Below are 57,671 nucleotides of genomic sequence, written 5' to 3'. Positions count from 1 at the left end.
AAAGCACCGGCAACAATGCGTGACCCCGCCGCCTATTCCGCCCACGAGCAATTGGTACGCGACGCCCGTGCCCGCCCCGAACTGTGGCGTCTTGTTGTTGGGCTAGTCATTATTCTCGCGTTGTACATTGCGCTGAATTCTGTGCTTTTTGCGGTGGTTGGTGGATTGGTCTCGCCGGAACAGGCCCAGGGCCTATTGCGGGGTACTTCGCCGTTTGCCACACTTGTTCTGCTGATCAGTTTCGGGTTTCTCACACTGGGTGTTGCCATCGCTGCCTGGCAGTTGCAGCGTCGGCAACTTGCTTCAATTCTGGGCCCGTACAGCCTGTGCCTGCGCCAGTTTTGGCAAGTGCTGCGCGCGCTGGTGATTCTGGCGCTGGTGATGACAGCCCTTCCACCATACGGCATGGGTGAGCCTCTGATCCAAAACCTTACTTTGTCCAAATGGCTGCTGTTGCTACCCCTGTCAGCAATTGCGGTACTGATTCAGACCAGCGCCGAAGAAGTTCTGTTTCGCGGCTATATACAACAATCACTGGCCGCCAGATTCCGATCTCCAATAATCTGGATGGGATTGCCTTCTGTTCTATTTGCGGCGGGTCATTACGCACCCGGAATCACAGGCGAAAACGCCCTTCTGGTTGCTGCGTGGTCATGTGTGTTTGGCCTTCTGGCTGCTGATCTGACAGCGCGATCGGGCACATTGGGGCCAGCTATCGCGCTGCATTTCCTAAACAATACCATCGCACTTCTGTTCATCTCGCTGCCTGAGACCCTAAGCGGCCTAGCCTTGTACCTGTTGCCTTACGACATGTCCGAGACAGGCCTGTTGCGGCAATGGCTGTTCGTGGATTTTGCTGTAATGATCGTCAGTTGGTTAACTGCGCGTCTCGCACTCAGGCGCTGATTGCATTTCCTTCCGTAGCGTCTTATTTGACGTCAAAGCCGCATAACAAGGTTCCGACATGAACTGGATCACAAACTACGTCCGCCCCCGGATCAATTCGATCTTCTCTCGCCGGGAAGTGCCTGAAAACCTATGGCACAAGTGCGACGAGTGCGGCACGATGCTGTTCCACCGCGAGCTGGCGGAGAACCAGAATGTTTGTACCCAGTGCGGACATCACATGGCGATCACCCCGCGTGAGCGGTTCAAGCACCTGTTCGACGGGGGTATTTTCACCGAAGTCGATGTCCCGGCACCAAAAGACGATCCGCTGCAATTCCGTGACCAAAAAAAATACCCTGACCGTATGAAGGCGGCGCAAAAGAAGACCGGCGAGAAAGAAGCGATGCTGGTCGCCACCGGCGAGATTGGACGCACTCCGATTGTGGCTGCAGCGCAGGACTTCTCGTTCATGGGCGGGTCGATGGGCATGTATGTCGGCAACGCCATCATCGCTGCCGCGCAAGAGGCGGTGAAGTTGAAGCGACCGCTGGTCCTTTTCTCCGCCGCAGGCGGCGCTCGGATGCAGGAAGGCATCCTCAGCCTGATGCAAATGCCGCGTACGACCGTGGCCGTCGAAATGCTGAAAGAGGCGAACCTGCCCTATATCGTCGTGCTGACTCACCCCACCACCGGTGGCGTGACCGCATCTTATGCGATGCTGGGCGACATCCATATCTCGGAACCCAATGCTCTGATCTGTTTTGCCGGTCCGCGCGTGATCGAACAGACCATTCGTGAAAAACTGCCCGAAGGGTTCCAGCGCGCCGAATATCTGCTGGATCACGGCATGCTTGACCGCGTCACAAAGCGGACTGAGATGCGGGACGAATTGATCACCATCACACGCATGCTGATGAACCAACCTCCTGCGGTCAAAGGTGATCTACCCGCGCCTGAACCCGAAGAGACCAAAGTCGAAGCAGAAACCGCAGCCGAGGACACAGGCGAGAAATGACCAGTCAGACATCTGACGTCATCCTGGACCGGATGATGGCGCTGCACCCCAAGATCATTGACCTGACCTTGGATCGCGTTTGGCGTTTGTTGGCAGCCTTGGACAACCCTCAGAACAAGTTGCCGCGCGTGATCCATATCGCCGGAACCAACGGCAAAGGCTCGACCCAGGCAATGATCCGCGCCGGGTTGGAAGGGGCAGGGCTGTCGGCTCATGCCTATACCTCGCCCCACCTTGCGCGGTTCCACGAACGTATTCGTCTGGCTGGAGAGCTGATTTCTGAGCCTGCACTGACGGACGTATTGGATGAATGCTACGCCGCTAATGATGGCGAGAACATTACCTATTTTGAGATCACCACCTGCGCAGCCTTACTGGCCTTTGCGCGGGAGCAAGCGGATTACACGCTGCTCGAGGTTGGATTGGGTGGCCGACTTGACGCCACAAACGTCATTCATGACCCCGCGGTGACGATAATCACGCCGGTCTCGATCGACCACGAACAGTTTTTGGGCAATTCGCTAGGCAAAATCGCCGCCGAAAAAGCGGGTATCATAAAACCCGGCGTGCCCTGCATTGTTGGCCCGCAACAGGACGAAGCACTGGAGGTCATCGAATACACTGCCGCGCGTCTTGGGGCTCCGCTATTGGTCCACGGTCAGCACTGGCATGTGCACGAGGAAAACGGGCGTCTGATCTACCAGGATGAAACGGGTCTGCGCGATCTGCCATTACCCAACCTTCTGGGCGCGCACCAACTCCAGAACGCTGGTGCCGCACTGGCCGTTCTGCGTCACCTGAATCTGGGCGATGACGCTTATGAGGCCGCGGTGACAAAGGCCGAATGGCCCGCACGAATGCAACGCCTGAAAACCGGACCTCTGGTAGAGGCTGCGCCACAGGCCGAACTGTGGCTGGATGGTGGCCACAACGCCGCCGCCGGCATCGCATTGGCAGAAGTTCTGGCGAAACTCCCGGAACGCCCAACCCACATGATCTGTGGAATGCTGAATACCAAGGACGTGACCGGTTATCTGGCCCCGCTGGCCAAACAGGCCCAAAGTTTGACGGCGGTTTCCATCCCCGGAGAAGCTGCCACGCTCAGCGCCGAGGACACAGCGGCCGCGGCTGCCAAAGTTGAGCTGCCCGCTTCGTCCGCGGAAAACGTCGCAGAGGCACTGAAAGCTATCGTGGCGAAAGACTCTAAGGCGCGCATTCTGATCTGCGGTTCGCTTTACCTTGCGGGCAACATCCTGCGCGAAAACGGCTAATCCTTCCGCAGGGCTCCACCGGACTAAAAACACTCCGGGGGGAAAAGCGCAAAACGCGGCAGGGGCAGAGCCCCCTATTGCCCCCAGTCCTGATCCTGCATTTCCCGCAGGCGTGAAGCGGTCCGCTCAAATTCGAACGTGCCTTCACCTTCGACATACAGCATCTCGGGTTCGGCCGCGGCGGAACAGATCAAACGTACCTTCGCTTCGTACAACGCGTCAATCAGCGTGACGAAACGTTTGGCTTCATTAAAATTATTGCGTGAAAGGCGCGGGATGTCTTCCAGCACCAAAACCTTTAGCTCTTCGGCAATCGCAAGATAATCCGCAGGCCCCAGCATCCGACCGCACAGATCATAGAACGAGGCCCGCGCGACACCATTCCGAAACGCAGGCAGTTCGACCGCACGGCCTTTGATCTGTAACACCAAAGGTTCAGCGTTGCCCCCTGAAAGATCATGCCAAACACTCCGAATGCTCTGACGCGCTTCGGGGCCGATCGGGGTGAAATAAACAGGCGCGCCTTCAAGGCGGTTCTGACGGTAATCGGTGGGTGAAACCAGTTCCCAGACTTGAAGCTGTTCCTTGATATGAGCGATGAACGGGAGGAAAAGTTGCCGGTTCAGTCCGTCTTTATACAAATCATCGGGATGCCTGTTGGATGTGGTGACAACCACCACTCCACCTTCGTGCAGAAGATCAAACAAGCGACCGACGATCATCGCATCGGTGATATCGGTGATCTGCATTTCGTCAAAGGCCAACAGCTTGACCGATTTCACAACGTCCTGCGCCACCGGGGCCAGGGCATCTTCGATCCCGTCCTGACGGGCCTTATGCATGCCCGCATGGATTTCCTGCATGAAGGCGTGAAAATGTACCCGTCGCGCTGGGATATCGGCCAATGAGTCGACGAACATATCCATCAACATAGATTTGCCGCGCCCCACGCCGCCCCACAAATACAACCCTTTGGGTGGAGGAGGAGCCTTACGGAAAAGCCCACGCTTCACCGGAGTTGCAAGGGCTTCGCGGATGCGCTCAAAATGAGGCAGAACAGCCTCTTGCGCGTCATCCCTGGTCAGGGTGCCATCGGCCACCCGCGTGTCGTAAAGCGAAATCAAACCCGTCATGATCCGAGGCATAACGTCCGGATTATCCGTTGAAAAGCAGCCTTTTTCCGCGACACATCAATTTTCCTTATCTATCACCGCAAAACTCCTGAATTGACCAACAGGCAAAACCGGATAACGTCCGGGTTCCCCATCCCTGAGGTTGCTATGCCCCAATCAGCCCGTCTTTTAAATCCGATCCTGATCGTTGGATGTGTCATCATCACGGTCAGCTTCGCCGTCCGCGCCTCGTTTGGGGTTTTCCAGATTCCTATTGCCAGTGAGTTCGGCTGGCTGCGCACTGATTTTTCGCTGGCAATTGCAATCCAGAACCTGGCTTGGGGGATTGGGCAACCTATCTTTGCCGCGATTGCCGAAAAGATAGGTGACCGCAAAGCGATCATTCTGGGCGCGCTGACCTACGCGGCTGGCATGGTGTTGTCGGCATGGTCTGTCACACCGTTCGGGCACCAGATGTATGCGTGGCTGGTTGGGTTCGGTATTGCCGGCACTGGCTTCGGCGTTGTGTTGGCTGTGGTTGGGCGTGCCTCATCCGACAAGAACAGGTCGATGTCTCTTGCCATTGTCACGGCAGCGGGCAGTTTCGGTCAGGTGATTGGCGCTCCGACTGCCGAATGGTTGCTGACTTTCCTGCCATGGCAGCAGGTCTTCATCGTGTTCGCCGTCGCAATCCTCGCCCTTGTTCTGACGCTGCCGTTCATGCGCGCACCTCAACAGGTCAGCAAGGCCGAGTTGGAAGAGAGTATGAGCCAGATCATTGGCCGTGCATTCCGCGACCCCTCCTATGCAATGGTCTTTCTGGGTTTTTTCAGCTGTGGCTATCAGTTGGCCTTCATCACTGCCCATTTCCCCGCCTTTGTGACCGAGATGTGTGGCCCAATTCAGCCCGGCGGTGTCCTGCATTCACTGGGTATCACCACTACATCGGCTTTAGGCGCAATAGCGATTTCACTGGTCGGTTTGGCGAATATCGGCGGCACGTTGTTGGCTGGTTGGGCGGGCAATCACTTCCCCAAAAAGTACCTTCTTGCTGCTATCTATACAGGTCGAACGCTCGCAGCAGCGATTTTTATCATCATGCCGATCACCCCCATGTCAGTCATCGTGTTCTCGATCGTCATGGGGTCGCTCTGGCTTGCCACGGTGCCGTTGACCTCGGGCCTTGTCGCGCATCTCTACGGGCTGCGCTACATGGGCACGCTCTACGGCTTCATCTTCCTTAGCCACCAGATCGGAGGCTTCCTTGGTGTGTGGCTGGGGGGGCGGATGTATGACGTCTATGGCGACTACACAATGGTCTGGTGGATCGGTGTGGCCGTCGGTGCGTTCAGCGCCATTGTCCACCTGCCCATTCGGGAAAACCGACCCATCGCAGTTGCGGCATGAGCTAGGCTGCCTCGTCTGGGGTCAGCAATCCTTCGGCCACCAGACGGTCTGCCCAGCCTTGCGGTCCGGTGAAGTGATGCGTTTGCCACCCTCGAGCGCGCGCCGTTTCGATATTGTCGAAGCGGTCATCTGCGAACAGCAAACTGCCAGGAGGCAGACCACAATCGGACTCAACCATCTCGTAGATCGGCGCATGCGGTTTCACAGTCTTCATCCGACCCGAGACGTAGTGCCGGTCGAACTCGTTCAGGAACGGATAGACTGTCGTGGCATAGTCAAAATTCTGCACCCCGAAATTGGTCAGAGCAAAGACCGGTACGCCTTTGGCTCTTAAAGCTCGTTGCAGACGCACGGAATGAGGAATTTCCGGTGCGGCCAGTTCGATCCAGTTGTCGTGCCACATCCGGATCTCGTCGCGCCACTTGGGGTGTTTTTCCGCCCAGTTGTAGATGGTGTCAGTAAAGTGATGCCCCTGATCCACCAGATCGTTCATGCCGTGCAAATCGACCTCGGCGAACATGGCGCGACGGCGATCTTCCCCGATGACCTTGTCGTAGTAGCGCTCTGGCTGCCATTCGATCAGAACATTTCCAATATCGAAAATCACGGCTTCAATCGGCATAAGGAATCCCTGTGAAATCAATTTTGGTTGCGCCCGACTGAACCAATCCCGGCTCAGATTTACAAGGCAGAACCGCAGCGCAAAGCGCTGCCGGGCCCAACGGGAGAAAGCGCATCTTTGATGCGTCTCAGACCGGCGGGAGTGTTACCCGCGCAAGGCGGCGCGCAATTCGCGTTCCAGCGCATCCAGAAATCGGGACCGGTCCGCCTTTCCAAATGGCTTGCCACCGCCGCCAGCGCCAAGAGGGTTGGCCGCGCGCAAGTCGGCCATCAGATCGCGCATCGCCAGTTGCTGGCCGATGTTGGCGACTGTGAACGCTTCACCATTGGGGCGCAAAACCCGCGCCCCAGCCTCAACACATTTCGCTGCCAGTGGAATATCCGAAGTCACGACGACATCCCCAGACCCACAACGCTCGGCGATCCACTTGTCCGCCTCATCCGCGCCTTCCGCCACGATGACGACCTGCACCAGGGGGTTTGCCGAAGGCCGCAACCCTCCATTTGACACCAGCGCCATAGGCACCTTGTGCCGTGTGGCCACTCGTTCGGCTTCGGCTTTCACCGGGCAAGCATCACCATCGACATAGAGCGTGGTCACGCTTTCTTAGCCTCTTTCTTCGCAGGTTCCGCGGGCTTCTTACGCACCTTGAACTCCTCGGGGATCGGCATGCGGTTGAAAGCATCCAGACCCGCGATCTTGTAGGCCTCGGCCAGTGTAGGGTAGTTGAAGGTGTTCTGCACGAAGTAATCCACAGTACCTTTAAGGTTCAAAACCGCCTGAGCGATGTGGATCAGTTCTGTCGCGCCTTCACCGACGATCTGTACGCCCAGCACCCGGCGGGTTTTCAGCGAGAACAGCATTTTCAGCATGCCATGCTCCAACCCCATGATGTGCCCGCGTGAGGTTTCGCGGAACCGCGCCACTCCGACCTCATAGGGGATGCCGCGTTCCTGCAATTCTTCCTCGGACATGCCGCATGTGGAAATCTCGGGCACCGAGTAGATGCCATAGGGGTACCATGGGCTTTCCGGCAGGGTCGGTGTTTCCAAAGCATGGCAGGCTGCCACGCGGCCCTGCTGCAGTGACGTTGAAGCCAGTGAAGGATGCCCAATCACATCGCCCGTTGCATAGATATGCGGCACCGAGGTTTGATAGGTCTTGCGATCTACCTTGATACGATTGCGATGATCCGTTTCCAGTCCGACCGCGTCCAGGTTCAGCGCCGAGGTAGCGCCCATACGTCCGGCCGCGAATAGCAGCATCTCGGCGCGGACATGGCGACCATTGTCGAGCGTAACCTCAACATGTTCGCCTGCGTCCTCGATCTTCTCGACCGCAGACCCGAGCCGCAGGTCGACGCCATTTTCACGGATTTGATGTGTGAAATCGTGGATCAACCGTTTGTCGATGAAGTCGAGGAAGGTTTCGCGAGGTTCGATCAGCGTCACCCGCACATCAAGGGCCGAGAACATAGTGGCATATTCAACGCCGATCACGCCGGCACCGATCACAACCAGAGAGCGCGGGATTTCTGCCATCTCCAGAAAGTCATCACCATCGACCACTGTCTTGCCGTTGAAGGGCACATAATCAGGGCGATAGGTTTTGGTTCCAGTGGCAATCAGGAACTTGGCCGCCGTCAGGCGCGTGGTTTCTCCGGCATCGGTGGCGACCTCTACCTCATGCGGGCCGACAAATTTCGCCAGACCGTTGAGCGTTTCCACGTGGTTGCGGTTGAACTGATGTTCCAGAACGTCGACCTCGTGATCGAGCGTCATGTGCAGGCGCGCCTTGAGGTCTTCGGCTCGGATCTGGTCTTTGACCCGGTAAGAGCGGCCATAAAAACTGCGTTCGCGCCAACCGGACAAGTTCAGTACCGTTTCGCGCAAAGTCTTCGACGGGATGGTACCGGTGTGAACGGAGACGCCCCCGAACCTGTCTTTCCGATCGATCACGAGCACACGCCGTTTCAGCTTGCCCGCCTGGATTGCAGCCGAACGCCCGGACGGGCCCGACCCGATAATGATCAGGTCGTAATCGTATTTGCTCATGCCTCAGTCTCCGTACAGCGCTTCGGCGTGGAAGGTGATGTGGTCTTCCATAAAGGTCGAAACAAAGAAATACGAATGGTCATAGCCGGGTTGCAGACGATATGTTGCCTGTTGACGACGTTCGGCAATTGCCTGGGCTAAAGCTTCGGGGCGCAGCAGGTCGATGAACTGATCGTTGGTCCCGGTGTCGATCAGGATCGGGCCGTCGAAACCAACCTCTTTCATCATCAGCGAGGCGTCATGTTTGGTCCAGGCGGCCTCGTCATCGCCCAGATAGGCGCTTAGCTGTTTACGCCCCCAATCTGCACTCGTTGGGTTCGAGATCGGCGCAAAGGCCGAGACCGAGCGATAGCGGCCCGGCAGGTTCATCGCCAGCGTCAGCGCGCCGTGACCGCCCATCGAATGGCCGGTGATCGCCTGACGGTTCATGTCAATGGCGAAATTTTCGGCCAAAAAAGCAGGCAGTTCTTCGGCCACGTAGTCCCACATGTTGAAATGTGGCGCCCAAGGGGGCTGAGTTGCATTTACATAGAACCCAGCACCCTGTCCTAGATCGTAGTCTTCGTGATCGGCCACGCCTTCACCACGGGGTGAAGTGTCGGGAAAAACAACTGCAATCCCTTGCTCTGCCGCCCAAGCCTGTGCACCGGCCTTGGTCATGGCGTTTTCGTGGGTACAGGTCAGGCCGGACAAATACCACAGGATCGGAATCGGGCCGTCCTTCGCCTCGGCGGGCAGGAACAGGCCAAAGGTCATGTCGCATTGGCAGGCTGAGGAAGCATGGCGATACACGCCCTGCACGCCACCGAAACAGGCGTTTTCCGAGAGGGTTTCCATCTGGCAGAGTCCTTCACTTTGGGTCGCGTTATGGCTAACGATCCAAGGGGGCGGCGTAAAGGCCACGCGACTTCAGCGCATGTAATTTTTGGACGTAGCTGTCAGAGTGTCGCAACCCACGCGATAACGACCGGTACGGTTAGGATGCTGGCCGCTGTCGATAACAGTATCGCCGCCGAGGCGCGATGCGGGGCCACTCCGTAATGTGCAGCCAACATATAGACATTGCCCGCGACCGGCAGGGCCGCAGCAGCAATGGCGACCGAGGCCGGAAAATCCTCAACTGGGATCAGCCAGATCAGGGCAATGGCCACACAAACCGGGTGGATGACCAGCTTGCAAAAACTCAGCCATGCGGCAATCTGCACCCGTTCGGCGGATTTCGAAGCCAGTGACGCTCCAATCGCAAACAACGCTCCCGGTGTGGCCGCGCCGCCTAGAATAGTCAGAAAATCGTTAAGGACTGTCGGAACTGGAACCTGCAGTGCCGACCATAACATCCCAGCCGAGATCGACACGATCATCGGGTTTTTAACCAAACCCAACCCGATCAGACGCAGGGTCGCCGGGGTCAACCGCCCATCGCGCCCGCCATTAATCAAGATTACGATCAGCGAGGAAAACACCACGAGATCGACCGTTAGAACCAGCATCACAGGACCGATCGCGGCCTCAGAAAAAAGCAACGCCAGCATCGGCAGGCCCAGAAAGCCGACATTGCCGATGGCGGCGCACTGGGCCTCGACCGCGGCGGTGGGGATGTCGAGCTTGCGTATCCAAGCCACCAAGGTCGCTACCAGATATACGGCCATGGTGCCCAGCAGATAACCCAGAACCAGGCGACCATTGAAAATCTCGGCGAAGGGTAGGGTGGCCGCAAACCGAAACAGCATCGCTGACAGCGCAAAATAGAACACGAATTTGGTCAGATAAGCTGTGGCGTCTTCGGTAAAAAATCGGCTGCGCCCGGCCCAGTATCCCAGGCCGATGATCGCGAAGAAGGGCAGTGTGCGCAGAAAGATATCGACCATGGCCAGAGTGTTAGCATGGTTTGACCGAGCGGCAAGTCAATCCCGGCCAGAAGGGTTGCCTGAGGCTCTGTCGGAAAAATGAACGTAATTTACATTGCGAAACGCAACGGAATTATGCGAATCGTTGTATCTGAACTGATCGGTTTATAGTTTGACAGGATCAGCCAACCACGGAGAGCCCATGACCCAGACCGCCGCCATCCATCGCACAGGCCGCAAATTCGATCAGGTTTTGCAAGGTGCCCGAGAGGTGTTCATGGCGGACGGGTTCGAAGGCGCAAGCGTAGATGATATCGCACGGGCGGCAGGTGTCTCCAAGGCGACATTGTACAGCTATTTCCCCGACAAGCGGCTTTTGTTCATGGAAGTCGCACATACTGAATGTTCCCGCATGGCGCAGGACATCGTCTCCATGGTCGACGATACCAAGCCCGCACGAGAGGTTCTGACGATTGCAGCCACGCAGCTTTGTCGTTTCTTCGTTTCAGAGTTTGCGCAGCAGGTATTTCGGATTTGTGTGGCCGAACGCGACAGGTTCCCAGAATTGGGCCAAGCTTTTTATGAAGCAGGACCACAAAACGGAACGCGGCAAATGGTTGAATACCTGCAAAAGGCCGTGGACAAGGGTGAACTGGCTATAGAAGACTTGCAGATTGCTGCCGAACAATTCACCGAGCTGTGCAAAGTACGCAACTGGTCGAGGGGCCTTTTGGGAATTCAGACCAGCTTCAGCCAATCCGAAATTGATGAGATCGCGTTGCAGGCGGTCGACATGTTCATGGCCCGATACGGGGTCTGACCGGGCACGCGTGACTATGATTTGGGCAATTGCACAGGCATTTGACCACAGCACAGTCGACCGCCAAGTTGTCGTTTGACAGGTTGACCGATCTGGAAAACCATCAGGCGATACAGCTAGGGGCCTGTGACTATTGACCAGTGTGAACACCAGCTTTTCCCGGCGCCTGAGCGAACTGATCGTTCAGATTTATCCCGACCGTGACCACGCGGCACTGGCTGCTCAGATCACCGACGCCTTTTGGCCTCCCGACACGCATCGGCGCAAACAAGGGCGCAAGCCGGGCAACAAGCTTTGGTCGGAAAAAGACAGTGTTCTGATCACCTACGGCAACTCGATTGAGGACCAAGCCCACAAACCGCTGGATTTGTTGCATGATTTCCTGATCCGACATCTGAACGGCGTTGTGAATGGTGTACACATCCTGCCGTTTTTCCCGTTCACCTCTGACGATGGTTTCGCTGTTTCGGACTACTACACCGTCAGCGCTCAATTGGGAGATTGGCCTGATATCACTCGGATCGCTGGTGATTTTCACCTGATGTCCGATCTGGTGCTGAACCATGTTTCAAGCCAGGGTGCGTGGTTCACCAACTATCTGCAGGGGAAATCTCCGCACGACCGATTTTTTTTCGAAGCCGCGCCCGAGGATGACTTGTCTGACGTCGTGCGTCCGCGCACCACGCCTTTACTGCGACAGGTCGAAACCAATAAGGGAGAGAAATACGTCTGGTGCACTTTCAGCCACGATCAGGTGGATTTGGACTTCTCAAACCCCGATGTGTTGATTGAGATGCTGCGAATTATCCGCCTGCATATCGACAAAGGGGTACGCATCCTGCGGCTGGATGCGGTGGCTTTTGTCTGGAAAGAGATCGGCACCAATTGCATTCACCTGCCGCAAACTCATGCCATCGTGCAACTGCTGCGATTGCTGTGCGACTACGCCACGGAAACGCTGGTGTTGTTGACCGAAACCAACGTGCCGCGCACCGAGAACCTTAGCTATTTCGGCAACCGGAACGAGGCGCACGCGGTCTACAATTTCCCACTGCCACCGCTGATCCTGCATGCGATGCAGTCTGGTACGGCGCGGTATTTGCGTGAATGGCAAGCCGCTATGCCACCGGCACAGTTGGGCTGCGCCTATCTGAACTTTACCGCAAGTCATGACGGCATAGGGATGCGACCTGCCGAAGGCGTTCTGCCCACTGAGGAGAAAGAGCGCATGATAGACACCGTGCGCCGGATCGGCGGACTGGTCTCGATGCGGGCACTGCCGGATGGTCGCGAGGAGCCTTATGAGCTGAACTGCGGGTACTTTGAGGCGATGCGCGCCACGTTTTCCGGTGAAGACCAGTACCATTTGGCACGGTTCATTTGTTCTCAGACGATCGTCATGTCGTTGGAGGGGATACCGGCCTTCTATATCCACTCCCTGCTGGCCACACCAAATGATCACGAGGCTGTGGAACGGCGCGGCATGAACCGGGCGATCAACCGGCACCGCTGGCACTACCCCGATCTTCTGGCGCGACTGGCCGATCCGGGATCTAATCAGGCGCTGGTATTGTCGGAACTGTCACGCCGCCTGCGCCTGCGGGCGCAACAACCCGCATTCCACCCGAATGCCACGCAGTTCACACTCCGGTTGGAAGACCGTGTATTCGGCATCTGGCGGCAGAGTTTGGACCGCAGCCAGTCGATCTTTGCACTGCACAACGTCTCGGCTGAGCAGGTACATGTCAGCCCTGCCGAAATCAATATGATTGCCGAAGAGGTCTGGACCGATGCCCTGACCGGAGAAATTTTGGCCACCAACGGCCCCGATATCGTGCTGGCGCCGTATCAGTGCCGCTGGATCACGAACCGGGTGTGAACTCCGTTAGATCTTCGGACACCGCCGTCTTCAAGCGCAACAGGAATTCAGGATCCGCCGAGTGAACACGGTTCCACGTCGGGATGAACGGCGTTTCATGCGGATTGTCGAGAAAAACCTGACCGGCGCGGATGATGTTTTCGGCGAACAGCTCGATGGATTTCTCCTCCTTGTGTCGATCCAGTTCCAGCCCATTCATCTTGGCATCCGTATAGTAGCCCTCCAGCAGGTCCAGAGCCGACCTATAATAGGTGGCCTTGAGGGTGCGGAACGTGTTGGGCGTGAACACCGTGCCATCGGCGGCCAGCTTGCGAAAGATCGCCTTGCAGATATCCGTGGACATGCGGGAAAGGCCGCGATTGGCGTCTTCGGGCGACAAATCCTGGTGTTTGTGGTCGTAATTGTCAGCGATTTCCACTTGGCAAACGGATTTCGGCGCTAAGTTGCGCCAAGCCTCGGACAAAACGCCTATCTCCAACCCCCAATCCGAGGGGATGCGCAGGTCGGGCAGGGTTGGGGTGCGTATCGCGAACTCTCCTGACAGCGGGTAGCGGAAGCTGCGCAGGTAATCGAGGTAATCGCGATCTCCGATCACCTTCTTCAACGCAATCAGCAGCGGGCTGACCAGCAGGCGGGTGACGCGACCATTCAGCTTGCCTTCGCCTATGCGGGGATAAAAGCCTTTGGCCATTTGGAATGGAAAGGTCGGGTTGACGACCGGATAGACCAGCCGGTCCAGCATTTGGCGGTCGTACGTCACGATATCGCAATCGTGGATCGCCATGACCGAACTGTCTGCGCAAGCCAGTAGGTACCCGATGCAGGACCAGACATTCTTGCCCTTGCCAGGTTCCTGGGGGGCCAGCCCCAGCCCTTGCAGATGCGATTGCAGATCGGTCAGGCGCGGGCTGTCATTCCAAATCACTGCATGGTTTTGCGGCAGATTGGCAAAGAACGACCGAGCATGGCGGTATTGCTGCTCATCCGCCTGATCCAGGCCGATGATAATGCGGTGCAGATACGGCACCTGCGCCAGTTCTTTCAAGATGCCTGTCAGCGCAGGGCCTTCCAGTTCGGAATAGAGGCAAGGCAGGATAAGAGTGATTTTTCGCGTCTCAGCAAAGACCGAAATCTCATGCGCCATTTGTCCGGCGTGTCTGCAGCGCAGGTTGTGCAGGGTGGTGATGTTTCCGTTCTGATGAAAATCTGCCATGTCTTACACCTTTAATTGTCAGAGGTCCGCTGTCAGGGCCAAGATGGCTTCCGACCAACCGCGCGGTCCGGCCTGCGTTGTTCTGAGAATCCGCGCCTCGATTTCGCGCGGGAAAGTGGGGATGGAGGGGCTGTGCGGATTGGCAACGATGACACCCTGATCGGCGGCCCGGATCATCTCGCTGTCATTGGGGGCGTCGCCTAGAGCAATCGTGCGTGTGGGCTTTAATCGCTCAATGACCTCGGCCATAGCGTCAGCTTTGGTTTTCCCGAAAGACAGTGTCAGAAACCGGCCGCCCTGCCGGGCTGAAACACCGATCTGGGTCGCCTTTTCAAGAAATGCCTGCAATTCCAGGTCGGAGCCGGTCCACAGTCCTGGCTCACTGAACTTACGCTGCCGCGCAAGCACCGCTTGGGCCGGGCTAAGGCCTGTTTTCTGCGCTACTTCCAGATCGGTCATATCTCCAAAGCCGACAAAACCTTTGGGTAGCAACGCCAAAGCACCGCGCAGGCGCTGATAGCTGTCTCCAATTTTGTCAGGTGCTCCGGGCCATAAAACTCCGGCACCGTTCTCGACGATGGCGGGCATGTCCGTCAGGCTCATTTGTTGTTGCAAGGGCCGAATTTCTGCCGCCGTCTTACTGCTGGCCAGAACCAGACCAGCACCCAACTCGGCCAATCGGTCGATCCCGGGTCTGGCTTTATCCCAGCTATAGTCGCAGTGGTCCAATAGCGTCCCATCCAGATCGGAAAACACCAATAAGGGCAGGGTGGGTGTGGCGGCGTCGTTCATTGTACCGAAAGTAAAGGTCTGCCGATGCGGGTTGTAAATCCGTAGTGACGAAATTTCGATCAAACGGAAAGCCTGCGCCTAATTATTAGGCACAGGTGCTGATCTCACTCGATGAAGGTCTTCGCCAGCCGGTCGCTGATCGGTTGCGATAGGTAACTGATGACCGCACGCTCGCCCGTATTGACGAACAGATCGGCGGGCATACCGGGCACCAGCTCCAGAGCGGCCACGTCGTGCGGCTGTTCGGCATCCAGTTTGACCCGCGCCTTGTAGTAGACTTCGCCCGTGCGTTCATCTTCCAGCGCATCGGCCGAGATGTCGAAGATCTGACCGCTGGCCTCGGGCACATCCGCCTGCGCAAAGGCCGACAGACGAATGCGGGTAGTCTGACCGATCCGCAGTTTGTCGATATCTCCGGTCTGAATCCGTGCCTCGACGATCAGTGCCTGATCCAACGGAACGATATCCATGATCGGCTCACCGGGTCGGATGACACCGCCTGTAGTCGACACGCCAAGGTTCACCACGCGTCCGCTGGTCGGGGCCATTACCTGGGTACGCTTCAACCGCGCCAGAGTGCCCACGAATTGCGGGCGCACCAAATCAAGCTGGGCCTCAACCACAGCCAGTTCGCCGGCGATCACCTCGTCCCGCAGTTTTCGTTGGCTGAGAAGGGACAGCTCCAACTCCTGCACCTGATCTTCAGCCTGCGCGATCTGGGTTCGCAGCGAGGCGTCGACACCGCTCAGTCGCTCCAACTCGATCTGCCGCGCGCTGACCCGCGTGACGGCAACCAACCCTTTGTCGAGCAGCGTTCCCAGATTGGACAACTCTATTTGCGTGATCTCGATCTGATTTTGGGTCGCCTGCCGCTGCTCGTTCAACCCGCCGATCTGGTTACGCAACCCGATGATCCGTTGCGCGTTGATTTGTGCTTCGGTGCGGCGCGCGCGCGCCTCGGCAGCAAACAACTGTTTCTGCGTTAGATATGGTGACACCCAGTGCAGGCGGTTCATCCCCTCGCGGAACCCGGCCAGAGCTGTCGCTTCATCAAACTGCTCTTGCCCGCTCATCTGTGCCAGCAAGCGAGCACGGCGAACTGACAACTCTCCAAGTTGACTGCCCTGAACGCTGAGGTCGACGTCGATTTCGGTGCTGTCAAGTTGCACCAGTGGCTGACCGGCCTCAACAAACTGGCCATCGGTCACAAGGATCGAGTGGATGATGCCGCCATCCAGATGCTCAACCGTCTTACGCTGACCTTCGACCACGAAGGAGGCGGGTGCAACCACGGCGCCGTCCAGTTTCGAGGCAAAGGCCCAGTACGCGCTGCCACCAACGAAAACCGCCAAAGTGAAAAGACCGAATAGGACATAGCGTGCGATTCCGGGTGACGTATCCGAAATCTCTTTCAACTGACTTTCGTGAAACCCTACCGCTTTGCGGGTTGGAGAGTATCTGACCAGATCCGTCATTGGGCTGCTCCTGCAATCTGAGTTTCGTTTTCCCGGCGCGGGGCCGGTTCGGTTGGCTTGTCCAGTACGTTGCGGTGATTGACCTTCAGCACATCCTGTTTTTTACCAAACTGGGTCTGGCTGCCGTTGCGCAGCACCATGACCTTGTTGGCGGCCTGAAGTGTGGCCGGGCGATGGGTCATCACGATGGAGATCCCACCGCGTTCCTGCACTGCCAGCAAAGCATCGCGCAGAGCCTGCTCACCCTCGGCATCCAGATCCGAGTTCGGCTCGTCCAGAACCAACACGAAAGGATCGCCATAAAGAGCGCGGGCAAGAGCCAGACGCTGACGCTGCCCGCCGGACAGGAAAAACCCGCGACCAATGTGCGTTTCGTACCCTTCAGGCAGACTGCTGATCAGTTCGTGCACCCCAGCCTCACGCGCGGCACGCAGCACCTCGGCATCGTCGATGACGGTTGAGAACCGCCCGATGTTTTCGCGGATCGTGCCGTCGAACAGTTCGACATCCTGTGGCAAATAGCCGATCTGCTTGCCCAGATCCTCGGGGTTCCATTTCGACATCGGGCTGCCGTCCAGCAACACTTCGCCCCGTTGTGGGTGCCAGATTCCAGCCAACATCTTACCAAGAGTGGTCTTTCCCGACCCGCTTTGGCCGATGATGGCCAGAACGTCCCCGGCCACCAGATTGAAGTCAATCGCGCGGACGGTGGCGCTCAGGGCACGGGGCGGCCCGGCCTGCGCGATGCGAACATCCAAGGCCTTAAATGCGCGCGGCAGGTTCAGGTTCATGGGGGCCTCAGCGAAGTCCTCAGTCAGTTGTTTGATCTTGCTGTACGAGCCACGCGCGGCCAGAAAGCTGCGCCACTGGCCAATTAATTGGTCAATCGGCGCAAGTGCGCGGGCCAGAACAATGGTGGCAGCAATCATAACGCCGGCAGTGGATTCTCCGACCACAGCCAGAGCCGCGCCCAGCCCAAGAACCGCGGATTGAAGGCCTATCCGAATAGTCTTAGACATGACCGAAAAACTTGCGACCCGATCTGCGGCGCGCGTTTTATGTTGATGCGCATCAGCTTGCAGCGCGGTCCAGCGGCGTACCAGATCAGATTTCATACCCAGCGCGTGGGCAAGCTCGGCATTCCTGTCGCTGGTCTTGAACAGCGCATCAGACCGACCACGTGCCTCGGCGGCCTGTTGCATCGGGGAGCGGGCCCGGGCGTTGTTGACCAGCGCCATGAAGGTCAGTGTCAACGCCCCAACCAACCCCAACAGCCCCAGATAGGGGTGAAGAACATAAAGCACCATCAGATAAATCGGAATCCACGGCGCGTCGAAAAAGGCGGTTAGGGTGGTGCCCGAGATGAACTCGCGGAAACCGTTCACGTCCTCAACCAGGTTTTCCTCGGCCTTGCCTTCGCCTTGTACCCGGCGACGCATGGCTGCACCAAGGACTGGTGCGCCGACGCTCATTTCAAAACGGGCCGCAAGACGGCCCAGAATGCGCATCCTCACTAGGTCAAGGCAGGCGACAACGATGAAAACGCCGCCCAGCAGCAGGGTCAACGCAATCAGAGTATCGATATTCTGGCTGGTCAGCACCCGGTCATAGACCTGCAGCATGTACAGCGGCCCGGCCAGCATCAACAGATTCAGAAACAGGCTGAAGACCGCGACAGCAACAAAGCCTTTGTGCAGCGATCCCCAGGCGGATTTGACGGGATTGGAGTTCTGGAACATCGAATAGCCCTTTCCGGTTTGGCAAACGAGGCAGCCCAAAGGCCGCCCCGCTAGGGTTCGCTTATGCGACAAAGTCGTCTTCAGTCAGGTCGCCGCTGTTGACACCGAGCAGACGGACCGAGCCTTCGTCGCCGAACGAAATTAAGGCGTCATCACCGTCCTGTGTGACATTCAGTGCCACAGCGGAGTCGGGGCCAAGATCACCGAACTGAAGCTGGTCCAGTCCAACCTCAAAGTCTTCGATCACGTCGTCGCCGAAATTCGCGCCGAAGGTGAAGGTGTCATTCCCCGCACCGCCGATCAGGATGTCATTGCCACCCTCTCCGTTCAGCACGTCGTCACCGGCCTGACCGTTCAGGACATTTGCGCCTGAGTTGCCCGAAAGCACATCGTTTCCGCCATTCGGGCTGCCCGCGTTGTTCGAGCCGTTGATGTTCTCGAACCCGAACACCTGATCAAGTAATGCACCATCCGGCGCGTTGACCTGCGCAACACCATTGCCCTCTTCGTCGAGATCCAGAACAACCCCCGGTCCAGCGGTGAACAACGCAGTGTCCGTACCTTCGCCGCCAATGATGATGTCGGCCCCACCGAACGAGTGGATGGCATCGTTCCCGGCGCCGCCGTCGAGGATGTTGAACTCATTGTTGCCCAGGATCAGGTCGTCACCGCTGGAGCCCACCACGTTCTCGAAATCATCGACTTCGATTGCGATCTGGCCGTCCACGATGATGGCTCTGTCCTGCGAACCTTCGTCGCCATTGCCTGCCGGGTTCGGGGCAGGGGTGCTCAGATCCAGATCAATGGTGACGCCGTCAAAACCCGACAGGTCGATGGTGTCCGCGTCGTCAGAACCGACGACCCGTGCGATCGACTGCAGAATGTCGGTTTCGATCTGGTTCTCGATCACGTCTTGACCGATGACACCGGTGCCGCCAACAGCATCTACGTCCAGCGTGGCACCTGCATCTACCAGCGTGTCCAACACGACCGGGCCGTTGATGCCCGCAGGTGCATTGTGCAGGTGGATGGCCGATACAACACCCGGGATCGGGGTGAGAAGGTCAGCCTCGTTCAGGCCCACAACGCTCAGCTCGCTGGAATATGTGACCTCACGCGTGCTCAGGTTCCGAGTGATAACGACTGTCGCCTCACCGGTTGCTTCGCTGTCCGAGATTGGTCCCGGCTCCTGCGCCGCGTCCAGACTTCCGCTGAGGGTAATGGTGCGGATGCCGTTCTGAGTTACATCACTATCGACGAGCAATTGTCCGCGGATTTCTCCGGCTGGGAAGTCCGAGGTGTGGATGTTGTAGTACAGGTTGCCCTGAACCGCCTCTTCAACAAACCATCTGGGGTCCGGGATATCCGAGCCGAACTGATCTGGATCCACGACAGCAACGTCAACAATCGAGACATTGAAACCCGTGTCGCGTGTTGCGGTTCCGTTGCCATTGGCATCCAGCGAGACTTCGACCCCGACATCCAGATCCGAGAAATCGGCTGTGTCGAAGCCTTTGCCACCTTCAATGAAGTCATTGCCCAGACCACCGGTCAGAACATTGTCGCCATCGCCTGCGATCAGCACGTCATCTCCTGCGCCGCCAACGAGTTCGCCATTGGTGGTACCCAGATCGACAAATATGTCATCACCATCGCTCAGCAACACGTTGCCGTTGATCACACCTTCGTCGTCGTTGACGATGGTGACGCCAGCCGCGTCCGAGGCGTCAATCGCATTGACCGTGCCGCGGATTTCACCTTCGTTCAGGATTGCGCCGACAAGGTTCAGACCGCCGTCGACACGAATGCCCGCTGCCGTGTCCGAGTCCTCGGATCCTGCGATCAGGCCTTCATTGACAACAACTCCGGCGAAAGAGGCATCATCCTGGCCGGTGAACAGACGCAGGCCGTCACCGACTTGGTTGCCTTCGAGGGCGTCACCGCGACCTTGCAGCGTGCCTTCGTTCAGGATTGCCGCTGAAACTACATCCCCCGAGATGTCACCGGTTTGTAGAGAAACGGCCGAGCCGTTGTTTCCTTCGCCTGCATCCACCAGACCGGTGTTTGTGAAGGTGTAGTTGTCGGCGGTGCCATCGGTATAGACGGTGCCGTTGCGCTGGTCGCCAGTACCCGAAATTTCACCTTCGTTAACGACTTCCAAACCAACGCCGTCGATATTCAGTGCGCGACTGTCCGAACTGACAATCCCACGGTTCACAAACGAACCGCCCGAGTGATCACCGGTGCCGAAGTACACCCCGTTCTGACCACCTTCGAACACGCCGGTTTCTTCGTTGACCAGCTGGCCCTGGAAGTTGACATTGTTCACCGCACGGAACGCACCGACAGTACCGTTTGCGCCTTCCGAGGAGATTGTACCGCTGTTGGTGATGGTGCCTGTGAAAGGGGCGGAACCAAAACCGCCGCCTTCGAGGCGCGCGCCTTCCAGACGGATACCGTCACCTGCGGTTCCCAGAGCCGCACCCGCGTTGCCGCGACCTGCGATGGTACCGGCATTTTCGATCTGGACATCGCCGTTGCCGTTCTCGGCCAGCGACAGCGAAATACCCGCGCCGTTATTGTGCTCGCCTGCGTCGATGGTGCCGGTTGCCAGGTTGCTGATCGAGAAATCGGATGCGGTGTCGTCGGTATAGACTGTCCCGTTGCGTTGATTGCCGGTGCCCAGAATGTCACCGCCGTTGATAAGGTCAACACCGGAGCCATCAATATTCACCGCACGGCTGCCCGACTGAATGGTGCCAAAGTTCAGCACGTCCAGATCATGTTCGCCGTTGCCGATATACAGACCAATGCGCGGACCTTCGATCACACCGGTCGAGGTGTTTAGGATCTCTCCTTTGGTATTCGCGCCATCTGCGATGCGGATGCCGGCGGCAGTGCCCTGATTGCTCTCGGTCGAGATCAGGCCGCTGTTGATGATTTCGGTCTCAAGGATGATACCTTCCGCGCCATCATCAATGCGGATGCCGTCACCTGCCAGCGACGTGTTCGAGGCTGCCTGACCACGCCCCTGAATGGTGCCGCCAAAACCATTGAACAGATCGGTTTCGACACGGTCGCCAATCTCGTCACCGATCTGAAGCGAGATACCGGCTCCCTGATTGCCTTCTCCAGCATCGATTGTTCCACCCGCGAAGTTCGAAATCGAAACATCCTCGGCCGTGCTGTTGGTGTAGATCGTGCCGTTGCGCTGATCGCTCGTACCGATGATGTCGCCGAAGTTGCGGACATCGATGCCTTGACCCTGAATATCAACCGCGCGGCTGTCCGAGCTGATCACGCCACCGCGGAAATTGTCCAAAGAACCCGAACTGTCGGAGCCAGCAAATTGAACGCCGTTAAACTCACCCGCGATCTCGCCGAAGTTGCGGATGGCGGCGCTGCCAGTGACCTGAACGCCGGTGGCCAATGCATCGGGGCCGTTATTGGCCTCGATCCGGCCCGTGCGGAAGTTGAAGACATCAACATCCTGACCCTGCGCAAGAACTGCAGCGACTGCGTTGTTGGTGACGATTTCGCCAAAGTTCAGCAGGCGAGAGAAATCGTTCGCCAGAACAAAGGCCGGAGTATCATCGACCACGATGCTCTGGAAAAAGTTGTTGATAAGGGTTTGGCCGTCGCGGCTTGTCTCTTGCGCCAGTGTTGATGTGGTCAAAAGACGTGCGCGTAGGCTTTCCATAAATTGTGACAGCATGGGGGACTCCATCATGGGTTTTTGTTATGCGGCGCGCCACTGGTCTGGGCGTTCCACATAGCAAAGGGGTAGCCACCACCGCCGATCCGCTAAAATTCATCCTTCGAATTGGGGGTATAACCAACGCAAATAGTCACGGTTTGCGTGATACCTGACATAGTTACGCGATTTAAAATCAATGACTTATGAATTCTCACGCTGTGATCCAAGCCTATTCGTTTGCGCGGATTGACGGTTTCGTCAGTGAAAGTGAACGTGTTTTCATGCAGCAGCGGGGGTGTTGGGCTAAATCAGCGGTATTCCCAAGACCCGAAAAAGACGCATCTATAACCATTATGAATTTCAGAGATCTGGAATATGTGCTCGCCATCGCCAAACATGGCCAGTTCAGCCAAGCTGCGGTGGCGTGCAATGTATCGCAGCCTGCATTGTCCAATCAGGTCAAAAAACTGGAACAAGAGCTGGGGGCCGAGCTGTTCCTGCGGCTGCCCAATGAGGTGCGTCCGACGCTTTGCGGTGCCCGGATAATTGGGATCGCGGAGCGCATTCTCAATGATGCCCAGAACATCCGGGATACCGCGACCCAGTTCCGCGACCCCGAGGCGGTGCCGTTCAATGTGGGTATGACGCCGACCCTTGCACCCTATCTGACGCGTTATTTCTCGGAGCTGTTCAGCACGTTATTCCCGTCCATGCGGGTCACGATGGTAGAGGATCTGCCGCAGAACATGCTCAGTATGGTTGAAGATCACACACTGGATCTGGCACTGGTCGCGAAAGCTAACACCAGCGCGACGCTGGATTTCACCTCGATCTGGTCAGAGCCTCTGTTTCTGGCGGTCCGCGAAGGACACCCGCTGTGCACGTTGCCCTCAATCGCACCTGAAGATGTGCCTGCGCATGACTTCATCCGGTTGCCCCACAGCTTTGGCTACGACCTTGAGAATCGTCTGCCGAAGGCCGATCCTGCGCATCGGATTGGTAAACGCTTCGACCTGAGCGCGCTGCGCTTTGAAACAATCTGTCGCCATATCTGCCATTCGGATGATTGCACTATCGTGTCGGCTCTGGCGGCCGAGCAATTCAAGCGCGACAACTGGTCTTTGTGTTTTGTGCCTTTTGAGGCACCCGGCCATCTACGCGATCTGGGCGCGGCAACGCGGTCCAACTGTCCCCGACGGCCGCTATTGGACCGCATCGGCGCCTATATCAATGAAAAACCGCCCGTAGGTGTGACGCCAACATTTGTTGCGTAACACCATAGCGGGTGCGCTCGACCCGGTTGACGATTCTAGGCGGGGCGCTGCACTCCGCCATTTCCCCTTGCCGATATACTGTAAAACACCGAACGTATCAGTGTATCCGGCCCATTTTCAGTGACTTGTGCAGGTTCGCGTAAGTCAGTTGACAATGGATTTTGTATTTTGGATACATTGGGCAGAGATATCGCGATGACACGAGTCGTCAAAGGAAGCTCTGGCCAAAAAGAGCACTGCGAATGTCTGACTAAATACATTTCTGGGAGACCCACATGAAACTGAAACTAATGGCCGCAACTACTGCGATTGCCTTGTCGGCTGCCGCGGCACAGGCAAATACGTTGGTATATTGTTCTGAAGGTTCGCCTGAGGGCTTCGATCCGGCTCTGTTCACCGCCGGAACCACATTTGATGCGTCCTCGCACCCGATCTACAACCGCCTGCTTGAGTTTGAAACGGGCACGACCAACGTGATCCCCGGTCTGGCCGAAAGCGTCGAGGCCAGCGACGACGGTCTGGAATATACATTCAAACTGCGTCAGGGTGTGAAATTTCATTCCAACGACGAATTCACCCCGACCCGCGACTTCAACGCAGATGACGTGATCTTCTCGTTCATGCGCCAGAAGGACGAAGGCCACCCATACAACCAAGTGTCGGGCGGTACCTGGGAATACTTCAAGGGCATGGGCATGCCGGAACTGGTCGAGTCGATCGAGAAGATCGACGACTACACGGTGAAGTTCACTCTGACCAAGCCTGAAGCTCCGTTTGTTGCCAACATGGCGATGGATTTCGCGTCGATTATGTCCGCCGAATACGCGGATGCGATGATGGAAGCGGGCACTCCTGAGAAACTGAACACCGCGCCCATCGGCACCGGTCCGTTCTCGTTCGTGGCCTATCAGAAGGATGCGGTGATCCGCTATGCTCAGAATGCCGACTACTGGAAAGATCCGGCGGCTGTTGAAAACCTGATCTTCGCCATTACCCCGGATGCTTCGGTTCGCTACCAAAAGCTGAAGGCAGGCGAATGCCACATCATGCCCTATCCGAACCCCGCCGACATTCAGGCGATGAAGGATGACGCGGACATCAACATGATGGAGCAAGAGGGCCTGAACGTCGGCTATCTGGCTTACAACACCACCATGGAGCCGTTCGACAACCCGAACGTCCGCAAGGCGCTGAACATGGCGATCGACAAGAACGCCATCATCGACGTGGTGTTCCAAGGTTCGGGCCAGGTTGCCAAGAACCCGATCCCGCCGACCATGTGGGGCTATAACGACGCCATCACCGACGACGCCTATGATCCCGAAGCGGCCAAGGCGATGCTGGAAGCCGAAGGCGTGTCCGATCTGTCGATGAAAATCTGGGCAATGCCGGTGCAGCGTCCCTATAACCCGAACGCTCGCCGTATGGCCGAACTGATCCAGGCCGATTTCGACAAGATCGGTGTAGGCGTCGAGATCGTGTCCTACGAATGGGGCGAGTACCTGTCGCGCTCGAAAGAACTGAACCGGGATGGTGCCGTTCTGCTGGGCTGGACCGGGGACAACGGCGACCCAGACAACTTCCTGGCCGTTCTGCTGGGCTGTGACGGCCGCGAAGCGTCGAACCGCGCACAATGGTGCCACCAGCCGTTCGAAGACCTGATCCTGAAGGCCAAGCAGACCACCGATCAGGCCGAGCGCGCCAAACTGTACGAAGAGGCTCAGGTCGTCTTCAAAGAGCAGGCACCCTGGGCGACTATCGCACACTCGGTTGTCTTCATGCCGATGCGCAACGAAGTGCAAGGCTACAAGGTGCACCCGCTGGGCGGCCATATCTTCTATGGCGTAAGCGTCGAGTAAATCACCACTCACTGACCGGAGCCGCCATCGGCGGCTCCGGTTTTCTTTTTGGGAGGTCGGCGTCAATGCCGGATTTGTCCGAATACCGTCAACTGGCAAAGGACATGTCAGTGGATGCCGTGGCGCTTGTGCCCGGTCCGAATTTCACCCGCGCTTTGGGAAAACCCTTCATGAGCCACGAACGGCCCTTTGTGGTCGTGATCCCGGCCGAAGGGGCGCCAGCCGCGGTAGTCCCCAATCTCGAGCTTGGGTCATGGGAACTGGTCGGGTTCGAAGGCGCTGTCTTCGACTGGTTCGATCAGACCGGCTATGACGACGCATTTGCGGCGCTGGCCGATCATATGCCGCTGACGTCACTGGCCGTCGAAGGGCAGGTAATGCGGGTCTTTGTGTCCAAGGCTTTCACCAACGCGCTGCCAAACCTGCGCATCGTGGATGCCGAGCGTGAAATTTCCGGCCTGCGGATTTGCAAAACCGAAGCCGATATCGCAGCAATGCAAGCGGCGATTGATATCTCGGAACGTGCGTTGGCCCGCGTGATCGCGGATGTGCGCGTTGGTCAGACCGAGGTTCAGATCGAGCAAGCCCTTATTCAAGCCCTGTTTGCTGAAGGCGCCGCCTCGCTGGCTTTTGCGCCGATCGTTACAGCGGGGGATAACTCGGCGCGGCCCCATGGCAAGGCGCGTGCGGATTACCGGATCAAACCGGGCGACGCGCTGTTGTTTGATTTCGGCGCCCGCAAACACGGGTTTGCCGCCGATATAACCCGCACCTTCTTTGTGGCCGAGGTCTCGGACGAGGGCAGGGACGTCTACGACACCGTTCTGCGTGCCAACCTCGCCGGGTTCGAGGCCTGCCGCCCCGGCGTCACCGCCCACGATATCGACGACGCGGTGATCAGCGTGCTCGAAGCCTCGCCCTATGCCGACCGCATTCGTACCAAGACGGGTCACGGTTTGGGTCGCGACGTTCACGAAGCACCGTACATTATGCGTGGAAATGACCAGAAAATCCTGCCTGGCATGGTCTGGACCAATGAACCGGGTCTTTATGAACTGGACAATTTCGGCGTACGCATAGAAGATGACGTGCTTGTTACCGAGGATGGCTGTCGGTCTCTGACCAGCTTTCCCAAAGATCTCACAATCATAGGTCGCTGATGTTTGGCTACTTACTCACACGCCTTGGCATGTTCGTTCCGACATTTCTGGGCGTGACGCTGATTTCCTTCATGTTCATCCGGGTTCTGCCTGGTGACCCAATCATCGTCATGGCTGGCGAACGCGGCATGACCGAAGAACGCTATCAGGAAATGGTCGAGAAGCTGGGCTTCGACAAACCGGTCCTGCAGCAATACTGGGACTACCTCGTCGGTGTCCTGCACGGTGATCTGGGCGAAAGCTTTGTCACCAAGAAACCGGTCTGGGATGAATTCTTTGCCCTGTTCCCCGCGACGCTGGAATTGTCGATTTGCGCGATGATCTTTGCGGTGGCGCTTGGGTTGCCTGCAGGTGTGATTGCCGCTGTGAACCGGGGCAAGTTCTTTGACCGGGCGCTGATGTCCTCGGCATTGGTCGGGTATTCGATGCCGATTTTCTGGTGGGCGCTGCTGCTGATCATCGTATTTTCGGGCAATCTGGGCTGGACGCCGGTCTCGGGCCGGATCGATCTGCTGTACTATTTCCCAAGTGTCACAGGCTTCATGCTGATCGACAGCCTGCTGTCGGGGCAGGCGGGGGCGTTCGGATCGGCCGTGCGCCACCTGATTCTGCCCACCATCGTTCTGGGCACCATCCCGTTGGCGGTGATCGCGCGTCAGACACGCTCGGCAATGCTCGAAGTGTTGGGCGAGGATTACATCCGCACCGCCCGCGCCAAGGGTCTTGCGCCCGCGCGGATCAACGGGCTGCACGCGCTGCGCAACGCTCTGATCCCGGTGATTACGGTAATTGGTCTGTCGGTTGGCACCTTGCTGGCGGGCGCGATCCTGACCGAGACAATCTTTAGCTGGCCGGGCATCGGCAAGTGGATGGTCGACAGCATCTTCCGCCGCGACTACCCGGTGGTGCAGGGCGGCCTGCTGATGATCGCCGTGATCGTGATGCTGGTGAACCTACTGGTCGATGTCCTTTACGGCATCATCAACCCCAAAATCCGGAGGCGGTAATGGCTGAACTGTCTGCAAACGCACCCAAAACCGAAGACCGCCCCAGCGCCCTGCGCGAGTTTTGGTATTACTTCAGCGAAAACCGCGGCGCGGTGTTCGGTCTGTGGGTCTTCTCAGCTTTTGTCTTCTGTGCAGCCTTCGCGCCACTGCTGGCCCCTTACGACCCGACCGAGCAGTTCCGAGACCACATCCTTCAGCCCCCAGCGTGGCAAGAGGGTGGAAGCTGGGCCTTCCCACTGGGCACCGACCCGCTGGGTCGGGACATGCTGTCGCGGTTGATCATGGGATCACGCTATTCCTTCTTTGTCGGCATCGTCGTGGTGTGTGTGGCGGTGACGGGCGGTGTGATCATCGGGCTGTTGTCCGGGTTCGCTCCGAAATGGGTCGACACTCTGATCATGCGGGTGATGGATATAATCCTATCCTTCCCCTCGCTGCTGCTGGCGCTTGTTCTGGTCGCGATCCTTGGCCCGTCACTGACCAATGCGATGATCGCCATCGCCATCGTTTTCCAGCCGCATTACGTACGCCTGACCCGCGCCTCAGTGCTGGCGGAACGGCAGAAGGACTACGTTACTTCGGCGCGCGTGGCCGGCGCAAGCAAAGCACGCCTGATGTTCAAGACCGTTTTGCCCAACTGTCTGGCGCCAATCATCGTGCAGGCGGCGCTGTCATTCTCTACCGCGATTCTGGACGCTGCGGCCCTTGGATTTCTGGGCATGGGCGCGCAGCCGCCCACACCCGAATGGGGCACCATGCTGGCCGAAGCGCGCGAGTTCATCCTCCGCGCCTGGTGGGTGGTGACGTTCCCCGGCCTTGCCATCCTGATCACGGTGCTCGCCATCAATCTGATGGGCGACGGCCTGCGCGATGCGCTGGACCCAAAACTGAAGCGGAGCTGACGACATGAGCCTGTTGGACATCCGAAACCTTACTGTCGAATTCGCCACCGCTTCTGGGCAATTCCGCGCTGTGGACGGCGTTGATCTATCCGTCGATAAGGGCGAGTTGATGGCCATTGTGGGTGAAAGCGGCTCGGGCAAATCAGTGTCGATGCTGGCGCTGATGGGCTTGCTGCCCTGGACTGCCACGATCACCGCCGACCAACTGAGTTTCGAAGGCATCGACCTGACCAAAATCTCGGCCCGCGACCGGCGCAAGATCATCGGCAAAGACATCGCCATGATCTTTCAGGAACCAATGTCGTCGCTGAATCCCTGTTTCACAGTCGGCTTTCAGATCAAGGAAGCCTTGCGCATTCATCTGGGCCTGAACCGTAAAGACCGCCACCAACGCGCGATTGAACTGTTCGATCAGGTCGGCATCCCTGCGCCCGAAAGCCGCCTGAATACTTTCCCGCACCAGATGTCAGGGGGGATGAATCAGCGGGTCATGATCGCAATGGCTATCGCCTGCAATCCCAAACTTCTTATCGCAGATGAGCCGACAACGGCGCTGGATGTCACCATTCAGGCGCAGATTCTGGATCTGTTGATCCGGCTGCGTGATGAACAGGGCATGGGTTTGGTGCTGATCACCCATGACATGGGTGTTGTCGCCGAAACCGCCGAGCGCGTGCAGGTGCAATATGCTGGTCAAAAGGTAGAGGAACAGCCGGTCAAAGATTTGTTCCGCACACCACGGCATCCCTACACTTCAGCTTTGCTGAGCGCACTGCCAGAGCGGGCAACGTCCAAAATGTTGCCCACCATTCCGGGCGTGGTACCTGGTCAATTCGACCGGCCCAAAGGATGCCTGTTCAGCCCTAGATGCAAATATGCTGATGATATTTGCCGATCATTGCCTCCAACTCCGCATAGCGCGGAGTTTGGCAAGGCCCGCTGCCACCATGTTGAAAGAATAACCGCCGGAGAACTGGCATGACCGCCCCCATCGTTCAGGCCAGCGCGTTGGCCAGGTTCTACACCGTCAAAGGCGGGTTGTTGTCGAAACCGGCCACGGTCAAAGCTTTGTCCGGCGTGGATTTCGACCTTCGACCCGGCAAGACGCTGGCCATTGTCGGTGAATCCGGTTGCGGAAAGTCGACGCTGGCGCGTGTGGTGACGATGATTGAAGAGCCTACTTCGGGCAGTCTGACCATCGACGGGGTCGAGATCACTCCGTCAAAATGGGCCCAGATGCGTGAGACTGTTCAGATCGTGTTTCAGGACCCTTACGGCTCGCTCAATCCGCGCCAGCGGATCGGGCAAATCCTGCAGGAGCCGCTGATCATCAACCGCCCCGATATGTCCGCCTCCGACCGCGAAGCGCGCGCGCGTGAGATGATCGACCTTGTGGGCCTGCGTCCTGAGCATTACGACCGCTATCCGCATATGTTCTCGGGCGGTCAGCGCCAGCGGATCGCCATTGCCCGCGCACTGATGCTGAACCCAAAGGTTCTGGTGCTGGACGAACCGGTTTCGGCGCTAGACGTCTCAATCCAATCGCAAATCCTGAATCTGCTGGTCGAGTTGCAAGAGCGTCTGAACCTCGCTTACCTCTTCATTTCGCACGACCTGTCCGTGGTGAAACACTTCGCCGACGACGTGATTGTCATGTATCTGGGCCGTGCCGTTGAGAAAGCACCCAAAGAGCAGCTATTCGCCGCGCCCCGGCATCCCTATTCCAAGGCACTGCTCTCTACGACCCCGCGCGCCGACCCCGAGGCCCGAAAAGATCGTATCAAACTGGAAGGTGAGTTGCCGTCGCCGATGAATATCCCGAAGGGGTGTGCCTTTGCGCAACGGTGCTGGTTGGCGACTGAGGAATGCCGCGCTGCGCCTCCGGAACTGAGTGGAACAACCCACCAGGTCGCCTGCCTGCATCCGCTGGACTAGGCGTCTATTCGTCTCTACGCGTTGTGATGATCATCTCCAACAACTGCTCCTTCGTGCGACCTATATGCCGGGTCAGTAGGGCGCAGGCGTCCTCGACTTGACCCGCGCGGGCCAGTGTCAGCAGTTCTCGATGGTCTTTCTTGGCCGGTTCGCGCTGTTTCATGACGCTTAGATGCATCCGCACATAGCGGTCGGATTGCACGTTGACGCGTTGCAGGATTTCATTGCTCAGTCCACGTTCGGCAGCGGCATAGAGCGCCATGTGATATTCGTTGTTCAGGCTGCCCCACCGGCCCACGTCATAAGCGTCATAGGACTTTTCCATCTCGTCCAAAAGCCGTTCACACTCAGCAAACTCGGCATTGGTCATCCGCGGGATCGAGCGCTGGAACAGGTCCACCTCCAGCAGGATACGCAGGTCGAAAATCTCTGCGATCTCGGACAGGGAATGTGAGGTGACCGAGGCGCCCCGGTTATTGGTTAGTTGCACCAGCCCTTCGGCATCCAGCCGTTTCAGAGCTTCGCGGATCGGCATGCGCGATACATCATAGTCCTCTGCCAGCGCTTCTTGGCGAATGGTTTCTCCCTCGGCCATTTCGCCACTCAGAATCCGCTCGCGCAGATCATTGGTAATGACATCTGGCAGACTTTGTCGGGGGATCGCGCGGGTTCTGGGCATTCGGTCGGTCTCGGGCAAAGATAACTTGTATCCAAAATACAAAATGACAGATCGATTTCCAAGCCCTTTGCCAGATCCGATCACAGTCCCGTGTCGAATAATGCCCCGAACATTCGAGATATAAGAGTAATCGTCTTTTTAGCGTTTGACGCATCGCTCACGGCCAAACAATGCAATGGACCGAAGCTTGAATATGCAGCACATTGCCGTCATTTCCGCACGTTCACTGAGACAGGCCATGAAGCCATATTCCTACCCGGTCGTAGCCATCGAGCGCCTACTATGTTCTCGCAGTTCCACGATGCAAGGTATCGCGCCGCTATGGCCACTGCGAAGGACAAGCTGAGAGCGCAGTTTGGTGTGTTGGCCGAGCAAGATGTACCTTTTATCATCAACAATGCCATAGATTTGGGTTACGTCCCGAAACTGCGGAAATTTGACGATTTTTTACACGCCATCACAGCGACGGCTCAGAAACATGGACGGGATCATGAACACATCCGACATTCGTCACGAAGGGATGCGCATCGGAGGGGAGGTCGTTTTCACGAACGCAACAATACCCGTGCACTACCCGTATACAAACGAAGTGATTGGAACTGTTCCTGCTGGCACTGCCGAACACGCGCGCAAAGCTTTTAATTTCGCTGCAAATTACACCCCCACATTGACCCGGTACGAGCGCAGCCAAATCCTGCAACGTACAGGCGAGTTGATCGGTGAGAAGCGAGCGCAACTGGCAAAATGGCTGACGCTGGAGCTGGGCATTTGCCACCAGCATGCGATCTACGAAACCAAACGCGCGCAGGATGTCTACCAATTTGCTGCTGCTGAGGCACTGAAGGATGACGGTGAGATTTTCTCGTGCGACCTGACCCATAATGGCAAAGAGCGCAAGATTTTCACCAAACGCGAACCTGTCAAAGCCATCAGCGCGATTACGCCCTTCAACCACCCTTTGAACATGGTCAGCCACAAGATCGCACCGTCAATTGCGACCAACAATTGCATGGTGTGCAAACCGACCGAGCTGACCCCAATGACTGCGTTGACGCTGGCTGATATCCTGTATGAGGCGGGTTTGCCGCACGAGATGTTTCAGGTTGTCACCGGCTGGCCTCGGGACATTGGGGATGAGATGATCACCAATGAAAACATAGACATCATCACGTTCACCGGCGGTGTTCCGGTGGGCAAGATGATCGCGGATAGAGCCGGCTACAAACGGCAGGCGCTGGAACTGGGAGGCAATGATCCTCTAATCATCCTGAACGATCTGAGCGATACCGATCTGGAAAGGGCCGCAACTATCGCCGTGGCCGGAGCAACCGGCAATTCAGGCCAGCGCTGCACCGCGATCAAACGCATTCTGGTGCAGGAGAGTGTGGCAGGCAAATTCGTACCTCTGGTGTTGGAAAAGGCCAAAGCTTTAAAGTTCGGAGACCCGCAAGATCCCGAAACCCAACTGGGCTGCGTCATCCACGCTGAGGCTGCCGAGTTGTTTGAAAAACGCGTTTACATGGCCGAGAACGAGGGAGCGGAAATCCTCTACCACCCAGGTCGTCAGGGTGCGCTGCTACCTCCGATTGTGGTCGACAAGGTGCCACATGACAGCGAGTTGGTTATGGAGGAGACCTTTGGCCCCATCGTACCAATTGTGCGTGTGCCAGATGACGACGCGAAAGTCATAGAGATCTCGAACGCCACCAAATTCGGCCTGTCCTCGGGCGTGTGTACGAATGACCTGAACCGCGCCATTGCCTATATCAACGGCCTGAACGTCGGCACCTGCAATATCTGGGAGCAGCCAGGCTACAGGATTGAGATGTCGCCCTTCGGTGGTATTAAGGACAGCGGCAATGGCGTCAAAGAAGGCGTCATCGAGGCAATGAAGTTCTTCACCAACGTCAAAACCTATTCCTTGCCTTGGCCGGGATAACAGCACCAAAAACCCCGGACGTAATCGACCGGGGTTTCCATTTTAAGGTCTGAGCATCACCCCTGTACGACATGTTGCCGCTGCACGCCCAGACCCTCGATGCCCAGTTCCATCTTGTCCCCGGGTTTCAGGTAGGTCTGCGGATTCTGTCCCATACCGACGCCCGGAGGCGTTCCGGTTGAAATCACGTCCCCCGGCTGCAGCGACATGAACTGCGATAGGTGAGAGATAACCGTGGCGGCGCTAAAGTGCATCGTGTTGGTCGACCCGTTCTGATAGCGGTGCCCGTTCACCTCAAGATACATCGGCAGGTTCTGCGGATCATCAATCTCATCCCGTGTTACTAGCCACGGACCGATCGGACCGAACGTGTCGGCCGATTTGCCTTTGACCCACTGGCCAGATCGATGCAGCTGAAAGTCGCGCTCCGACAGATCATTTATCACGCAGTACCCTGCGACATGATCCAGCGCCTCCGCTTCGGATACGTATTTGGTGTGCTTTCCTATCACGACACCAAGCTCGACCTCCCAGTCGGTCTTGACCGAGCCACGTGGGATTTCGACGGTGTCATTCGGACCTGTGATTGCCGACGTCGCCTTGAAAAAGACCACGGGCTCAGCAGGTAAATCCAAACCACTTTCGGCAGCGTGGTCAGCATAATTCAGGCCGATGCAAACGAATTTACCAACGTTCGCGACGCAGGCGCCGATGCGCGGATCACCCGCGACGACTGGCAGTTTACCCAAATCAAGACCGCGCAACTGCGACAGTCCTTCATCGCTCAGCGCTGCACCCGAGATATCTGCGACGACACCCGATAGATCACGAATATTCCCGTCGTCATCCAGCACGCCGGGTCTTTCCGCACCAGCCGGTCCATAGCGTAACAGCTTCATTTCTTGTTTCCTTCTGACTCAGGTGGTCCAGCCGCCATCGATAGCGAAAGGCTGACCCGTGGTAAATTTGCTTGCGTCGCTTGCAAGATAAAGTGCCAGTTCAGCGACTTCCTCGGCCGTTCCAACCCGACCCACCTGCTGCCGCGCAATGAAATCGATCATGGCGTTTTCACAATCAACTGTTGCGCGCAGCCGGTCATGCAGGCTGGGGCTGTCGACAATGCCGGGACAAATCGCATTGCAATGGATACTCCGATATCGAAGTTGTTACCATTCAGTACGGTCAAGGTGATCACCTGAAACCCACTTAGGTTACCAAGGCGATTTTGACTGCAAATCCAGATCTGAACGGAATTTTCGGTACAAATGAAGTTCTGCCATCGGCGTAGTGAACGGTGTGCAGGAACTGGGCACAGAAGGTCTGGTCATCATTGGCTATGACAGCGGCAAAGCACAGAAAGATAAGATCAAAAGCGGGTTGATGGCGGGGCGATAACGCAAAACCCGGTTGGATTTGGCTGCGAGCCGGTCGAGGCCGACGTGGCTGCCTTGAACGGTGAACCGGTCCGCTTGCTTGAGGCGGATGGGTCTCCGTTTGGAGGGCGGGCAACCGCTCCCAAAACCGTTGGAACAAATCCACCGGGCTGGACATATTCTCGTTTCGTATTTGTTGAACAAGTGTGTTAGGGTCCGGAATGTATTTTCTGACTTTAATTAAAGGTAGTTGATCCATTGCCCGACAAATCCAACAGCGCATTCAAGCTGCGTCCACTGGAAAAGGCGGATCTGGAGGTCATCACCCCCTGGTTTCAGGACATTGAGGATCTCGCTCGATTTGACCGCACATTACGCGTTCCGTTCAACCTGGCGCAAACCGAAGAGGCCTGGAGCGGCGCTCTTAACCCATCTGGAAGCGATAACAGATGCTGGTTCGTTGTCGAATCCGGCGATGGCCAAGTCTTGGGGGTGGTCGGCCTCGAAGCTATTTCTCCGATTAACCGGGATGCGATCATTGCCATGTTTGTTGAAAAATCGGCGCGCCGATTGGGTCTGGCAATCAGGGCGACGGCATTGATTGCGGATTTAGCGTTTCGTCAGCTTGGCCTGAACCGTCTTACCTCGTACTATCGGCAGGATAACCATATCAGCCGCGACCTTGTCGAAAGACTGGGTTGTCAGATCGAAGGCACGATGCGGGAAGCTTGGTATGCGGACGGGGCATTTCACGACATGATTGTCGTCGGTCTGCTCAAACAGGACTGGGCGAAGCGGCGACAGAATTTGGCGAAAGAATTGAGCCCGGAAACAATAGTAACATTCGGGTCAGGCGGGTGCCCAATCTGGTCATGGCCACCGCAGGTTGATAAATGTAAGTGACGATAAGTGACATACTGGGTGTATATTTGCACTCAGACAGCAACGGCTCTTTTTTGCTATATAGTGACCATAGGGTTCGAAAACGGCCCTTGAGACGAGTTATGAATGTGAACACCACGAGTCCAAATCCTTCCATTACGCAGAAGCTGGGTGCTGTCTTATTCGCCGATGTCGTCGGCTATTCGCGTCTTATGAGCGAAAATGAGCTGGACACGTATAATGCCCTGAAATCACTAATCTCTCAGCTTGAGCAAACCTGCGCACGTTTCCAGGGCCGTGTGGTTGAAGTGCGCGGCGACGGTATTCTGGCCTTGTTTGAAACGGCCACAAGCGCGGTGGAATTCGGTGTAGAGCTGCACCGTATCGCCAGTCAGCACAATCAGAATCGCGCGGAAGACCAACGAATCAATTTCCGTGCCGGTGTTCATCTGGGTGAAATTCTCATTGATGATCGCGGAATTCATGGCGACAACGTCAATATTGCGGCCCGACTGCAGGAAATTGCAGAACCTGAAAGGGTTTACGTCAGTTCCGCAGTTTACGATCAGGTCTGCAACCGCCTGCGCTATGGTTATGAATTCCTAGGGCCTAAACACCTGAAGAACATCCTCTCGCCCGTCTCGACCTATTGTGTGCGCAGCGAAGTCGCCGGCGCAACGATGGCCGGGACAATGCGGCCGGAGATACTTGGCGACGTTCTGGAACGCCCTGATACACCATCGGTCGCAGTTCTTCCCTTTAACAGTCAGAGCGGGGATGAGTCGGACAGTTGGATTGCCGAGGGGCTGACCGACGACATCATCATGAACCTGTCCAAGTTCCGCAATTTGTTTGTCATTGCGCGAAATTCGTCCTTCTTCTTCAAAACACAGTCGATGCCGCCAAAAGAGGCCGCGCAAAAGTTGAATGTGCGCTACGTCGCCCGGGGCAGTGTCCGGCGCTCTGCCAGCCGTATTCGAATAACAGCTGAATTGATTGATGCCACCACCGAACGAACGATTTGGGGCGAAAGGTTCGATCGCAAGATCGACGATATTTTCGATATTCTGGACGAAGTGACTGAGTGCATTGTTGCTGCCACCGCGGTGATGATCGAGTCACATGAAAAGCAGCGTATGATTCAGGCGGTTCCGTCCGACCTCGAGGCTTATGGATCAGTTCTTCAGGGCCAATACCACATTTTCAAATACACCCGGAACGACAATCGGAAAGCACAAAACTTCTACCAGTCCGCATTGGACCGAGACGAAGGCTATGCGCGTGCAGCAGCGGCCTTGTCGCGGACGCTGAATATTGATTGGCGCTATTCTTGGTCCAAAGACCCCTCGAGTGCGCTGGATCAGGCCCTGACCCTTGCACAACGCGCGATCGAGCTTGACCCCACGGATGCACGTGGATTTGGGGAATTGGGCTATGTGCATCTATATCGCAAAGAGCATGACGCGGCGCTACAATCTTATCAACGCGCTTTGGCCTTAAACCCAAATGACGCGGACATGCACTCTGATTTTGCCGACGCTCTGGCACATTCCGGAGACAACGAAACGGCGATTACGCATCTCCAACAGGCCATGCGGCTGAACCCTTATTTTCCCGACCAATACCTGTGGCACTTGGGCGGCGCATATTTTAACCTTCGGCGTTACGAAGATGTTATTGAAACTGTCAACAAAATGAACAACCCCACCGAGGGGCAACGGATGCTAGCGGCAAGCTACGCGCAGCTTGGGCAAACCGATATGGCCCGACAGATCGCAGAAAAACATCGTATCGCCCACCCCAACTTTTCCTTGGCCCGGTGGGAGACGGTTCAACCTGATAGACTGGAAGAAGACACTCAGCATTTTGTCGAAGGTTTGAAAAAAGCTGGGTTCTGAGCTGTCGAAAAAACTGGCGCGTAACTGACGCGCCTGTTTTCTTGTATTATTTTCTTGTATTAATGGCTTGGCTTAATCGCCGCCGCGTGCTTTTGCTCCACTGACCTTCGCACCGCTCACCTTAGCGCCGCTGACTTTCGCACCTGAGACTTTGGCGCCGCTCACCTTGGCACCCGAAACTTTCGCACCGCTGATCGCCGGGCTGTCGAAGCCGAAATAGATATCCAGCAGAACCTGTTCGAACATACCTGTGGTTACGTCCATACGCATAGTCTGGTCGGCTTTGTCGTAGTTCCAGTACATGATGTCGTCTGCCATCTGGTAATCAGCTGCCGCTACACCACTTTTGGTCGGGTTGTTGGGCGCGCGGGACGCCAGATCTCCTGGCTTGTTACTGGTTCCAGCAGCTAGACCAGTTGCACTTGTGCCCGTGCCATGCACAAGGAAAATCGCGGGCTCCGGCAGATCGTAATACGTTCCCTCGTAGGCAAAACCATATATCTTGGCGAACACGGGGTCATCATTACCAGATTTTTTAAATTGTTCGTCTAAATGTTTGTTGTTGCCTTTTTTACGCTTGCCTTTGTCTTCGTACTTTAAGTCTTCAATAACTCTTCCGAAAATCAACACTTCTGAAAAACTGAGCAACGTCTCGGTCATACCAATTCTCCCAATTCGTGGGATCTGACGAAGTCCGAAACCTCATCTCCCCCCTTAATACAGCCACGACAATTCACGGGCCAACAAAGTTCCACATTAAACACCCCCTGATTGCATGCCACAAAACCGCTTCAAAATAAAGGATTTTGGTGTCAGTCTGGCACTTGCGTGCGGACCGAATGAGAATGACTGTCTTCTTCCGGATCAGGCAGGCGTGGACCGGCGGTCGTAAGCCCGATGTCGCGCATGCGGAAATTGCCTTCGATGATTTGTTGAAACGCACCGCCGGTTATTTCCTGATCCACGGCCAGCAGGGCCTTTTCGACTCCGAAATAGCTGAGCATATCCGCGTCCAGCCGATCCCAAGAATCGGCCAGGTAGGTGCCCAGATAATCGCGTGCCTCAAGCAATGCGATGCGGAACCCTTCCGGGTTTTTGGCATATCGCTTGTCGAAAATCTCCTGCATCACCTCACTGTAGTTAGGTGAGTCTTCTAACTGGTCCGATAAGTCTTCGTCATCGGCCGAGATCAGCCCATGCACCAATAGGCGTTCGTGATAGATGTCGATAAAAATATCGAACATCGCGCCGGTCAAGGGTTCGGATAGCGCGTGTTCACTGGACCACCCCGCGGCAAATTCCGAAAGCGACCGGTTGTTCGTGGCCATTCGGATCTGCGCGTTGTCCGACAACTCAGCGAACCGGCTGAGGCGGTTGAAGGAATAGAGGTTGCCCCGAGTATTCTCAAGCAGCTTGTCCACGACAGAACCGAAATGCAAGGACGCTAACAGGGCCACCAGATCGGCCGCGGACTCATGAAAGCCATAGTATTCACCACCCGCCTCCTCGTCCGAGGGCATGCCGATTACGCTGTAAATTATGGCGTGGCCGATCTCATGTGCGACCACGTCGAAATTCAGGCTGTAGGGGCGATATTCGTCCCCATGTTCATGGGTGCCGCCGGTTTCCAAAAAGCCCCAGCCGATATGTGCGTTGTCGAGGCTGGGCAGCAGCGAAAGTTCCAACCGGTCGAAATCGCGCGCGAAATGCCAAGGGATCGGGCGGTCAAAATACCCCTGCCAGACATCCATTGTGAAATGGGCTGATCCAAACAAATGAGCAGCCTCAAAAGCGGGATCGGATGGATCGATATGGATGAAGTTGCCAAATTCATCCGGCATGGCGGGAGGTTGAATATAGCCGTCCCACGGAGGCAGGTACATTCCAGGACCATTTGGACCTGGTACGATTGCACCATACGGGGTGGTTTTTCCCACCGGGTTGACGGTGTACATGCGCGGCCCCGACGGCCCTGGACCGATGCTGCCTTGTGGTGCGGAAACCTCGACCAATTCCAGTTCGGCGCCCGGCTCCAAAAATGGGGACTGCGGGAATAACAGAAACCGCGTTCCGGGCACTTCCTCTTCGATCTGTTCGGGGTAGTTCACTCAACGCCCTCCCGTGTCATGCCCAGTCAAATCCAGAGACCGCTACTCGGCGGCCCCCGCATCGGTCTCCGTATGGCAATACCAATATTCAGCTTCTATTAATTCATAAAATGCATCGCGCCCGACCAGACCAATCGCCTCTGCATAGGAGTCAAGGTCATCGGGCACCTCCTGGTCAAGACGGGATTCAAAATACCACATCAGCACGCGCAGACGATCCGACCCGGAGTCGCCTACCGGGATAGCGCACTGCGCCTTGCTGATCGCCCGATCCCGTAAATCGATATACTGATCCGAGCGGCGCAATTCAGACAACAATTGCGCATCCAATAGACCAGCCCGCGAGGCGACAGCGGCTTCAATACGAGCTCCATCGGCCAGCATGTTTTCATAGCTATCTGGGTTCAGATCATTCGCTTCGATCCACTCCATCAGATCAGATCGGCGTGACAGCCCCAAATTGGCCCTGTGGTCTTCCATTTGCTTGATCAAATCGGAGCGCTCGGGGCTTCGGTCCTGTCGAACTGCATCCTCGCCAGACAACAGAGCCAGCACCGCACGTTCCCTCATGCGCGCAAAGAGTTCAGGGTCCAACCGCAATTCGTCCAAGACAGAACTATCGACCACTGGCTGACCCGCATCCACACGCTTCCGCAGGGCTTTCCACATCAACGTGCGCTCAGTTCGCACCGGGTCCAGAGGGGGCGCGGGGGCATTGCCCAGATGCTCGGACATGCGCACGAGCATGGCGCGAGCATCCTGGGCCTTGGCGTCGATGCGACCTGAAGGCAGCCATTCGGTGAACGCCGGCACTCCAGGAAGTTCGTTCACAGCGTCGAGAATGTCGGCCCAAACCCGTTGGCGGTAGTTCATCGCTTTTGCATGGCGCAGCATCTCTACAGCGGAGGCCGGCGGTAAAATCCCGTCGCTCTGGGCCTGTGATATTGTTGCACTGATCGACACCATCGGTTCGCTCAACGGCTGAAAACCCAGTTCGGCCGGGCTGTGCAGAACCGCCACCTCATCATCATCCTGCAGAACGCCGCTGTGGTAGTCCTCAAAGATACGACCAACGCCAATCATTCCAAAATCGGCGAGTTCGGCCGCGCGCAATGCCCCCATGCTGGCACTACCAAAGATCGGAATACCTTGCTCTATCGCCCACAGGATTTCCTTGTGCCAGACCGACGGCACTCCTTCGAAAAACCCATCAATGATGCCGATCGCATCCGGTTTTTCCTGCACGGCACGATACACGTCGCCCTGTCGGACGGGCGGCAGAATTTTGGCATCCAGGCAGTCGGACACAGCTTTAGGTGACAGTGTCGGGCCCACAAAAACCACAGCGGTCATGTCAGATCCTCTGAAACGCGCAACGCTCTGGAGCCGGGGACGTAGTCCGGATCGTCATGCGGCGCCTCAAGTCCCGGTATAACCGCGCGAACAACCGCGATGTCGTATTCCTCGTGCGACAGATCTACCGTAACCACCTGCGAAATACCCGCACTGGCGAGCTTATGTAACAGAAGCTCCAGATCTTCGTCGAAAGAACCGGTCACGTGGGACGGGCATTCGGCAAATTTACTGCTGGCCTCCGTACCCTCAATCAAGCTGCGCACATAGCGGGCCCGATCGGCTTTGGCATGATCCGTGAATTCCTCGGGGTCCAGGTCATCCCGCGCGCCCGATATATAGGTCAGTCGCGTTTGCGCAGCCTCGGTCAAGGCTCGGAGCAAGGCAATCGCCCGATCCGGATGGCAGCCGTCACCTATGCCGATATGACCGGGTTGCCCACCACCTTCGCAGATCACGCAGCGGAAACTTGCAACGCCTATATCCGAGGTTGTATCCCACAACCCAAGCTCCAGACCAGCCGACGCAATCATCTCGATGGCCTGACGGCAACGTGGATCATCAACACTGTCTGGATCAAGGCGCGGTGAAGACCGTTGGTGATCCCACAACGTAGTCGCATCTCTTTCTATCAATTCGCAGATGGCGTGACAGCTGGCTTCGGCCAAGTTGTTTCCGGAAGCCAGCCCGTTGGTCGATCGGGGAAAGGCCTTCTGTCCACCAACCGGAGCCGCGGTATAGTCTGTGTCGACCATTTCAAGCGGAACCCAGCACGGGACATCGGCACCCAAATCACGCCCCAGAACCCAAAGCATGTTTGCATGGGGGTCAAAGCGCCCACCGGCCACGCGCGGAAGCGTAGCGACATCAATCACATTCGCTTCCTGTGAAAGCTCGGCATATCTGGCGAGACGTTGGGGTAGCTGCACCCGTTCGGCGTGCCAAGCTTCAATGGCCTCCATCACGCCGGACGCTTCGGCTGCGCGCAGTGACAGGCCTTTTCCCAGCGACACCGCAACCGACCGAGAGTTTGGCCGTGCAACCATCACCGTTGGCAATCCGATCCGGTCCAGCCCCGTCAGGTTTGCAATCCGGGTGATCCCCATTTCCTTCAGAAACGGTTTGACGATCTCAAGCGTTTGCTCGGGATCGCGCAGACGATGCGTGTCCAGCACATATTGCTTCTGCGAAACATTGGGCATGTTACGGGCCTTGCTGAAATACTTGACCGCAACGTGAAAATAACTGCGCCGGGCCAGTCTGTTACGGGGCAGGATGATGGATCACACCCGCTCGGTCAACCACCAGAGCCGCCATTCGGCTGAAGGTAAGTGCGATGCGGCCCGGTACTGTACGCCCGCCCCCCCCATATGAGGTCAGGATTGGAGGGTCCTGTCGCAAAGTTATTTGAAGGTCGCAGAGTTTAAGCGGCAAACCGTTCGACTGGAGAGTGCGAGCAATGAACCTGGTGGCGGAGACATTGTTCCTGCGCTTGGTATTTCATGAAATCAAGCGATTGTCCGGTATTGCCAATTGCTTGATGGAGGGAAGCCTGCTCGTGCTTCACCTCCTCATATGTCTCATCCACATGCCGAGATCGACCTGCGGTGCGCCTTCGAAATCGGGCTGCTTAAGGCATGACTCCAGCGTATCCCGCCTCGACGCCTGTCCCAATAAACGGTCGAGACGAATTTGCTCAATGCCGGGGCGGAATACATTGCGGAGTGTGGAACTTGATCCGAAATGCTGTGGGTCGAGCATGTCCAAAAATAATCGGTAGCAGGTTTTCCAATCCGCTGCTGAACATCGAACCAGCCTACCCAGCCCGTCCTGGGCTGGTTAACATGTCCGTCACACATCGTTTTCTCACGCGCAATCTCTAAGCCGTTCCTCAGTATGTAACACGACCCGTTACCAACTTATGAATGCCGGTTTTTTGATATGAGCTGTAGTAGTCAGGAATTGAGAAACGAAGGTTCACAGCCCAGAGCGAACATTGATTATTGGTGTTTGATCCTGAAAGCCCACCTTCGCAATGTGCGGTGCATAGGCGTGAGCGTTGTCGTTGGGAAGGATGCGCTGAGACGCCCTTTACTTAAGAAATGAGTATGCGGACTATTGACTGGCGTCAGCCGATTACCGGATCCTCGATTTCGCGCCAGTCCACTTCTGTTCCCGTTCTCTATTTCATCATATTTTTGAATAGCGGATATTTGGGAAGGTTGTTTTTTGGGGGGCTTGAAGGACCATGGTGTCCTATAGCAGCCCAGCCGAGAGTGCGATGGTTCAGGCCTTTCCCAGTTTTTGGTCAAACCGCCCTTCTTAAGCCTGATACAGTCGGTGGGATGCGGAGGGTCATTCGTAAGCGCTGGCCGTCCGCAGTTTGCATTGTCGTAACCTCGCGAGGTCTCGGAGGAACAACGCGGTGCCCAAGGAATAGATCAGCAAGACCGTCATCAAGACAAGTATCGCGAAGAACGGCAATTCCCCCAGATCAATTCTAGCTACGGCCTGTTGAAGATCGCGATCGCGGTGAAAATATCGCAACCAAAGAACGGGGGCGCTGATCGAATGGCCATCTGTAGCGTGCCCATCATGCCAACGAGAACCGGGTCAAGCCCTGAAGCATCGACGATTGGCGCAAAAATCGGTGTGAGGATGACCAACAAGTCAAGCGAGTCCACGAGCAAACAGCCCACGAAGAAACAACGGGCGATGATCAGAATGTACTGGTCGGACGCACTTTCTAGATCGAGCGGTTCCAGCAGGCTCTGGGGAATCTGTTCAAACGAGATGTGCCATGTAAACGCCTGCCCGGCCCCGACAAGAATGAAGGCGACTGCCGTAGTTAAGCCGGTGCTGAGCGCCGTGTCCAAAGCATCGCTAACTTTCAATTACCGGTAAATCACTGTTTCGACGATCAGTGCATAGAGTGCCGAAAACGATGCTGCCAACAATCAAAACTGGAAATCCTAACGGCAGGAAAGCCCTGCGGAAAGCTGCCCTTCACTAGGCGTCGGATTTCTTTAGGACAAGCGCGATCTGGTCACCCTGCAGCGCACTGTAGAAGTAACAATAAAGCAATAACATGACCGGCAGAACAACACCTGGATGGATCCCTGCTATGACCAACTCCCCCACGCTTGTATTGGCGAGCGTGCCGTAAAGGATCATCCCGATGCTTGGAGGAATAAGGAAGGCGATGTCACTGGCATTGATGATCAGTGCCATGACTAAACTGTCCTTGTAGCCTGCCTTCAACAACTTTGGGCGCATGATCTGACTAATCGAGACTAGCGTCGCCTGAGTTGAACCCGAGACCGTGCCAAACAGTTTGCAACTGATACAGGCCGTCATTGGCAGGCCGGCCCGGCGTTGCCCACAAAAGCTTCGATCAGACCAAGCAGGTTGTTGGCAGTATGTTCGCGCGCCATGATGTCGGCCGCGAAGATGAAACTTGGCACAGCGATGGTCGCGTTGGACGAAATGCCTGTCACTATTTGCTGGATGATGACCCCGGTATCGCTCTGCGAGAAGTGTACGAGACCGATCAGTGTCGCAAATGCCAGGGGAACAACCATGGGATAGCTGAGACGCAGCACCACCCCCATTGTTACCGCCAATGCAAAGGTGATGACGTAGATATCCAACTCGCCGGCCGCGACATCCCCAAGAAATTCAAGAAAACCTGACATCTAAAGCTCTAATTTCCACTGTGTCGCTGCCGTCGACCTCGTAAGAGTGCCAGGCGCCGACATGGGTGACGTTCATGATGAAGGCGATCAATTATTGCAGGCTGGCCATGAAAAGGCCGATCGGGATCACGGAGTAGATTACGTAGACCGGAAATTGCAGCGCCGGGCTCAGGCGGTTAAGTTCTTAGATCTCCAAAACGTGGAAAACGGAATTATCCGCCTGATATGCCAGCAGCGGCCTGGTGGTGAACGAGATCAGCGTAAGGACAACTTTTTTCGACCGGCGGCTCAGCGTATCGTAAAGCGCCGTCATGCGGATTTTCCGTCTCCCTCGGCGCGCCAATGGGCGTGCCCGAAACGAAAGACGCGACGCCTGAACAGGACGCCGCACCTTTCAGCTATGTCGGCTTTTGTGCGAAGCGTTTTCAATAAAGTCATAGAAAGTTTTCGTGCAGCGTTGCGCTTTGGGTATCAAAGACGGAGCGCTCTTCTTCGGTTAGGGCGATAACCAGCAGATCGGGACGTTCGGCCTTAATCTTGTCCGTGTTCTCCGGGTTGATCTTGATCTGGTAATCATGCGCCGCCTGTTCGGTTTCGGTGATGGCTGTCTACACCATTTTCTTCTAATCGGCGGGCAACCCGTTGTATCATTCGCCGTTGATTGAAACGGTGCCAAAATACGGCAGTTAACCGAGAAGATCAGGTAGTCCTGAACTTCATGCCGCTTGGCGTTGTAGATAAAATAGACCGGGGTCACCATGCCATCGACGGTCTTCAACTGAAGCGGGCCATTGACCTCGCCCCAAGATAGCGTCGTCGGGTTGGCATCAAAAGCCTAGAAGGTTTCGACCGGAATGGTTGAGGTGAAGGTACGGATTTTCTGACTTTCGAAATCTGCAGGGCTGCAGATCGCCTTTTTGGCGCCCCAGGCCATTTCGCCCTCCGAAATCATGGTCAGCAGCTTAAGGTGCACTTTCTCGAACTTGGCGCTCAAGTCTTCATAGATGGTCGGGCTGGTCGTCAGAACCTTGCGGATTACGTCGATGTTGCCGCCCGACACATAAGGAAGATCGAGAACCTGCGCCTCGGGTACATAAGAGCCAAGGTTCCCTGTGCCGACAGACACGAAATGGACGGTGCCTTTCGAGGTCCATTCAACGATGTCGTTTTCGGTGCCCAACTGCCCATAGTGATAGAGGCGCACCTTGGTGTCGCCGCCGGATTGTTTCTTGATGCTTTCAGCAAACGCCTGAGAGAAGATATCCTGAACGTCGCTTTTGTCCTCCTTCGAGGCGAATTTCTAGGTGTCCGCGAAAGCGGCGGTCTACAGACTGGCGGCAAGCACCGCCGAAGTGAACAGCTTGCTACAGGTAGATATCGTTCTGTTGGTCCTTTCCTGCCCGCTCATGCGAGTCCTTCCGAGATGATGACAAGAGGTCGCGTTTCCTTGGCGTTCCCTTGTTCGGTAGTTCTCTTGCACAGGGCCCCGTAGCCGGCCGCACCAGATGGTGTGGTCGCAATGCCAAGTGCCGTCACAGCTTCAGCGGCTGCCACGCCTTCTTCTTCGGAAAGCGTTTCGTAATTTACGTCGCAGCGTTCGAGCACAGCCCAGGCCACAATCGAGGGTTCCTTGCAGTCAAGGCGACCCATGTTTGAGTCTGGCCCATCACTGCGGGTGGGTTGCCCGGCCAGGTTGCTTGTCTTCAAGCAGGCGGCTGCACTGGGCTCGACGACGATCAGTTCTGGTTGTTCTGCCCAATTCAGGCGGATCATGTGGGACATCGCGGCGGCAAGCCCACCGACACCGGCCTGTAGATAGACATGTGTTGGCCAGACGCCGGAGACTTCGAACTGCTGACGCATCTCCTCGGCGATCACGCAGTACCCCTCCATCACCAATTTCGGGATCTCGGTATAGCCGGCCCAGGTTCCGTCCGCCAAAAGTGTCGCACCCGTTGTTTCAGCGTCGGCGATGGCCGCTGAGACGCTTTCGTCATAGACGTCGCCCGAGCGCAACACTTCCGCACCAAGTGCCCTAAGCCGATCGCCAAACCCCTCGGGCACGGTTTTCGCAAGGTGAATCCGTGCCCCGGCTCCCATCATCCGCGCCCCGGCTGCAACGCCCATGCCGTGATTTCCAGCACTGGCGCAGACGAAGGTATGAGTTGCCGCAAAATCCTGAAAATCGGCATCTCTCATGCGCACGAGGGAAAGAGTTTCACCTGTTTCTTTCTGCCACGCTTCTTCAAGTATCCGCGCAACGGCGTATGGCGCACCCAACGCTTTGAAGGCGCCTAGCCCCATACGTTGCGTTTCATTCTTGGCGTAAACGCCCAGACCACCGGGACCTTTGAATTCGATCAGCGGTGAAACAGTATAGTTTTCCTGTGCCTTAAAAAACTCCAGGGCGCGGGCAAAATCCGGTGCAAAGCTGAGGTCGTCGGTAAATGTCATGTGTTTTTCATCCGCTTTCATTGTGAGTAGAGATTTTGCATGAATTGCCTGTTTTAAATTTTCGAAATTGGAAATACTCCTGATAAACAATTTCACCATTGTGCTCAAAGTCGCGGAGATTTTTCATGAGCGCCGAACTTGATGATGCAGACACGACAATTCTCAGAACGCTTCAGAAGGATTGTCGAATCGGGCTTGAACAACTGGCGCAGGAGTGCAGCCTTTCAGTTCCGTCCGTGCAGCGGCGGCTCAAACGGCTGCGGGATTCCGGCATGATCCTAAAAGAGGTCGCTGTCCTCGATCCGTCGCGCTTCGACTGCAAGATGACATTCATTGTTCTTGTGGAGCTTGACCGGGAGTCGCTGCAGCAACTCGACCTTTTTCGCAAGCGTGCCAGAAACGAACCGCAGGTTCAGCAATGCTATTACGTGACTGGTGATGCTGACTTCATTCTCGTCTGCGTTGCCCGGGACATGCAGGATTTCGAGGATTTGACCCATCGATTGTTCTTCGACAACTCTAATGTCCGCAGATTCCGCACATCTGTTGCGATGGATCGTACAAAAATCGGCCTGGACCTGCCGATCTGAACACTTTGCAATTGCACTGGCACTGAGTGCAGCGCGTTGAGTCGACCGTTCCCCAGCGGATCATAGAACTTGTATGCAAACCCATCTGGAAACGCCGCTTTGGTGCAAGTTTTTCTGTCTGGTGCGCGTAAACTTGATGCAATTTGTGCATTGCTACTGTGTAGAACCAATGGAACTCACACGCGGATGACGAAATGAGTAACTTTGAGACACGTCTGATCGAGCTTCGGCAGGATCTGCATAGGAACCCTGAACTGGGATTCCAAGAGACACGAACCAAGGCAATAGTTGCCGACCGAATGCGAGCGCTTGGGATCGAGGTTCACGAAGGCGCAGGCGTTGTCGGTGTGCTCCAATCCGGAGGCGGCAATAAGGCCATCGGGCTACGTGCTGATATGGATGCCTTACCGATCACCGAAACCTCCGTGCATGACTATGTCTCGACAGCACCGGGTGTAATGCACGCATGCGGTCATGATGGCCACACGGCAATGTTGCTTGGTGCAGCGGAACGTCTGTCGCAAGATCCTGCCTTCGACGGCACGGTCGTCTTTCTGTTCCAGCCGAACGAAGAGCATGGCCTTGGCGCGCGTGCTATGATCGACGAAGGTGTGCTAGAGCAATTTCCGGTCGAGGAAGTATATGCAATCCACAATCTGCCCGGAGCGCCCACCGGTCAGGTTTCGACGCGTACCGGTATCATCTGCAACAGCGAAACGCTGTTTGAGATTGATGTACAAGGGCAGGGTGGCCATGCCTCCATGCCGCAAACCGGCGTCGATGCCATAACCGTTGGTGCTGAGATCGTGCTTGCGTTGCAGACCGTGGTGGCGCGAAAGCTCGCGCCCGCATCCGGCGCAGTCATTTCCGTTACCGAGTTCCTGACCGATGGCCAGAGAAACGTCCTGCCTGGAAACGCCACTCTCAAGGGCGATTTTCGCGCCAGATCGCCCGAGGACCGCATCGCCATCGAGCGTTTCATGCGCCAGATCAGCGAAGGGGTGGCGGCAGCGCACGGCATCAAGGCGTCGGTGACCTTCGATACCCAATTCGTAGAGACCATCAACTCCGAAGCACCGGTCGAGGCGGTATACCGTGCCGCTGAATCCGCCGGTTGCGACCTGATCCGGGATCGCGACCCAATGAGCTTTTCTGAAGACTTCGCACAGTTTTCGGCCGCCGTGCCGGGCTGTTTTCTGTTGCTGGGCAATGGCGAGACCGGACCAAATGCCCAACCGCTCCATGCCTCTGACTATAATTTCAATGATGCCTTGCTACCCATAGGTACAGAATTCTGGGTCAAACTGGTCCAAGACCGACTGCCCCTTCAAAAGGATCACCATTCATGAACGCCCCAAGACGCGGCTTCGACAATGAGGAATACGCTAATCGTACGGCGGCAGCACAAGCCAAAATGGCAGAAGCCGGTATGGTTGGCATTTTGCTGACCACTGAACCGGACGTGCGCTATTTCACCGGGTTTCATACGCTGTTCTGGCAAAGCCCAACTCGCCCGTGGTTCCTGTTCATACCCGCAGCAGGTAAACCTATTGCGATCATCCCCGAGATCGGGGCCGATCTTATGCGCCGCACCTGGATCACTGATATCCGCACCTGGAGCGCCCCTGCGCCTCAAGATGATGGCGTCGGGCTTTTGACCGATCTGCTGTCCACCTATACCGGACGGGGCGAGACAATCGGCCTGATGAAGGGACACGAAACCCACCTGCGGATGCCGCTGGGCGACTATGAACGGCTGATAGCTGGACTCAAGGGACTCGCGATTGCAGACGCCACAGATATCGTTCGCAGCTTGCGCATAGTGAAATCTGCGGCCGAGCTCGAAAAGCTGTCGCACATCTGCGCCATCGGTTCGCGAACATTCGCACGGGTGCCTGAAATCGCCCTCGAAGGTCAACCTCTCGAAGACGTATTTAGGGCGTTTCGCCGTGAAGGTCTGGCGCAAGGCGCAGATGACGTTCCCTACCTTGTCGGGGGTGCAGACAACGGTGGATATCACGACGTCATCTCGCCCCCGTCGCGTCGCCCACTGGCGCGTGGTGATATCCTGATGCTCGACTCTGGCGCCAACTGGGATGGATATTTCTGCGACTTTGACCGGAACTGGGCTATTGGCAGCGCGGATGATGCCTCACGCCGCGCCTATGACGTGCTTTGGCGCGCGACCGAGGCCGGAATTGCCGCCGCCCGCCCGGGCGCGACTTGCCGCGATTTATTTCATGCGATGCAGAAAGTGATCGCTGAGCTGGACGATCAAGGCGGTGACGTTGGCAGGTTGGGTCACGGGCTTGGCATGCAACTGACCGAGTGGCCCTCGCACACCACCTGGGATTCGACTGAGCTTACAGAGAACATGGTGCTGACCCTTGAACCTTCGCTTGGCTACGGCGACGGCCGGATTATGGTTCACGAAGAGAACATAGTAGTGCGCGCAGGTGGCGCGGAACTTCTAACCGAGCGTGCCACGCCCGAGCTTCCAATCATCTGAGGACCAATATGAAGCTTGATTTCCAAACAGACGACGGCATCGGCACACGAGCAAATCTTGGTGTGATTGTCCTTGAGACGGACGAAACGCTGGAGCAAGAGTTTTCCCGTATCATGGACCTCGCAGGGGTTGCGCTTTACCACAGCAGGATCCCAATGGTGCCCGAAATCCGGCCCGACACCTTGTCTCGAATGGAGCAGGACCTGCCGGCATCAGCGCGGCTATTGCCGCCTTCGCTCAGTTTTGACGCCATCGGATTTGGCTGCACGTCAGCTTCAACGGTGATTGGATCTGAGAATGTTGCCCGCGCCATTGAAGCCGCATGCCCTGGCGCTTGCGTCACTAATCCGCTGGCGGCAATAATCGCCGCTGCTCGGCATCTGGAGGCAAAGCGATTGGCCTTCGTAACGCCCTACATCCCAGAGGTATCTGCCGGGATGCGTTCAAAGCTCGAGGAGGCAGGGCTCCAAATCGCGGGCTTCGGCTCGTTTGAAGAAGGCAATGATCGTGTGGTTGCGCGGATCACAGAAGCGTCAATCCTTGAAGCCATCGAGAAGGTCGCCGCGCAATCACCATGTGATGCCGTTGTTGTCTCCTGCACAAACCTGCGATGCCTCGATGTGATCGCCCAGGCGGAGCAGAAAGTCGGGATTCCGGTGATTTCAAGCAACCAAGCCCTAGCCTGGCACATGCTTCGGTTGGCGGGCATTGAGGACACCAACCCCAAGTTTGGACGTCTTTTTGAATGATGTGAAGGCTAGGGCGCTTCGATGTCGGGGCTCTCTAAAATGCAAGCTGCTTAGTCCCAGTCGTAATTCTTTTGAGAAGAACAAAGAAAATGCCAGCTTTAGCCAATGGTCATTTTGAAGACACCGACCGAGCAACGCAATACGCAGTTTTCGCGATGCCAGAATATATGTCGAGCATGGGATTGGGTGCAAAGATTTGACCATCCAAGTTTTATCAGTCTTGTAATTGGGTTGCCAAACTATTGAAAATCTTGAACCCAAGCATTGGTCGGCAAGCATAGCAAGACTCGTGATTTCATGCTTTCGCGGTGCCGACACCGCGGGCATCAAGGCCACCAACAATAAAGCTAAGATGCTGTGGTTGCCCGATCTAAATCGAAATGGTGAGGTGGAAATACTCGAACAATATCGTCGAGCAGGGCTTCCGTTTCACCATGATCGGTCTATCGTGGGATGCATGCAAGTTGGTATTTGTACCGTCTTGGTTGTGGCGCAACTGGCCTTCACGGCCCCGTTCGTCGAGGAACTGGTCCCTCGGATCAATTCCCATTTGGACCTTCAAGTTTTGAAGGAAAGCCAGAAGCAAGAGAAAAAATCTTGCTCTTCTCAAAAGTTGCAAAAAATCTCTCTTCGTATGGGTTTGTGCATTTTTCAGGCTAAATAGCTTGCAAGGATGGTGCATTACGGTAGAGGATCATCGAGAGTAAGCCTGAAGGGAGGCGGTTAATTTGTTGTATTCATACAAAAAATTTTCGGAAGTTCGAAAATGAAAATCACCACACTCGCTCTAAGCATTCTGAGTTTGCAACTATTGCCCTTCGAAGCCTTTGCTGAAGAACCCACTAAGGAGCTTTCATTTGTGCAGGGCTCATACGTTGCTCTGGAACTTGCCGCGGCAAACGCAAGCGGAACATCAGAGTTTCCAATTTTGTCCGGCGGGACTGAAACCAGTAATTTCGATGCAGGATCCGGACGAGGCCTCAACGCAGCTATTGGCTACAACGTGTTGAGGGGGAGATACTTTTACGGTGCAGAATTTCGGTATTCGAACCTAATTGACTTGTCGGAACGAAGCTCTTCGGGAAGTGAGAACAGGGAAGTTCTAGATGTTGCCGATATTCGTGGTCGGTTTGGCCTTATTCAAGGTAATTTTCTGTACTATGGCGCGTTAGGATGGTCGTGGTCCAGATTCCGGGTCCACCCCAGCAGGAAATTTGAAAACAGAGAAAGCCAAACTACGATAGATGGCTTTAACATTGGTGTGGGGCTGGAGTACAATTTCTCAGAACGTTGGTTTATAGGCGGTGAGTATTCATACCGAGATTTAAGTGGTAAGTTTGAAGAGGCGAATGATGAAACAAGCATTGACCTGGGCTTGCTTTCTGCCCGAGTAGGGTTTCGATTTTAGTTTTCACGGATCGAGCTATTGTCGCAATCTTTGAGTTAAGCTTGAATTTGGTGCGAGTTCGGACACTCGTTCGTAGGATTTGTTGCGAAATTTCGCGTTGACCGAATAAAAGTTGTCGCACCCTTAGGTTCAGAGTGTGTTTTTGTTTCACATCCGGAATATGGCAGAGGCAGCGATGGCGGAGAGTAATACCTTCGGATACCTGTCATAGCGGGCTGCCACGCTCTTGTCATTGACCTGCCAACCCGCATCTCTCAGCAATGTCGCGATCCGACGCAACCCGTGTCGCCCATACTGACGAGCCCGTTCGATCATGTGTGCGGCTAATCTGCCTTTATTAGCACAGCCCCTCGAAAACTTTCGTTGTGTGGATTGATGCAGTTTCAAAAATACGACGGGCACGACCTTCCGGGATCTCGGGCTGACAGCGAACCTGATTGATACGGGGCACGGCAAGGCCCGGGACTCAGAATTTTTCCTTTGCCGCCTCCGCCATGCCTTGCCAACAAGCACTTCAACCTGCCGTAACTTCATGGCAATTCACTATGGCTTGTTTCCCTTCGTAATTCATCCGTTTCCAAAAAAATATCGGGGGATCAATTAAGTGGGAAACAGTAGTGACGTTTTTTTAATATGTATTGGAAAATCACCGACGCGTTGTTTTCCCTTAATTAATTGCCTGATTGAGTGGCAGAAACTGTTTATGAGATGCTAAAGTATCCATGTTGAGTTTCTATAGTGATAAATTCGAGAAATATATCTATTTCAGCGTAACCGATTAAAAATAGGTGTTCGACTTCTAATTTGCCCATCTTCGAACGAATAGCCAAAATTGGATATATCGCGGAAATATGCTTGTCTTACCACTTCATGACCAAAATCGTTGTAATATAATCGATAGTCGTCCCTTCTTGATCTTTTTCGATTTCGTATGATTTTACGCTTCAAGCCCAGTTTTTGAATTACGAATTTTAGATCGGCCTCGAATCGCTCGAAACGGCCTATGAAATCTGCGCAAATTTCTCCGTCCTGATCGCAAACATACTCCCACTGAGGGCGAAAATACCTAATTTTGAGCATTTGCTCATGATTATCGTAAAACGCAGAAAGAAAACTTTCGAAATCTCTGTGAGAAGCAACTTCCAAAATTTCCGGCCGTCTTTGCGATACATAGTGATAAGCTGAAACAAGGCGATCCCAAGGATTTCTTACAAACGCAAAAGAAAAGTAGTCATTCACTTCATTCCCTACGATCTTTTTCATTTTACTAATAGTTGATGCGCCATCTCCTCGTTTATCAATACTTGTTTTTTTGTGCGAAATAACCCAATCATTTTTAAGCATCGTTGTAACTGTCGAGCCGCCTGTTTTAGGGATATGCGCGAAGATCACTTTGTGCTTGGGATAAATTGGCATGGGTCACCGAATTTTTGCAGCGTGCTCACAGCCATTCCATTGATATCATAATTAAATTAAGCTGAAAAGTGGGAACATGGAAGTTCGTTGCTACAGAGCATGAAGAAACTTTTGTGGAGATTAGCAATTTGAATGGTCAGCTCCACCTGGGTCATGTTTTCAAATGCCCAAGCCAGAAGCGGATAGAAGTGTTGTCGATGAAGACTAAGCCGTTTGGCCAAAAGGGGTTCATTCGGTGAGTTGAGCGTTATTACAACTGGATACTGTAAAACAACAAGCTTGAAATGGCGCTTTGTGGCTGGCGAGCCTCTGAGAACGGATTCAGGCCGCCCTGACCAATAGCGGGGTGGTTGTACAAGCATTGCAAATGATAGGTAGCGCCGCGTTCAACGTTTAACATTGGGCGGCGAGGTATTGTGTAGGAATCAGCGGTAGGGCTTTGGCCTTCTTTATGGAGATTTGACGCCCAACATCCCATCTTCTCCAACGCCGCAGGTTTGCCCATGAAAACCGAGACCACACTGGAAGAAAACTCAGATTGTCTTGGCTTCGATATGGTCATGGTCGGCAATTGGCTCAAGCCGTGTGTCTTGTTCGCCGAACGCGGAATCGCTGCTGATAGCATTCGAAAGCCCTTTAACACACGCGATATCCTGCCAGCCATCTCATGCGGAAATTGGGCAAGAGGCGCGTCGGTGTAGGTCGCTCTGTATATCACCTGCGCAAACTGGCTAAACAATGCTTCAATAGGCTGATGCGTGCTCGTCCCGTCGACACCCGCTACGACAAAACCGTCGAAAGCTTCCTCAGCTTCGCCGAGTTCACGCTGATCTGCCTTCCAATCCGCTATTTGGCAACATGGCTTAAGGAAAAGTTCGCAGGGTGCAAATATCGAAACCTGCAAGCTCACAATTCCAAACCGGAATCCGTGACAAAAACACTTTGAGAACGCGTGCTAGACATTGCAGAAATGACAGTGAAATTGAGGGCACAAAGAGGACTCTCTGAGTATAGAATTTAGGAAAAAGTTTTCCCAGGTTAAAGTATCCTTGGGCCAAATGTGAGCAGCCTTATCCGACTGGTCCAATGCGTCTAAACCAATAGCGTAAATGAATCGACGTCAGGCCCACCATGCAAGACGCTTTGCACCGGGGCTGATTTATGAATTTGAGTCAGGTGGCAAGTACCGCCTTCATTATTGGCCAGCGCGACATCGCAGCGCTCTGGCCCTCGGGCGGGACGGGACTTCGGAGCGACGCCAAGAACGCCGCGAGGCCATCCAGACCGTCCATTGAGGCGACTAGCCCAGCAGCGACACGTTCGGTGGTCTCAAGGATGTTTACTTTAACAGGGGTATTCGCTTACATTGCCTGCCCGGTCACCGGCTGGTCAAAACGCAGCTCCGATCCTTGAGCTTCAAGCACTGCGCGATGCGCTGCCGTCATCTGATGACGCACGGATACCGGATTAGGAATGGTGAGGCTTTGGCCGTCTTTCTGGCATCTGTTCAGGAATTGGAGAAGACTTGGATATGACAGTAAGGGTGGGATGATAGTGCTCCAGAGTTTTTCTCCCCCGTTTTAATGCTGAGGCGGTTGAAAGTTGACAAAGGTCAATTCCATCGCGCCAAACGAGGTTAAAGAAAGCGGTGTGGTAAACCTTGCTGTGACGGCAGGAGGTCTGTTTGTCCCACCCCCAAAACTCTATTCTGCAACATCCCGCTGCGTTGGCGCGCGCGATGCGCGTTGTCCCGCTAGCGCCACTGTCCCTTTCGTTGGCCTTGTTCGCGCTCAGAAAAACGACAAACAATCCCGGTGTGTTCGATCGTTTTGGTTCTCATGACCGAGCCGAATTTTTGCTGGATCCGGTCGATCTACCAATTGTTCTGCGCCTCAATCCCAATGGCGGTCAGCCGCAGATACGGCTGCGCCGGGATCGCAGTGCTGGTGCGGCGAGTATTTCCGACTGGCTGGCGGCGCTGCTAGGTCTGATTCATGGCGCATTCGATGGTGATGCGTTGTTTTTCCCTCTCGATTTGGCGATTGAGGGGGATACAGGGGCTGCCTTGGCCCTGCGCAATGCAATCGCTGACACAGAACTTGATTTGGCGCAGGAAACCGCATCGCTATCAGGACCCTTCGCAAAGCCGATTCAACATGTAATTGCTCTGATGAAGCGGCGGACGGGCTTGTGCCTTTCACGGCCAGAGAATGCGGCTGCATGGTAGAGGAAATTGTATGCCCGGCGGGAACGCCTACCGCTTTGAGCGCTGCTGTACGAAAGGGCGCGCACATTGTTTATTGCGGCTTCAACGACGGCTCCAACACGCGGAGTTTTCCGGGCCCGAATTTCGATCAGGCCAAAACGCGTGCCGGGGAGGAATTTGCTCATGCGAATGATGCCAGACGATTGGTTGCGATCAACGCCGAGACCCGGATTGAGACCCAGAGGCTTGTATTTTGCAAGGGTGAGCGTGATGGCGAGGACCGTTGTTTGCTCTCGTCTTGGGCCACGGGGCTGTTGCCGAATAGGAACGGGACCTGTTCGACTGCTAGCTATGTAGAATACAGCGAAGAACAGGGCGTTTTGATTGAACTCCAGGATGGCTATCTGATCCGCCACCTCAAAGAGGCCGAACTTGCACCCTGTCCCACGCTTTGCAATGGGTGTTTCTCGGTCGCAAACAATACTGCGCGGAGTGGTCGGGCCGCAGTTGAGTCATGATCTCGGGTAGGGTCGCCCCGTACCGGATCCTGTTTCCCGCTTCGTTTCTGTGCGCGTTGTTCACAGTAGCTCTTTGGCCGCTTGGTGATTGGTACCTAGGTTTTGGCCCGGCATTCGAACCGGAAATTGTATGGCATGTTCACGAGTTGTTATTTGGCTTTACCGGTGCGGCGATCGGAGGATATCTGCTGACGGCACTACCAGCCTGGACAAACAGGCCGCCGCTGCAGGGTGGCGCGCTGATAACTTTATTGGCTTTGTGGGCCGTCGCACGCATTGGTATGGCGTTGGCAGATTTCGTGCCTCCCGGATTGCTTGTCATTGTCAATGCCGGGTATTTCGTTCTGCTAGCTGGCATCATCGGTCTTCAGCTGATCTCGTCTGGCAACTATCAAAAGCTGGTCTATCTGGGTGCGGTTGTGGGGCTTGGAGTTGCTGAGTTTCTCTTTTTAAGCGCAACACTGGCGGGGGCACCGTCAATGAGCCTGGATTTGGTTGATATCCTGCTGATTGGTTTAGCTATGCTGATGATCAGCATTGGAATACGTGCAATTCCGGCCTTCACCAGCAACTGGCTTGCCCTCGATGGCTTCGACGCGACGCTGGTTCCAAACACTTGGCAGCGGACCACCCCGCAAGCGCTCCTGGGTCTGGTTCTAGTTGCCAGACTGGTTGGGTGGCTCGACTTGGCTAATATCGCAATGATTTTTGCTGCTATGGCGGTGTTATGGACCATGCGCAGGTGGAGAACGCTTGCTATAATCCGTAACCCGTTGCTTGTGGCGTTGCATCTTGCTTTTTTCTGGGTGCCCTTTGGCCTGATTGCCATGGGCGTTACGGGATTAGCTCCGTCGCTCTATCCGATGGCGGATGCCCTGCATGCCATCACAATCGGCGGAATGGCCGGAATGATCATGGCGATTGCAGGACGGGCAGCCGCGCATACCACCGAAGGCGACTTGAAGGCCAATTGGGGGTTTATACTTGGTGTCTTGATGATCTGGATTTCGACCTGCGCCCGCATTGCGGCACCAGTTTTTTCTGGTCATCCCCTCGTTGTCTGCGCCGCTGTGCTGTGGTGTCTGGGTTGGACTGCTTTCCTGATCGGTTTTGTGCCTGCTCTCAGCGGACCACTGCGGCGCCCAGTTTTGAGCGGCCGCAGGCGTCAAGCGCTGGTGAGTAAGTCACACATTAAAAGGGCAGAGGGATGAAAATTGCATTCGTCTCTTCTCATAAAAGTGGTGAAATTGCCGGGTTGCATTCTGAAGTGGCTAATGAGCTGAAAAACAACGGGTTTGAGCTGCGGGAAAGGTTCTGTGGTTTTGTAGCAAACTTTGATGGTTATTTGTCCGATCCATCGGAACTCTGATAGAGGCGTACCAAACACGAGCAGGGGCAGTTCGTGAAGATTCATTCGAAGGTGCGCATTTCCCGAAGGACGTGATCTTACACGCAGTGTTTTCTATCTGCGCTGCTCCGTGTCGTAGTGAGATCTGGAGGAAAGCCAGGCCGAACGCGGCGTGGAGCCGTTGGATCGTCAAATATGAGCCATTGAGTGCCGACAAGGCACGTTGTCAGAAACGAAATTGTGGCGGTTTCCGGCGTGTGTATGAAGCTTGTGTTCGCGTGAAAGGAAGGTGGGTTTGTCTGAGCCGCGCCGTTTTCAAATAGCCATTTGCCTCCGAGTACTGCATTGAGATTACAGAGCAATAGCTCCATCTGGTCAGGTGTTTCACTCTCGGCGCAAAAAGCTCTGTATCCACTAATAAAACTCACACTCGTTTTTCCGCTACTTGTTCTTCACGCTGTCTCTTTACCATGGCTCGTTTTGTGACAAGTGATGCGGTGATGACGCCCACTGTCACAATGGCGATCATGATCGTGGAAAGCGCGTTGATTTCGGGGCTGACGCCCAGACGCACGGCC

48 protein-coding genes and 4 pseudogenes (1 of these 52 running past the window's edge) are annotated in these 57,671 nt (G+C 55.7%); 26 read left to right on the top strand and 26 right to left on the bottom strand.

Annotation, left to right across the window (positions count from 1 at the left end):
• The 4 genes in view from ABLN94_RS05850 to ABLN94_RS05835 are tightly spaced (at most 58 nt apart) and all read left to right on the top strand, a layout consistent with a single transcriptional unit that may run on beyond the window.
• Positions 1-23: the end of an ABC transporter transmembrane domain-containing protein gene (locus ABLN94_RS05850; RefSeq protein ID WP_352990295.1), read on the top strand. The gene continues 3,085 nt to the left of window position 1, outside the view; the window shows 23 of its 3,108 coding nt (coding positions 3,086-3,108); its start codon lies beyond the left edge, outside the window; the stop codon is at positions 21-23.
• On the top strand, positions 16-906 hold the full coding sequence (locus ABLN94_RS05845; RefSeq protein WP_352990293.1) for a CPBP family intramembrane glutamic endopeptidase: 891 nt from the start codon (positions 16-18) through the stop codon (positions 904-906). The genes ABLN94_RS05850 and ABLN94_RS05845 overlap by 8 nt, the downstream gene beginning before the upstream one ends.
• Before the next feature lie 58 nt (positions 907-964).
• Positions 965-1,903 carry an acetyl-CoA carboxylase, carboxyltransferase subunit beta gene (accD, locus tag ABLN94_RS05840; protein WP_352990290.1) on the top strand — a complete coding sequence of 313 codons (939 nt, stop codon included), beginning with the start codon at positions 965-967 and terminating at the stop codon, positions 1,901-1,903.
• Positions 1,900-3,174: a bifunctional folylpolyglutamate synthase/dihydrofolate synthase gene (locus ABLN94_RS05835; protein WP_352990287.1), complete on the top strand. Its 1,275-nt coding sequence runs from the start codon at positions 1,900-1,902 to the stop codon at positions 3,172-3,174. The genes accD and ABLN94_RS05835 overlap by 4 nt, the downstream gene beginning before the upstream one ends.
• Before the next feature lie 74 nt (positions 3,175-3,248).
• On the opposite strand, the gene zapE is transcribed toward ABLN94_RS05835, so the two are convergent.
• Positions 3,249-4,307, bottom strand: coding sequence for a cell division protein ZapE (zapE, locus tag ABLN94_RS05830; protein WP_352990951.1), 1,059 nt, complete (start codon positions 4,305-4,307; stop codon positions 3,249-3,251).
• Positions 4,308-4,454: 147 nt separating this feature from the next.
• Here zapE and ABLN94_RS05825 point away from each other — a divergent pair, with 147 nt between their 5' ends.
• Positions 4,455-5,693 (top strand): MFS transporter, encoded by a 1,239-nt coding sequence (locus ABLN94_RS05825; protein ID WP_352990285.1) that lies wholly within the window; start codon positions 4,455-4,457, stop codon positions 5,691-5,693.
• Between the two features lies 1 nt (position 5,694).
• On the opposite strand, the gene ABLN94_RS05820 is transcribed toward ABLN94_RS05825, so the two are convergent.
• The 5 genes from ABLN94_RS05820 to ABLN94_RS05800 all read right to left on the bottom strand — a co-directional run bounded on the left by ABLN94_RS05820 (position 5,695) and on the right by ABLN94_RS05800 (position 10,237).
• Positions 5,695-6,315: an HAD family hydrolase gene (locus tag ABLN94_RS05820; RefSeq protein WP_352990283.1), complete on the bottom strand. Its 621-nt coding sequence runs from the start codon at positions 6,313-6,315 to the stop codon at positions 5,695-5,697.
• 144 nt (positions 6,316-6,459) lie between these two features.
• Positions 6,460-6,915 (bottom strand): YaiI/YqxD family protein, encoded by a 456-nt coding sequence (locus ABLN94_RS05815; protein WP_352990280.1) that lies wholly within the window; start codon positions 6,913-6,915, stop codon positions 6,460-6,462.
• Entirely contained in the window at positions 6,912-8,369 is a 1,458-nt protein-coding gene (gene sthA / locus ABLN94_RS05810) for a Si-specific NAD(P)(+) transhydrogenase (RefSeq protein ID WP_170495145.1), read from the bottom strand. Before sthA ends, ABLN94_RS05815 begins: the two co-directional genes overlap by 4 nt.
• A gap of 3 nt (positions 8,370-8,372) precedes the next feature.
• On the bottom strand, positions 8,373-9,206 hold the full coding sequence (gene fghA, locus ABLN94_RS05805; RefSeq protein WP_352990276.1) for an S-formylglutathione hydrolase: 834 nt from the start codon (positions 9,204-9,206) through the stop codon (positions 8,373-8,375).
• A 101-nt stretch (positions 9,207-9,307) separates the two neighbouring features.
• A complete protein-coding gene (locus ABLN94_RS05800; RefSeq protein WP_352990273.1) occupies positions 9,308-10,237 on the bottom strand; it encodes an AEC family transporter in 930 nt (309 codons plus the stop codon).
• A gap of 181 nt (positions 10,238-10,418) precedes the next feature.
• Here ABLN94_RS05800 and ABLN94_RS05795 point away from each other — a divergent pair, with 181 nt between their 5' ends.
• Positions 10,419-11,036: a TetR/AcrR family transcriptional regulator gene (locus tag ABLN94_RS05795; RefSeq protein ID WP_352990271.1), complete on the top strand. Its 618-nt coding sequence runs from the start codon at positions 10,419-10,421 to the stop codon at positions 11,034-11,036.
• Between the two features lie 142 nt (positions 11,037-11,178).
• Positions 11,179-12,915, top strand: a complete 1,737-nt coding sequence (locus ABLN94_RS05790; protein ID WP_352990949.1) for a sugar phosphorylase — start codon at positions 11,179-11,181, stop codon at positions 12,913-12,915.
• Here ABLN94_RS05790 and ABLN94_RS05785 read toward each other — a convergent pair.
• From ABLN94_RS05785 to ABLN94_RS05765, 5 genes are all read right to left on the bottom strand, one after another.
• Complete coding sequence (locus tag ABLN94_RS05785; protein WP_352990268.1) at positions 12,899-14,128, bottom strand: glycosyl transferase; 1,230 nt, start codon at positions 14,126-14,128, stop codon at positions 12,899-12,901. The genes ABLN94_RS05790 and ABLN94_RS05785 overlap by 17 nt on opposite strands.
• An 18-nt stretch (positions 14,129-14,146) precedes the next feature.
• A complete protein-coding gene (locus ABLN94_RS05780; RefSeq protein ID WP_352990266.1) occupies positions 14,147-14,983 on the bottom strand; it encodes an HAD-IIB family hydrolase in 837 nt (278 codons plus the stop codon).
• 41 nt (positions 14,984-15,024) lie between these two features.
• Positions 15,025-16,395: an HlyD family type I secretion periplasmic adaptor subunit gene (locus ABLN94_RS05775; protein ID WP_352990263.1), complete on the bottom strand. Its 1,371-nt coding sequence runs from the start codon at positions 16,393-16,395 to the stop codon at positions 15,025-15,027.
• Positions 16,392-18,134 carry a type I secretion system permease/ATPase gene (locus tag ABLN94_RS05770; RefSeq protein ID WP_352990261.1) on the bottom strand — a complete coding sequence of 581 codons (1,743 nt, stop codon included), beginning with the start codon at positions 18,132-18,134 and terminating at the stop codon, positions 16,392-16,394. The genes ABLN94_RS05775 and ABLN94_RS05770 overlap by 4 nt, the downstream gene beginning before the upstream one ends.
• Positions 18,135-18,195: 61 nt before the next feature.
• On the bottom strand, positions 18,196-21,849 hold the full coding sequence (locus ABLN94_RS05765) for a beta strand repeat-containing protein (protein ID WP_352990259.1): 3,654 nt from the start codon (positions 21,847-21,849) through the stop codon (positions 18,196-18,198).
• Positions 21,850-22,184: 335 nt separating this feature from the next.
• On the opposite strand from ABLN94_RS05765, the gene ABLN94_RS05760 reads away from it, so the two are divergent.
• The 7 genes from ABLN94_RS05760 to ABLN94_RS05730 all read left to right on the top strand — a co-directional run bounded on the left by ABLN94_RS05760 (position 22,185) and on the right by ABLN94_RS05730 (position 29,968).
• Positions 22,185-23,105, top strand: a complete 921-nt coding sequence (locus tag ABLN94_RS05760) for a LysR family transcriptional regulator (protein ID WP_352990256.1) — start codon at positions 22,185-22,187, stop codon at positions 23,103-23,105.
• Between the two features lie 275 nt (positions 23,106-23,380).
• The gene (locus tag ABLN94_RS05755) at positions 23,381-24,964 is read left to right on the top strand and encodes an ABC transporter substrate-binding protein (protein WP_352990254.1); all 1,584 of its coding nucleotides are present in this window, start codon (positions 23,381-23,383) and stop codon (positions 24,962-24,964) included.
• Between the two features lie 65 nt (positions 24,965-25,029).
• Positions 25,030-26,124 carry a Xaa-Pro peptidase family protein gene (locus ABLN94_RS05750; RefSeq protein ID WP_352990252.1) on the top strand — a complete coding sequence of 365 codons (1,095 nt, stop codon included), beginning with the start codon at positions 25,030-25,032 and terminating at the stop codon, positions 26,122-26,124.
• Positions 26,124-27,131, top strand: coding sequence for an ABC transporter permease subunit (locus ABLN94_RS05745; protein ID WP_352990249.1), 1,008 nt, complete (start codon positions 26,124-26,126; stop codon positions 27,129-27,131). Before ABLN94_RS05750 ends, ABLN94_RS05745 begins: the two co-directional genes overlap by 1 nt.
• Complete coding sequence (locus ABLN94_RS05740) at positions 27,131-28,033, top strand: ABC transporter permease subunit (protein ID WP_352990246.1); 903 nt, start codon at positions 27,131-27,133, stop codon at positions 28,031-28,033. Before ABLN94_RS05745 ends, ABLN94_RS05740 begins: the two co-directional genes overlap by 1 nt.
• A gap of 4 nt (positions 28,034-28,037) precedes the next feature.
• Positions 28,038-29,015: an ABC transporter ATP-binding protein gene (locus ABLN94_RS05735; protein ID WP_170495112.1), complete on the top strand. Its 978-nt coding sequence runs from the start codon at positions 28,038-28,040 to the stop codon at positions 29,013-29,015.
• Positions 29,012-29,968: an ABC transporter ATP-binding protein gene (locus ABLN94_RS05730; protein WP_352990241.1), complete on the top strand. Its 957-nt coding sequence runs from the start codon at positions 29,012-29,014 to the stop codon at positions 29,966-29,968. Before ABLN94_RS05735 ends, ABLN94_RS05730 begins: the two co-directional genes overlap by 4 nt.
• Before the next feature lie 4 nt (positions 29,969-29,972).
• Here the strand turns inward: ABLN94_RS05730 and ABLN94_RS05725 are convergent, their stop codons facing one another.
• Positions 29,973-30,647 carry a GntR family transcriptional regulator gene (locus tag ABLN94_RS05725; RefSeq protein ID WP_352990238.1) on the bottom strand — a complete coding sequence of 225 codons (675 nt, stop codon included), beginning with the start codon at positions 30,645-30,647 and terminating at the stop codon, positions 29,973-29,975.
• 490 nt (positions 30,648-31,137) lie between these two features.
• Between ABLN94_RS05725 and phnY the strand changes: the two genes are divergently transcribed.
• Positions 31,138-32,586 carry a phosphonoacetaldehyde dehydrogenase gene (gene phnY / locus ABLN94_RS05720; RefSeq protein WP_352990235.1) on the top strand — a complete coding sequence of 483 codons (1,449 nt, stop codon included), beginning with the start codon at positions 31,138-31,140 and terminating at the stop codon, positions 32,584-32,586.
• Between the two features lie 56 nt (positions 32,587-32,642).
• Here phnY and ABLN94_RS05715 read toward each other — a convergent pair whose 3' ends face one another.
• Both ABLN94_RS05715 and ABLN94_RS05710 read right to left on the bottom strand, forming a co-directional pair.
• Complete coding sequence (locus ABLN94_RS05715; RefSeq protein WP_352990233.1) at positions 32,643-33,485, bottom strand: fumarylacetoacetate hydrolase family protein; 843 nt, start codon at positions 33,483-33,485, stop codon at positions 32,643-32,645.
• An 18-nt stretch (positions 33,486-33,503) separates the two neighbouring features.
• A pseudogene (locus ABLN94_RS05710) lies at positions 33,504-33,740 on the bottom strand (SDR family oxidoreductase); the annotation flags it as partial.
• Between the two features lie 477 nt (positions 33,741-34,217).
• Here ABLN94_RS05710 and ABLN94_RS05705 point away from each other — a divergent pair.
• Entirely contained in the window at positions 34,218-34,862 is a 645-nt protein-coding gene (locus tag ABLN94_RS05705) for a GNAT family N-acetyltransferase (protein WP_352990230.1), read from the top strand.
• 107 nt (positions 34,863-34,969) lie between these two features.
• Complete coding sequence (locus ABLN94_RS05700; RefSeq protein ID WP_352990228.1) at positions 34,970-36,739, top strand: tetratricopeptide repeat protein; 1,770 nt, start codon at positions 34,970-34,972, stop codon at positions 36,737-36,739.
• Between the two features lie 72 nt (positions 36,740-36,811).
• On the opposite strand, the gene ABLN94_RS05695 is transcribed toward ABLN94_RS05700, so the two are convergent.
• The 9 genes and pseudogenes from ABLN94_RS05695 to ABLN94_RS05655 all read right to left on the bottom strand — a co-directional run bounded on the left by ABLN94_RS05695 (position 36,812) and on the right by ABLN94_RS05655 (position 46,349).
• On the bottom strand, positions 36,812-37,399 hold the full coding sequence (locus ABLN94_RS05695; protein ID WP_352990226.1) for a hypothetical protein: 588 nt from the start codon (positions 37,397-37,399) through the stop codon (positions 36,812-36,814).
• A 152-nt stretch (positions 37,400-37,551) separates the two neighbouring features.
• Positions 37,552-38,847 (bottom strand): hypothetical protein, encoded by a 1,296-nt coding sequence (locus ABLN94_RS05690; RefSeq protein ID WP_352990224.1) that lies wholly within the window; start codon positions 38,845-38,847, stop codon positions 37,552-37,554.
• Positions 38,848-38,889: 42 nt separating this feature from the next.
• On the bottom strand, positions 38,890-40,200 hold the full coding sequence (locus ABLN94_RS05685; RefSeq protein WP_352990221.1) for a TfuA-like protein: 1,311 nt from the start codon (positions 40,198-40,200) through the stop codon (positions 38,890-38,892).
• Positions 40,197-41,402, bottom strand: coding sequence for a YcaO-like family protein (locus ABLN94_RS05680; RefSeq protein WP_352990218.1), 1,206 nt, complete (start codon positions 41,400-41,402; stop codon positions 40,197-40,199). Before ABLN94_RS05680 ends, ABLN94_RS05685 begins: the two co-directional genes overlap by 4 nt.
• 1,302 nt (positions 41,403-42,704) lie before the next feature.
• Entirely contained in the window at positions 42,705-43,076 is a 372-nt protein-coding gene (locus ABLN94_RS05675; RefSeq protein ID WP_352990215.1) for a TRAP transporter large permease subunit, read from the bottom strand.
• Positions 43,077-43,209: 133 nt separating this feature from the next.
• Positions 43,210-43,781 (bottom strand): annotated as a pseudogene (locus tag ABLN94_RS05670) (TRAP transporter large permease subunit).
• A 298-nt stretch (positions 43,782-44,079) separates the two neighbouring features.
• Entirely contained in the window at positions 44,080-44,208 is a 129-nt protein-coding gene (locus ABLN94_RS05665; protein ID WP_352990213.1) for a hypothetical protein, read from the bottom strand.
• Positions 44,209-44,391: 183 nt separating this feature from the next.
• A pseudogene (gene dctP / locus ABLN94_RS05660) lies at positions 44,392-45,183 on the bottom strand (TRAP transporter substrate-binding protein DctP); the annotation flags it as partial.
• 116 nt (positions 45,184-45,299) lie between these two features.
• On the bottom strand, positions 45,300-46,349 hold the full coding sequence (locus ABLN94_RS05655) for a pyridoxal-phosphate dependent enzyme (protein WP_352990210.1): 1,050 nt from the start codon (positions 46,347-46,349) through the stop codon (positions 45,300-45,302).
• Between the two features lie 125 nt (positions 46,350-46,474).
• Between ABLN94_RS05655 and ABLN94_RS05650 the strand changes: the two genes are divergently transcribed.
• The 6 genes from ABLN94_RS05650 (at position 46,475) to ABLN94_RS05625 (ending at position 51,605) form a co-directional block, all read left to right on the top strand.
• Positions 46,475-46,939 carry an Lrp/AsnC family transcriptional regulator gene (locus ABLN94_RS05650; protein ID WP_352990207.1) on the top strand — a complete coding sequence of 155 codons (465 nt, stop codon included), beginning with the start codon at positions 46,475-46,477 and terminating at the stop codon, positions 46,937-46,939.
• 194 nt (positions 46,940-47,133) lie between these two features.
• Positions 47,134-48,288: an amidohydrolase gene (locus ABLN94_RS05645; protein ID WP_352990204.1), complete on the top strand. Its 1,155-nt coding sequence runs from the start codon at positions 47,134-47,136 to the stop codon at positions 48,286-48,288.
• Positions 48,285-49,448, top strand: coding sequence for a M24 family metallopeptidase (locus tag ABLN94_RS05640; protein WP_352990201.1), 1,164 nt, complete (start codon positions 48,285-48,287; stop codon positions 49,446-49,448). Before ABLN94_RS05645 ends, ABLN94_RS05640 begins: the two co-directional genes overlap by 4 nt.
• 8 nt (positions 49,449-49,456) lie before the next feature.
• Complete coding sequence (locus tag ABLN94_RS05635) at positions 49,457-50,197, top strand: maleate cis-trans isomerase family protein (RefSeq protein ID WP_352990199.1); 741 nt, start codon at positions 49,457-49,459, stop codon at positions 50,195-50,197.
• A gap of 226 nt (positions 50,198-50,423) precedes the next feature.
• Positions 50,424-50,861 carry a hypothetical protein gene (locus ABLN94_RS05630; protein ID WP_352990197.1) on the top strand — a complete coding sequence of 146 codons (438 nt, stop codon included), beginning with the start codon at positions 50,424-50,426 and terminating at the stop codon, positions 50,859-50,861.
• 102 nt (positions 50,862-50,963) lie between these two features.
• Positions 50,964-51,605, top strand: a complete 642-nt coding sequence (locus ABLN94_RS05625; RefSeq protein WP_352990194.1) for an outer membrane protein — start codon at positions 50,964-50,966, stop codon at positions 51,603-51,605.
• Positions 51,606-52,370: 765 nt separating this feature from the next.
• Here the strand turns inward: ABLN94_RS05625 and ABLN94_RS05620 are convergent.
• Together ABLN94_RS05620 and ABLN94_RS05615 are read right to left on the bottom strand one after the other, a co-directional pair.
• On the bottom strand, positions 52,371-53,021 hold the full coding sequence (locus ABLN94_RS05620) for a sulfotransferase family 2 domain-containing protein (protein ID WP_352990191.1): 651 nt from the start codon (positions 53,019-53,021) through the stop codon (positions 52,371-52,373).
• A gap of 250 nt (positions 53,022-53,271) precedes the next feature.
• Positions 53,272-53,925 (bottom strand): hypothetical protein, encoded by a 654-nt coding sequence (locus tag ABLN94_RS05615; RefSeq protein WP_352990188.1) that lies wholly within the window; start codon positions 53,923-53,925, stop codon positions 53,272-53,274.
• 780 nt (positions 53,926-54,705) lie between these two features.
• Here ABLN94_RS05615 and ubiT point away from each other — a divergent pair.
• The 3 genes from ubiT to ABLN94_RS05600 all read left to right on the top strand — a co-directional run bounded on the left by ubiT (position 54,706) and on the right by ABLN94_RS05600 (position 57,114).
• Positions 54,706-55,248, top strand: a complete 543-nt coding sequence (gene ubiT / locus ABLN94_RS05610; RefSeq protein WP_352990185.1) for a ubiquinone anaerobic biosynthesis accessory factor UbiT — start codon at positions 54,706-54,708, stop codon at positions 55,246-55,248.
• Positions 55,249-55,741: 493 nt separating this feature from the next.
• Positions 55,742-56,956, top strand: a complete 1,215-nt coding sequence (locus ABLN94_RS05605) for an NnrS family protein (RefSeq protein WP_352990182.1) — start codon at positions 55,742-55,744, stop codon at positions 56,954-56,956.
• Positions 56,953-57,114, top strand: a complete 162-nt coding sequence (locus ABLN94_RS05600) for a hypothetical protein (RefSeq protein ID WP_352990179.1) — start codon at positions 56,953-56,955, stop codon at positions 57,112-57,114. The genes ABLN94_RS05605 and ABLN94_RS05600 overlap by 4 nt, the downstream gene beginning before the upstream one ends.
• Positions 57,115-57,517: 403 nt before the next feature.
• On the opposite strand, the pseudogene ABLN94_RS05595 reads toward ABLN94_RS05600, so the two are convergent.
• Positions 57,518-57,671: pseudogene (locus ABLN94_RS05595) on the bottom strand (putrescine ABC transporter permease PotI); the annotation flags it as partial.

This window comes from Ruegeria sp. SCP11 (assembly GCF_040329455.1).
Classification (GTDB): Bacteria; Pseudomonadota; Alphaproteobacteria; order Rhodobacterales; family Rhodobacteraceae; genus Ruegeria; species Ruegeria atlantica_E.
Note: the sequence above shows the minus strand (reverse complement) of the source record. Positions and strands in the feature narration are given on the sequence as shown.

What these genes read in the sequence shown, in the direction of transcription:
- ABLN94_RS05845 (WP_352990293.1), top strand. Translation starts at nt 16, where the DNA reads ATGCGTGACCCCGCCGCCTATTCCGCCCACGAGCAATTGGTACGCGAC.
- ABLN94_RS05825 (WP_352990285.1), top strand. Translation starts at nt 4,455, where the DNA reads ATGCCCCAATCAGCCCGTCTTTTAAATCCGATCCTGATCGTTGGATGT.
- ABLN94_RS05785 (WP_352990268.1), bottom strand. Translation starts at nt 14,128, where the DNA reads ATGGCAGATTTTCATCAGAACGGAAACATCACCACCCTGCACAACCTG.
- ABLN94_RS05695 (WP_352990226.1), bottom strand. Translation starts at nt 37,399, where the DNA reads ATGACCGAGACGTTGCTCAGTTTTTCAGAAGTGTTGATTTTCGGAAGA.
- ABLN94_RS05665 (WP_352990213.1), bottom strand. Translation starts at nt 44,208, where the DNA reads ATGACGGCGCTTTACGATACGCTGAGCCGCCGGTCGAAAAAAGTTGTC.
- ABLN94_RS05725 (WP_352990238.1), bottom strand. Translation starts at nt 30,647, where the DNA reads ATGCCCAGAACCCGCGCGATCCCCCGACAAAGTCTGCCAGATGTCATT.
- ABLN94_RS05760 (WP_352990256.1), top strand. Translation starts at nt 22,185, where the DNA reads ATGAATTTCAGAGATCTGGAATATGTGCTCGCCATCGCCAAACATGGC.
- fghA (WP_352990276.1), bottom strand. Translation starts at nt 9,206, where the DNA reads ATGGAAACCCTCTCGGAAAACGCCTGTTTCGGTGGCGTGCAGGGCGTG.
- ABLN94_RS05600 (WP_352990179.1), top strand. Translation starts at nt 56,953, where the DNA reads ATGAAAATTGCATTCGTCTCTTCTCATAAAAGTGGTGAAATTGCCGGG.
- ABLN94_RS05715 (WP_352990233.1), bottom strand. Translation starts at nt 33,485, where the DNA reads ATGAAGCTGTTACGCTATGGACCGGCTGGTGCGGAAAGACCCGGCGTG.
- ABLN94_RS05735 (WP_170495112.1), top strand. Translation starts at nt 28,038, where the DNA reads ATGAGCCTGTTGGACATCCGAAACCTTACTGTCGAATTCGCCACCGCT.
- phnY (WP_352990235.1), top strand. Translation starts at nt 31,138, where the DNA reads ATGAACACATCCGACATTCGTCACGAAGGGATGCGCATCGGAGGGGAG.
- ABLN94_RS05680 (WP_352990218.1), bottom strand. Translation starts at nt 41,402, where the DNA reads ATGCCCAATGTTTCGCAGAAGCAATATGTGCTGGACACGCATCGTCTG.
- ABLN94_RS05820 (WP_352990283.1), bottom strand. Translation starts at nt 6,315, where the DNA reads ATGCCGATTGAAGCCGTGATTTTCGATATTGGAAATGTTCTGATCGAA.
- ABLN94_RS05625 (WP_352990194.1), top strand. Translation starts at nt 50,964, where the DNA reads ATGAAAATCACCACACTCGCTCTAAGCATTCTGAGTTTGCAACTATTG.
- ABLN94_RS05770 (WP_352990261.1), bottom strand. Translation starts at nt 18,134, where the DNA reads ATGTTCCAGAACTCCAATCCCGTCAAATCCGCCTGGGGATCGCTGCAC.
- ABLN94_RS05655 (WP_352990210.1), bottom strand. Translation starts at nt 46,349, where the DNA reads ATGACATTTACCGACGACCTCAGCTTTGCACCGGATTTTGCCCGCGCC.
- ABLN94_RS05635 (WP_352990199.1), top strand. Translation starts at nt 49,457, where the DNA reads ATGAAGCTTGATTTCCAAACAGACGACGGCATCGGCACACGAGCAAAT.
- ABLN94_RS05795 (WP_352990271.1), top strand. Translation starts at nt 10,419, where the DNA reads ATGACCCAGACCGCCGCCATCCATCGCACAGGCCGCAAATTCGATCAG.
- ABLN94_RS05645 (WP_352990204.1), top strand. Translation starts at nt 47,134, where the DNA reads ATGAGTAACTTTGAGACACGTCTGATCGAGCTTCGGCAGGATCTGCAT.
- ABLN94_RS05685 (WP_352990221.1), bottom strand. Translation starts at nt 40,200, where the DNA reads ATGACCGCTGTGGTTTTTGTGGGCCCGACACTGTCACCTAAAGCTGTG.
- ABLN94_RS05730 (WP_352990241.1), top strand. Translation starts at nt 29,012, where the DNA reads ATGACCGCCCCCATCGTTCAGGCCAGCGCGTTGGCCAGGTTCTACACC.
- ABLN94_RS05765 (WP_352990259.1), bottom strand. Translation starts at nt 21,849, where the DNA reads ATGCTGTCACAATTTATGGAAAGCCTACGCGCACGTCTTTTGACCACA.
- zapE (WP_352990951.1), bottom strand. Translation starts at nt 4,307, where the DNA reads ATGACGGGTTTGATTTCGCTTTACGACACGCGGGTGGCCGATGGCACC.
- ABLN94_RS05775 (WP_352990263.1), bottom strand. Translation starts at nt 16,395, where the DNA reads ATGACGGATCTGGTCAGATACTCTCCAACCCGCAAAGCGGTAGGGTTT.
- ABLN94_RS05740 (WP_352990246.1), top strand. Translation starts at nt 27,131, where the DNA reads ATGGCTGAACTGTCTGCAAACGCACCCAAAACCGAAGACCGCCCCAGC.
- ABLN94_RS05800 (WP_352990273.1), bottom strand. Translation starts at nt 10,237, where the DNA reads ATGGTCGATATCTTTCTGCGCACACTGCCCTTCTTCGCGATCATCGGC.
- ABLN94_RS05605 (WP_352990182.1), top strand. Translation starts at nt 55,742, where the DNA reads ATGATCTCGGGTAGGGTCGCCCCGTACCGGATCCTGTTTCCCGCTTCG.
- ABLN94_RS05750 (WP_352990252.1), top strand. Translation starts at nt 25,030, where the DNA reads ATGCCGGATTTGTCCGAATACCGTCAACTGGCAAAGGACATGTCAGTG.
- sthA (WP_170495145.1), bottom strand. Translation starts at nt 8,369, where the DNA reads ATGAGCAAATACGATTACGACCTGATCATTATCGGGTCGGGCCCGTCC.
- ABLN94_RS05620 (WP_352990191.1), bottom strand. Translation starts at nt 53,021, where the DNA reads ATGCCAATTTATCCCAAGCACAAAGTGATCTTCGCGCATATCCCTAAA.
- ABLN94_RS05650 (WP_352990207.1), top strand. Translation starts at nt 46,475, where the DNA reads ATGAGCGCCGAACTTGATGATGCAGACACGACAATTCTCAGAACGCTT.
- ABLN94_RS05755 (WP_352990254.1), top strand. Translation starts at nt 23,381, where the DNA reads ATGAAACTGAAACTAATGGCCGCAACTACTGCGATTGCCTTGTCGGCT.
- ABLN94_RS05745 (WP_352990249.1), top strand. Translation starts at nt 26,124, where the DNA reads ATGTTTGGCTACTTACTCACACGCCTTGGCATGTTCGTTCCGACATTT.
- ABLN94_RS05835 (WP_352990287.1), top strand. Translation starts at nt 1,900, where the DNA reads ATGACCAGTCAGACATCTGACGTCATCCTGGACCGGATGATGGCGCTG.
- ABLN94_RS05640 (WP_352990201.1), top strand. Translation starts at nt 48,285, where the DNA reads ATGAACGCCCCAAGACGCGGCTTCGACAATGAGGAATACGCTAATCGT.
- accD (WP_352990290.1), top strand. Translation starts at nt 965, where the DNA reads ATGAACTGGATCACAAACTACGTCCGCCCCCGGATCAATTCGATCTTC.